We start from the raw sequence: 55,588 nt of genomic DNA on the forward strand, positions 1-55,588 counted from the left end.
CACTGTCTCCAGCACCGCAAGCTGTTCGGCGAACAAACCGCCTTCCCCATCGAACTCCCTGCCGCCGCTTGACGAGTTAGAACCCTGAGGTGTCTCACAGCCTCTTTGACGTCACCAGTGAAGCCCATCCACTCCTCGGGCGCCACAAGCACGGCAGCAGCGCCGCAACGGGCCACCTGCTGGGCATCAAGGGTTCCTGCCTATGTGATCAGCCTTCGATGGCACGAGCCGGCAGCAGTCAGAGTTCACCGGCATTCGGTGAAGCCCCAAGGTCACGCGACACCGGCCTCGACCCCGCTGCGTCCTCCGTCGGCGGGGCCGCTTTGCTTGCTTGAGAGCAACGTCACTCGGGGCACGGCGTCCCCCGCAGTGCGGCGTTCAACTGCTTGCCTTGTGCGTCCGTGAGCGGCCGGGCGTCGTTCCCGAATCGCTGTGCCGCAAGCCGATCCACCTTGTCGCCTCCGCCCGCGAGTGAGGAGCACTGGTTGCGGCCGGCGTCGATGGCCTTCTCTTCGTCCTCGACGATCCGTGGGTCCACGGCCCGAATCGCGCGAAGATTTACCTCTCGGTCGACACCGATCGGCGCGTCCGGGATGCCTGCGGCCTTCTCCGCAGTGCTGCCTCTGCCGGTGTCGGCCGAGGCGCTGCTGCTCGGTTCTGCCTTGTTTACATACCTCTGCTCAGTCGAGCAGGCGGCAAGGGACAGCAGCGCGGCGGTGGCGAGCAGGACAGCGGCGGGTCTCACGGTGGCACTCCGAATGTGGACGTGCGGGGTCTGACACGTGGGGCACGCGAATGGTTGCGCAGGTGCCGCACGGTGCCCGGGGCCGGTTGTCATAGCGGCCCAGTACCGTGGACTCATCCCATTCGCGCCTATGGCTGGGCGCAGCCACGAGACCGCCTCTCACCCGGAACGGTGCCCGGGGGAGGGGCGGACGCGTGTCAGTTGTCGCCTTCCGGCTCCGGGTGCAGCACGGCCTTCTTCACGGCCATCTCCAGCTCGAACCGGGACACCCCGGTCGCCTCGGCGTGCGCGGTCACCGCGGCCTGGAACTTCGCCGCCGCCTCACGCCACGGCTCCCACGCCTCCTTCGTGTAGGGCTCGGCGAGGGCCTTGCGCTGCTCTTCGGCGGAGGAGCCTTCCAGCGTGATCAGTTCTTCAGGCACATCGATTGCCACGGCCGGATCGTAAACGGCAGCACTGCCAATCGAGCGGAGCCGCGCAGGTCAGGCGGCTGTGACGACATCCGACCGGACTGCGGCTTCCCACTCCACCAGCAGCCGCTGATACTCCGCCTCGCCCTCCGGTGACAGCGGGCCGGCAGCCCACAGTGCGCGGATGTCCGAGTTCACCGCGGCGGGCGAGCGCACAGGCGTGGCAGGCGAAGGCGTGATCGGCATGGGAAGAGGCTACGGGGAGGCACTGACAATGGCCCCGACCGCCGCGTCCAGGGCCAGGTGCCATGGGAGGCCCTCGGGGCGCCGCTCGCCCGGCTGGTTCGGTACGAAGCCGCCTGGCCCGCACAGCACCGTCACCCCGGCGCCGTGGAGCGTCTCCATCGATCGGTCGAATCCGGATGGTGGACGTAGGTGGCGTTCACACAGTGCATCGTCACAGTCGGGCTCCGCTTCCCGATCCCCTCGGCAACCACGCCGACGACGAATGACGATGTCAGACCAAGGGCCCAGGCGTTGACCGTGTTGAACGTGGCCGGCGCGAACTGAATCACATCAGCCGGCGGCCACACGTCCGGTTCCCCAGGCAGCTTGTACTCGGAGCGCACCGGATGCCCGGTCAGCCGCTCCAGCTCCGGCGTCTGCTCGCCCAGCCACCAGGCCGCCGTCGGCGTCAGCCCGAGACACACATCCCACCCGCGGGCCTGAGCGTCCTCGATGCCCCGGGCCACCTCGAAGACGGGCGGGGCAGCGGATCCGAACGTCATGTTCTGGTGCATGCGCCGGTCGCGGATGCACTCGCCGAGGGTGTGCTGAGATCGCCCTGCGACCTTCTGGCATATGCCGTAGGAGTGGCGGCACACCGCAGATTCGAACGGTTGTTCACTCAGGTGGGCGGCCGATGCGGGATGATCTCCATCGTCGGTCACATTGCCGGTCTCGGGTCGCAGTCCACACCCCCCAAGGTGCGGCGACCCGGGGCCGGTTTTGTGTCATGGTGGGCTGATGTTCGCACTTCGCCAAGTTGACGCGATGGGAGTCCGGTGGGAGTCGAGTGGGAGATGATCATGGTGAACGTGAGCGAACTGACGCTGACCGGGGCCAACTGCTCGATGTCGCCTGTGCGTGATGCCGCCCAGGCCGGGCCCGTATTCAGCGGCGACGCACCAGGGGGGAATCGATCATGAACATCCCTTTCTTGGACAATTGGCGTAAGCGTCACGACGGTACGCGAGGGGCGGGGCTCGCCGCAGCCGTCGCGGCCGATCCGGAGGGCGTGGCCGAGCTTCTCGCCGAGTGCGAGCTGCTGCGTGTCCGGGCGGGGCAGCGGGGGCTCGAACTCGACGACACTCCGGCCTCGTTGGCGGCACTCGACCAGTTGCCGCCGCGCTGGCGCGACGATCCCGAGGAGCTGCCCTGGCTGGGCAACGATGCGGGGCTCTACCTCGGAACCGTCCTGGTGCGCAACGTCCCCGGTGCGGTCTGGAGTATCTGGCCGAGCGGGCAGCCCGTCGTGCGGCTCGCCTCGGGGCGGGAGATCGACGTGGTCGAGGCCGGGCTGGACTGGGCGATGGCGGGCAGCCCCGAGCTCTCGCAGGTCTATTCGGAGTCGGCCGAGGGGTAGCACTTCCATCAAAACCGGATAAGAAGCCTTATGCCCCATTTGTGCGTGTCGGAAGTGAAGTCCCTTTTCCCGCTGGATAGTTTGCGCTGACCTCGACATAGCGACAAGTGGGTGGGGCAGCGTATGGCCGTCGATCCTTTGATCGAGCTGCGGGACGTCAACAAGTTCTATGGACAGTTGCACGTACTGCGCGACATCAATCTCACCGTCGGCCGCGGGGAGGTGGTGGTGGTCATCGGCCCCTCCGGCTCCGGTAAATCGACGCTGTGCCGGACCATCAACCGGCTGGAGTCCATCGAGTCGGGCCGGATCGCGATCGACGGCAGACCGCTTCCGGAGGAAGGGAAGGGACTGGCCCAGCTCCGTGCCGAAGTCGGCATGGTCTTCCAGTCGTTCAACCTGTTCGCGCACAAGACCGTGCTGGCCAATGTCTCGCTCGCCCAGCTCAAGGTCCGCAAGCGGAAGAAGGACGAGGCCGATCGGCGCTCCCGGGAGCTGTTGGAACGGGTCGGACTCGCCGCGCACGCCGACAAGTTCCCCGCCCAGCTCTCCGGCGGCCAGCAGCAGCGCGTGGCCATCGCCCGCGCCCTCGCCATGGACCCCAAGGCACTGCTCTTCGACGAGCCCACCTCCGCCCTCGACCCGGAGATGATCAACGAGGTGCTGGAGGTCATGCAGCAGCTCGCGCGGGACGGCATGACCATGGTCGTCGTCACCCACGAGATGGGCTTCGCCCGCTCCGCCGCCAACCGTGTGGTCTTCATGGCCGACGGCCGGATCGTCGAGGACCGCACTCCCGAGGCGTTCTTCACCGCCCCGGAGAGTGACCGCGCCAAGGACTTCCTGTCCAAGATCCTCAAGCACTGACGGGGGCTCCGTGTTGCGTACGAGAAAGGTCCTGGCCGCCTGCGCCGGTCTCCTGCTGGCCGTGCTCGCCGCCGCCTGCGGCAAGGAGGGCAGCCCGCCGGTGAAGGGCCCGAAAGCCGATCAGTTGCCGGTGTACCAGGTCGACACGAGCTTCCGGCTGCCCGCATCACCGACCTGGACGAAGGCGAAGAAGCGGGGATACCTCCGGGTCGGGGCCAAGGAGGACCAGCCCTACCTCGGCGAGAAGGATCCGGCCACCGGCGTCTACTCAGGCTTCGACATCGAGATCGCCAAGATGATGGCGGCCTCGCTCGGCTTCGAGCCCAGGACGATCCGCTTCAGGACCATCGCCTCCGCCAACCGCGAGACGGCGCTGCAGAACGGTCAGATCGACTACTACGTCGGCACCTACACCATCAACGACATGCGCAAGAAACTCGTCGGCTTCGCGGGCCCCTACTTCATGGCCGGACAGTCGCTGCTCGTACGCACCGACGAGCACGACATCCACGGCCCGCAGGACCTGGCCGGCAGGACCGTCTGCTCGGCAGCCGGATCGACCCCGTACCAGCGCATCGCCGCCGACTACCCGAGGGCGATCCTGGTCGCCTACGACACGTACTCGATCTGCGTCGACAACCTGCTGACCTACCAGGTCGACGCCGTCACCACCGATGACGCGATCCTGCTGGGCTTCGCCGCCAAGGCGCCCAAGGAACTGAAGGTGGTGGGCAGGCCCTTCTCCCAGGAGCCGTACGGCATCGGCGTCCCGCGCAGCGACAACGCCTTGCGGTTCGCCCTGGACGACGCCCTGGAGGCGAACCAGAAGAACGGCAACTGGAAGAAGGCGTTCGAGGCCACACTCGGTCTGTCCGGAGTGCCCGCGCCGACCCCGCCGCCCATCGACCGCTACCCGGCGACCTGAGAGGGCGGGGACCGACATGGACGTACTCACGCAGAATTTCTCGCTCTACGGCAAGGGCTTCCTCGGCACGGTCGAGCTGACCGTCTACTCCTCGATCCTGGCCCTGCTCCTCGGCTTTCTCATGGCCTCCTGCCGGGTGGCTCCCGTGGGCTCGCTCCGGGTGCTCGGCACGGTCTGGGTGACGGTGCTGCGCAACACCCCGCTGACGCTGCTCTTCTTCGCCGTCCTGCTCGGACTGCCGCGCTTCGGACTGGTGCTTCCCTTCAAGGCCTTCGCCGTCCTGGCCCTCGGCTGCTACACCTCCGCGTTCATCTGCGAGGTGCTGCGCTCCGGCATCAACACCGTGCCGACGGGGCAGGGCGAGGCGGCCCGCAGCCTCGGCATGACGTTCGGCCAGACGCTGAACCACATCGTGCTGCCGCAGGCGTTCCGCTCGGTGATCCCGCCGATCGGCTCGACGCTGATCGCCCTCGCCAAGAACTCGGCGATCGCCGGGGCGTTCAGCGTCACCGAACTGCTCGGCACCTACAAGACCCTCAACGAGCTGGGGTACAGCATCATCTGGACCTTCGTGTGGATCGCCGTCGGCTACCTGATCATCACCCTGTCCATCAGTGCGCTCTTCCACATGATGGAGAAGCGCTGGGGAGTCGCCCGATGACCACCCGCACCCCGCCGACCGCCACCGCGCTCTACGACATCCCGGGACCGGTCACGCGCAGACGCCACCGTGTCTACGGGATCGTCTCGACGGCACTGATCCTGGCGTTGGTGGGCTGGATCGTCCATCTGCTCCTCGACACCGAGCAGTTCACCGCCGCCAAGTGGACCCCCTTCGAGTACAAGGGCATTCAGGAGCTGCTGCTGCGCGGACTGGGCAACACCCTCAAGGCGTTCGCGTACGCCGCAGTGCTCTCCCTCGTGCTCGGGGCGGTGCTCGCCGTCGGACGCCTCTCCGTCCACCGGGCCGTGCGCTGGGTCTCGACGCTCCTGGTCGAGTTCTTCCGGGCGATGCCCGTACTGGTGATGATCTTCTTCATCTTCGTGGCGCTGAAGGTGCAGCCGCTGCCCGCGCTGGTCACCGGTCTGACGCTGTACAACGGCTCTGTGCTGGCCGAGGTGTTCCGTACCGGAATCAACTCGGTGGATCGGGGCCAGCGCGAGGCCGCGTACGCGCTGGGGCTCCGCAAGACGCAGGTCACCACATACGTACTGGCCCCGCAGGCGGTGCGCGCCATGCTGCCCACGATCATCAGCCAGCTGGTGGTGGCGCTCAAGGACACCTCGCTCGGCTATCTGATCACCTACGAGGAATTCCTCCACGCGGGCAAGCTCATCGCCTCCAATCTCGACTACGATCTTCCCTTCATCCCCGTGGTGATGGTGATCTCGCCGATCTACATCGGGATGTGCATGCTGCTCTCCTGGTTCGCGACCTGGGTGGCGAAGCAGGAGCGGCGCAATCCCAAGACGAAGGCCGTGGAGGTCGCACCGGCCGAACCAGGAACGCTGCTGCCGGGAGTGCAGTAGCCGGGGTCCGCCGCGAAGCGGTCCCGAGGAGTGGTGCCCGCCCGGCAGCAGCCGGTGATCACTTCTCGCGCAGGACAACGGATCCGTGCGACGGGTCGTCCATGCGCGAGAAGAAGGTCAGCTGCGTGCCGGCCGGGCCGTGCTCGATGTACGGCGGCCGACGGCGTCGATCGACGCGGCGAACCGTTGACCGTCCGGGACGTCCTCGGTGCCGTTGCCTTCCCGCCCCTGCCCGAAGTGCGCAGGGGAAGGCGACGGCTCGGACGGTTCCCGCGGGGAAGAAGGATCCGGCAGACGTCCGCAGCGGTCCCCGGTTGCGGGGTCTGCGGCGCGACGCGGCCGTGCGGCTCACTTCAGCGCGCTCTTCGCCTGCCAGTCGGTCCAGCTCACATTCCACGCCCCGTATCCGTTGCCCTCAGCGACCGTGCCCTTGGCATCGGCGCCGGTGATCTCGAACGGGTCGCCGACCCGCACCTGCTGGTACAGCGAAGCGGCGTTGGCGTCACTCATGCCGACACAGCCCGAACTGTGGTTGGCCACACCGAAGTAGGCGGCGTTCCACGGTGCCGCGTGGGCATACATCCCCGACCAGGTCAGCCGCATCGACGAGTCGACCATCTTGTCGTAGGCATCGCCCAGGCCGACCGTCTCGGAGCGCATGTTGATCGTGCCCTCCTTGGCCATCAGTACAGCCGTGCCGCGCCAGGACGCCTTCTCGCCGCCCGGGGTGCCGGCCGACATGGGCACGTCCATGACGGTCTTTCCGTCCCTCTTCAGCGCCAGCCGGTGACGGTCGAGGTCGACCTTGACCACCTGGTCGGCGCCGATCGCGAAGGTGGTCCGGTAGTCGCGGACGAACCAGCCGCCGGACGGGCCCGAGTCGATGCCGTTGAGGTCGGCGTCGAGCGTCACCTTCGTGCCGGGCTTCCAGTACTCCTTCGGCCGCCAGTCGACGCGGTCCTTGCCGGAGTAGTCCTGCAGCCAGCCCCAGGAGCCCTCGGTGTTGTTCGAGGTGGTGACCTTCAGGGCCTTCTCCACCGCGGCCCTGTCCTTCACCGGGTTGTCGAAGACGATCGACAGCGGCTGGGCGATGCCGACCGTGGTGTTCTTGCCGGGGGCCAGCGTCAGCTTGTTGACCTTCTCGGCCGCCGAGGTGGTGAAGCCGGCCTTGTCGCTGCCGCCCTCGGTGTCCTTCGCCTCGACACTGTACGTGGTGCCGGGCGCGGCCGGCCGGTCCGATGTCCAGGTCCTGCCGTCGGCGGATATCCGGCCGGTGAGCGCGTCGCCCCCGGTCGCGTTCACCGTGACCGTCTTCAGCTTTCCGGCGCCCAGGGTCACCTTCACCGGCTCGCCGGGGGCGGCCTCGGCGCCCTTCAGGTTCACCGAGATCCTGGTGTCGTGCGCCGGTGCGACCCCGGTCGCCCCCTTGCCCGAGTCCGACGCGGAGGCGCCGGAACAGGCGGTGAGCGTGGCGCCGAGCACGGTGGTGCCGGCGATCAGGGTGAGCCGGACCGGGTGGACGAGCGGGGCGGTACGGCGTATGCGCCGACGTGCGGAGAACAACGGAAACCTCCAAGGCATTGCTTCTCATTGGTGAAGAGGCGTTACCACCGACGATAGGTTCCACAAATCGGCCGAAAACCAGGAAATCCTCTGTGTGACATGGACCGCAGCACAACGGTCATCGTCCGGTCACATACGCCGCGCGGCTCCGTCACGGACCGCTGTGAGCATCCTGTGCAGCCCTGCGGAGCCGACAGCGGGGCGGACCAGGGAGGGCCACGAACATGTCAGCACTGCTCGCGACCGGGAACCGCAGCCGCGACCAGGAGCTACGGATACGCGGCCTGACCGCCGCCGAGCACCGGGCTTTCGTCGCCACCCGCACGGAGGCGAGCTTTCTGCAGTATCCGTCCTGGGCCGGGGTGAAGGACCAGTGGACCTCGGAAATGGTCGGCTGGCACAGCGATCTCGGCGAACTGGCCGGGGCCGCTCTGGTGCTTTACCGGCAATTCCCTGGAACCCGCAAGTACTTCGCCTATCTGCCCGAGGGCCCGGTGGCCGACTGGGCCGATCCCGACACGGACCGCTGGCTGCGACCGCTCGTGGCCCATCTGCGGAAGGCGGGTGCCTTCGCCGTTCGGATCGGCCCCTCACCCGCGTACCGCCGTTGGGACACCGCCCGCCTCAAGGCGGCCACCGGCCCCGGCCGGAGGATCGGCGACGTGCTCGCCACCGAGGTGGACCCGCTCGGCACGGCCGTCGCCGAACGGCTCCGGGCCCGGGGCTGGCGCCGCTGCGGCGGCGACGGGGGAGAGGACGCCGACGCGCAGCCGCGCTACGTCTTCCGGGTCCCGCTCGCCGGGCGGACCCCAGACGAACTGTGGTCGGGACTCAACCAGGAATGGCGCCGCAACGTTCGCAAGGCCCGGAAGGACGGGGTGCGGATCGTCATCGGCAGCGAGGCCGAACTCCCCGAATTCCACCGGCTGCTGCGGATCACCGAGGAGCGCGACGGCTTCCGGCTCGGCCGCTCCCTCGCGTACTACCAGCGGCAGTACGCCGTACTCAACGCCGAGCGGCCCGGCCGGATGAGGCTCTACCTCGCCGTCCACCAGGGCGAGATCCTGGCCGCCCACACCATGATCAGCACCGGTCGGCGGGTCTGGTACCAGACCGGCGCTTCCGCCGACCACCGCCGCGAGGTGCGTCCCAGCAACGCGTTGCAGTGGAAGATGATGCTCGACGCCCATGAGCTCGGTGCTGATGTGCATGACATGCGCGGGGTACCCTCCACCCTTGACCCCGACGACCGCCCCTTCGGGCTGCTCCGTTGGAAACTCGGCACCGGAGGCCAGGTCGTCGAGACCCTCGGAGAGTGGGAGACATCGGTGGGCGGAGCCGCCAACAACACCTTGTACCGTGCGTTCCAGGCATACCTGGCCCGCCGATGACGGCCACCGAGGCGGCCTCGAAGGCCCCGGAACGCACGTCCGGCTCGGTGCTGCGCAGCGGCGCCGTCATGGCGTCCGGCTCCGTCGTCTCCCGGGCGACCGGCTTCGTACGCTCGGCGGTCGTCGTCGCCGCGCTCGGCACCGGACTCCAGGCCGACGGCTACACCGTCGCCAACACCGTGCCCAACATCCTCTACACGCTGCTCATCGGCGGCGCGCTCAACGCCGTCTTCGTCCCGGAGCTGGTCCGGGCCGCCAGGAACCACGCCGACGGCGGAGCCGCGTACACCGACCGGCTGCTCACCCTCTGTACCATCGGGCTCCTCGCCCTCACCGCGCTGACGGTCGTCGGCGCACCGTGGATCGTCTCGGTCTACGCCCCCGACTACCACGGCGAACAGGCCGATCTGACCATCGCCCTGGCCCGCTACTGCCTGCCGCAGATCCTCTTCTACGGACTGTTCACCCTGCTCGGCCAAGTGCTGGGCGCCCGTGACCGGTTCGGCGCGATGATGTGGACCCCGGTCCTCAACAACGTCGTGATCATCGCCGTGTTCGGGATCTATCTCGGCGTGGCGACCGGCTCCGACGGTACGTTGACCTCGGCGCAGGCCGAGTGGCTCGGCTGGGGAACCACCGCCGGGATCGCGGTGCAGACGCTCGCCCTGGTGCCCGCGCTGCGGGCCGCGAAGTTCCGCTGGCGACCGCGGTTCGACTGGCGCGGCAGCGGTCTCACCCGACCGCTGCGTGCGGCCGGCTGGCTCGTCATGCTCGTGCTGACCAACCAGATCGCCTACTGGGTGGTCACCCGGCTCTCCACCGCCACCGGCCAGCATGCCGTCGAACAGCACGTGTCGGGCGGCGTCGGCTACACCGCGTACAGCTACGCCTATCAGCTGTGGGTGGTGCCGCACGGCATCGTGACCGTCTCCCTCGTCACGGCGCTGATGCCCCGGATGAGCCGGTCGGCGGCCGACGACGACCTGACGGGTGTGCGGCGCGACGTCTCGTACGCGTTGCGCACCTCGGCCGCGGTCGTGGTGCCCGCCGTGGCCGTGCTGTGCGCGCTGGCGCCGTGGGTGATGGGGGCCGTGTACGGATACGGGCGCACCGGCGCCGCGGACATCACGGCCATGGCGGGGATGATGATGGCGTTCGCACCGGGGCTGATCGCCTACTCCGGGCAGTACGTGCTCTCCCGCGCGTTCTACGCGATGAGCGACACCCGCACGCCGTTCCTCCTCAATCTGGTCATCGCGGCACTCAACGCCGGACTCTGCGTCGTCGCGTATCTGCTGCTGCCGGTCCGTTGGGCCGTGACCGGAATGGCCGGGGCGTACTCGGTGGCACTGTTCGCCGGCTTCGGCGTCACCGCGTACGTGCTGCACCGCAGGGTCTGCGCCGGCGCAGCCGCCCGGCCCTCGCTGCTGCGCTCGGCCGGCCTGTGGGCGCAGCTGCGGCTGGTGGTGGCGAGTGTGCCCGCCGGGCTGCTGGGATACCTGGCCGCTCGCGCCTGCGAGGGATTCGGTGACTTCGCGGCGGTGGGGGCAGGGACCGTCGTGCTGCTGCTCACGGTCGCGCTGCTGGCCCGGCCGCTCCGGCTGCGGGAGATCAGCGCCCTGATCGCGGCGGGCCGCGGGCGGCTGCGGCGGGCCTGATCCGTCGGGCGCACGGCCCGCTCGCCGGTTCGAATTCACTCCTTGATCGCTGGGATACTGCTGCCATGCCTCGCGTGTTGCTGATCGAAGACGACCCCTCCGTACGGGAAGGGGTCGAGCTGGGGCTGCGGCGGCGCGGCCATGAACTGCGGGCCGTCGAGACCGGTGAGGCGGGGCTGGCCGCGCTGGGGGAGTTCCGGCCCGATCTGGTGCTCCTCGACCTGATGCTCCCCGGGATGAACGGGGTCCAGGTCTGCCGACGGGTCCGGGAGACCAGCCAGCTCCCGATCATCATGCTCACGGCGCGCGGCGACGACTTCGACGTGGTCGTCGGTCTGGAGGCCGGGGCCGACGACTACATCGTCAAACCCGCCCGCACCGAGGTGATCGAGGCCAGGATCCGTGCCGTACTGCGCAGGCTCGCCGAGCCCGCGGGACGCAGCGGCCTCGAACACCACGGCGAACTCGTCGTCGACCGCACCGGGCTCTCGGTCGCCAAGGCGGGGGAGCGGCTCCTCCTGGCGCCCTCCGAGCTGAAGCTGCTGTTCCACCTCTCGGCCTCCCCCGAGCAGGTGTTCAGCAGGCAGCAGCTCCTCGAATGCGTCTGGGAGCACAGCTACCATGGGGACGCCCGACTGGTCGACGCCTGCGTGCGGCGGCTGAGACAGAAGATCGAGGACGTGGCGGGCAGCCCGCGCTACATCCAGACCGTCCGCGGTTTCGGCTACCGCTTCGGGCCGCTCGCATGAAGCTCTTCGCCGCCCGGTTCGGACTGCGGACCCGTCTCATAGCCGCCTTCCTGCTGGTCGCGGCGATCAGTGCCGTCACCACCGCGACCCTGACCTACCGCGAGGCCCGCTCCGCCATCCTCCAACAGGCCCAGGACACGGCCGTCGACCAGTTCCGCGACCGGATCGGTGCGCTGTCCGTGACCCTGCCCGTGGACGAGGAGCAACTGCGGCGGAACTGTCAGCACCTCGCCAGGGAGGGCAAGCCGCAGACCCGCGTCTTCGCCGAGTACGGGAACATCCGGGTCTCCTCGTCGGACCGGCCCACCTCCAACGTGATCACCTCCGCACTGCGCGACGCCGTCCGCGGCAACGCGAGCGGCTCCTTCCAACGGGTCGTCAAGGACGGCAGGCCCTGGCTGACCGTCGGGATGCCCGCTCTGTTCGACCGGGGCGACGGACGCCAGCCCACCGGGCTCTTCCTCTACGCCGTGATACCGCTGACCACCGAGGAGGCCAATGTCAAGGCCATGGTCACCGCGGCCCGCGACGGTGCCTTGCCCGCACTTCTGATCGCGCTGGTGCCCGCCCTGCTCGCCGCCCGCAGCGTGCTGCGTCCGGTACGCGATCTGCGGCGGGCGGCGGCGGGCATCGGCCGGGGCGAGCTCGACACCCGTATCGAGGTCCGGGGCTCCGACGAACTGGCCGAACTCGCCTGGACGTTCAACGAGTCCTCGACAAAACTCCAGGAATCGGTGGAGGAGCTCCGGCGGGCGGAGGCGCGGGCCAGACGCTTCGCCTCCGACGTCTCGCACGAACTGCGCACCCCGCTCGCCGGTATGCTCGCCGTCACCGAGGTGCTCGACGAGGACGCCGCCCAGCTGAACTCCGACACCGCGGCGGCCGTCCGGCTGATCAGTGCCGAGACGGGGAAGCTCGCCACCCTGGTCGAGGATCTGATGGAGATCTCCCGCTTCGACGCGAAGGCGGCGGATCTCCATCTCGACGAGGTCGATGTCGCCGAGACGATCCGCAAGACCCTGCAGAGCAGGCGCTGGGAGGACAGGGTGGACACCGAACTTCCCGACGGAGTGAGGGCGCTGCTCGACCCGCGTCGATTCGATGTCGTCGTCGCGAACCTCGTGGGCAATGCCCTCCGGCACGGTGCGCGGCCCGTCACCGTGCGGCTGCGGACCCAATCGCGGGGCGCAACCTCCTGGCTGGTGACCGAAGTCGCGGACAACGGACCGGGTATCGACCCGGCAGTGCTTCCGCACATCTTCGACCGGTTCTACAAGGCCGACGCGGCCCGCACCCGTTCGGCGGGCAGCGGGCTCGGTCTGGCGATCACTCAGGAGAACGTGCGGCTGCACGGCGGTACCGTGCACGCGGCCAACGAGCCCGGAGGCGGCGCGGTCCTCACCGTGGAACTGCCGCTGGAGGGGCAGTGAGAGGCGTACGAGCCCTCCGCATCCTGCTGCCCCTCGTGCTGACGGTGGCCGGATGCGGGATACAGGCGACGGATGTCGTCGAGGTCGGCGACCCGGCGACGGTGGACGTGGCGCCGGGCGGCCCGGAGGGCACGCTGCTCTACTTCGTTTCCTCGTCCTCCGCCAGCCGGCTGATGCCGGTGGTGCGGCAGGTCGACCTGACGACGGAAGGCGATGCCGGCACCGGGGGCGCGGTGCGCGTGTGGCGCGGATCCGACAAGGCCATGATCATGCTCTTCGACGGCCCCACCAAGGCCGAGGCCGACGCGGGGCTGCGCACCGAACTGCCGTACATCCGGACACTGGGTCTGACTCTGGGGCCGGACGGGGTGACGGTCCGGGTGAACACAGCCGTCACGGAACTCTCCGAGGTCGCCCGGCAGCAGCTGATCTGCACGGCCGCCCAGGCCCGTACCGCGGACCGGGGTGCGGAGGTGAAGGTGATCGGTACCGACGGTGTCATCGGGCCGGCCCACTGCTCCGTCTGACGCCCGCCCGGTCCGTGGGGCCGGGATCGGACCGTCGCCCGGTGCGAGCTGCGCGGCGCCGGGACGGGAGCCTGCGCGGCCCGCGTCGCATCGGCGACGATCTCCACCACATCGGGCCCGCACGCCCGGGAGTCGACCACCTTCAGCAGCAGTCAGGACGTGTTGTTGTCGCGCTTGCGGGCCGGCTTCGCGTGGTTGCGTTCCGCCACGTCGATCCGCGGCGGCTTGCCACCCGGCACACCGACCGTCGACCCGGTCCGGCAGTCCGCGCGAGGCGCGGCGGCCCGTCAGCCGCAGCAAGTCACCGATGGTTGCCACGACCGGGCGCGTGGTGAATGATCTCGGAGGCGGCGGCCGCGTCCCTCCAGGGGCATCGGGGCAAGGGGGCAGCAATCCTTTCGGTAATCGTCAATGTGCTGATCGGCCTGGCGACCAGTCTCATCGGTGGTGCGTGCGTATGGCTCTGGGAACGCGGCAAGCGGTCCCGCGTGGTACGGCGCAAGGCGGACTTCTTCGGTGTGGTGCCGGGAGAGACCTGTGTGATCGTCATCGGCAACAAGTACAACCTGCCGGACGCGACGAACCGCAAGGACGTCCGCGCCATCATCGAGGTGGCGACACTGGCCAGCCAGCTCGGCAGCGATGTAGTCACCGAATCCAGCAACGACTTCCGCGGCAGCAACGACGTCCGGACGGAGTTCTGCATCGGTGGCCCGCTCGGTGACGCCAACATCCGTACGGGTGGCCACCTGGCCGCGCATCTGCCGGGCATCACCATCCTTCCGTACAGCGAGGAGCCCGAGTCGGGGGCCTTCGTCGTCGGCGGTCAACGGTATTTGTTCGAGAAGGACAGCCTGGAATTCACGCTGGTGGCCAAATTCACGCCACCGGAGGCCACCCGCCCGGTCTTCCTCATCTGCGGACATAGTTCCTTGGCGAACCAGGCCGCCATCCACTACCTCAAGCGGCACCACCGTGACGTGGCTCGCTCCCTCGAATCGTTGGACCGTTTCTGCATCCTGATCAAAGTGCCGGCCATCAGAACGTACGGTTTCCAGGCCGCCGCCCTGGAGCGTGACATCACTAGGGAGGCATTCACCCGGGTCTGACGTCATGGGTGACGCCCGTCCGTCGCCGGATCACGACGGGGAGGCGTTTCTCCCCGTACCCGGTCGGCCACCGCGGCCCAGGCGACACGGGCCGCGAGAGAGCTGCGTACGTCGGCCGCCCTGGCGAAGGCAGCACCGTCCGACCGTCCGAAAGCCGACCGACGACGTCGGCACCGTTGTCGTCCGCACCGCCCACTCGCCGGACCTCAGTGCGGCCGTCCCGCCGACACAGGCTTGCCACAAGCTCCTCGAACTCGGTGCCAGTCATCGCATCCACCTCGGCCGGTGCCTCATCAGCCGAAGTTCGCCGCAGTGTTCCCCGCCGCTCGCGCCGTTCTGTGAGCCGGTGGCCTCGTGGCCGTTTCCGGGGGCTGGAGGAGAGCTCGGACAGCTTTGGTCAAGAGCTCGACCGCTAATGTATCCCGCTCAGGAAAGATGCTGGATTGTCGGGCCCATCCCGCCTTACGGTGGCGCCATGAGTGATCACCCCGAAGCGCCTGTCGCGCCCGTCGCGGCCTATGAACCCCCCTACTACGTGGCTGTCTTCACCACGGTGCGAACCCAGGACCAGAGCGGCTACGGCGAGACCAACGCACGTATGGAAGACCTGGTGAAGGACGTCCCTGGGTTCCTGGGGATGGACCACGCGCAGACTCCTGACGGGCTGGGCATCACCGTCGGGTACTTCCGCGACGCCGACGCCCTCACGGAGTGGCGGAGCAACGCCGAGCACCGCGCAGCCCAACAGCGCGGGCGAGTCGAGTGGTACCAGAGCTACACGCTGCATGTGGCGAAAGTGGAGCGGAGCCACGGGTTCACGCGACCGTAGGTCCCGCAGAGCCCGACAGCAGTCTGACCAACCGAAGCCACCTCAGCGACCGTGCCGGTACGAGCTCGTATCGAACGGGTCGGCGCAGCACCGTCTGGGCCCGCCGCCGACCGCAGCCCACGGATCGTGACGAACCCTCAGTGAACTGATCCGACTTCGGCGGCGTGACAGCACCTGATCACTCGCGTGACAGGATCACGGCCTCCCCGCCGAAGCCCACTGCCAACTTGCCGGCCCATGCCGAGGTCGTCCGGACCGGACCCGGGAACGCAAGATCCGGACCGATCTTCCGCCTGTCGGCCGAGTCCCACGCCCACGCCACATGGGCCTTGACGCTGTTCAACCCGCAAGCAACGACGGCGGGGCGCCCGTCCATCAGCGTCGTGTCCACCGATCGTTCCCCGACAATGATGTCTTGGGCGAGGGGCTCACCGACCGGTCGTGCGGTCATCGGGTCCCACAGGCGCAGGGTTCTGTCCTCACCGCCTGCGACCACGACAAGGTCGCCGGCGACCTCGATGACGTCGGCCGCAGTTGCACCATGGGGGATTGGTTCACCGATCTGCTGGCGCGTGCTCAGGTCCCCAAGGCGCACTGTGCCGTAATCATTGCCGAACTCCGCGGTGATGGTCGTGGCGACGGGGCGGCCGTGAACCACCGCGGTGGCGAGGGCGAGCGTGAAGCCGTCCTCGATGAGCGTCACGCCGTGATCGGGCTGTCCGCTCGTCCGGTCCCGCATCCACGTCGTCAGGTCCCACATCCGCGTGGTGCCGTCCGCCCCGCCGGACAGCACGCAAGGACGCCCGTTCAGCTCAGCGACGCCCAGCGCCGCAGCGCAGCCCGCCACGACCAGCATCCCGGTCGCAATCGCAGACACGTCACCGGCATCGTCGGCGAACGCCTCGAGGACCGCGATCTGCGACCAGTCCTCCTGAGCCCCTGTGCTTCCCACCCGATTCCCCTCACTGATTTACGTGATCACGGCCAGCGACACTGAACGGGTGTCGCGCGGACAGTGCGGCTCCAAGTGGGGGGATGCGTGCCGGTGTTGTCGCGGATCACGCGGGCGAAGGCATGGGCATGGTTTCAGAGCGTGTCAGCTTCAAGCAATGCCCCACACAGCCGACGTGGACAGCCGAGCGGCGGGGAGAGGTACGCCAACGACCTCGGCCGCCCCGCCCGGCTCCTGGACCTGGAGGGCGCCGTCGCTGCCTACAGGAATTCTCAAGTGCCGTGACGGAGTGTCATGGCAAGGTCATGCCCAAAAGCCACAGCGAGGCGCCGACATGCGTCACCGCACACCAATACCTTGGTCCGCCGCTAACGGGGTGTGGTCGTTTTGAGCCAGTCGTCGACGGTGACGACGTCAGCCCACTGCGGGAACAGCTTCTCGGTGAGGAACCGGTGAACCTCGGCGTCCGTGTCAAGGCAGGCGTCGGCGAGGACGGTGAGGTCGAAGTCCAGGTCGTTGGCCTGGCACAGGGTGTGCAGCACCACGGCGCTGGTGGCGATGCCGGTGAGGACGAGGCTGTCGATGCCGTGCGCTCTGAGCACCACGTCGAGGTCACTGCCCGAGAACGCGCTCGCCCGTCTCTTGGTGACCACTACCTCGCCCGGCCGGGGCGCGACATCGGGGTGGATTTCGGTGCCGGGGTCGCCCTCGACATGGAGTCCGGCTCGCGCGACGGCGGTGAGTGCCCTGTTGTGCGGGCCGACTTCCGGAAAGCCCGGGCGCAATGCGATGACCACGTAGATGACAGGGATGTCTGCCGCCCGGGCACCATCGATCGCCCTGCGCAGGCGCGGCAGGTATCCGGAGCCGTCGTCGGCAATGTCCACGATGGCTCGCTGGACGTCCATCACGAGAAGGGCGCTGCTCATACGGTCTCCAGGAACGACGTCGGTTCGGCGCTGAAGCGGGCCGGGTCTCCATGTTCGGCGAGTGTGCGGCCGCCGGCACTGTGGCAGTGTGCCTGCCGGGGACGAGTTTCGCCAGGCGGCCTGCCATGGCGAGGTGGTCCGGTGTGTCCGGGGCACCGTTGATCGCGCGGCGATCCCGGGTGGCCGTGACCGGTATCCGATGGTCCGCTTCACTGGGTGTGTGCTTGCCGAGCGCGGATCTGTTCGTGGGTGGACGGGACGTGGGCGTCCTGCGGTGTGTCGAGGGTCGGAGCGGTGGCGAGTGCGCGGATGGCGGGATGGCGAGCAGCAGGACGGCGAGCGCGCGGTTCGGGGCGTCGGGCGGGCCGGCCGAACTGCCGGTCTCGTCTCGTCCTCGACGGCGTCGACGAGTTGGGGCGGCACCACGGTGTCGAGGCGGTGCACGTCGTGAAGCCACGGCGGAATACCGGGCAGCACACAGCCTCATCATCCCGGCTCAGCAGGCGCTTTCGCGTTTCCGCTCAGGATCCGGACGCCGCCGCAAGTGAAAGGCGAGGGCCAAGGCCTGTCCGGCGGATCGGATGTTGCCGGACAGGCCCCGGGCCGGAAGGGCTCAGCGCTTGAGCATGAAGGGGAAGTCGCCGGAGAGCCTGTGGCTCAGGCGCTCGGTGGATACGAGGTTCCCCTCGGCGAGTGGTCTTTGGACCTCGGCTCGCGAAAAGCCGAAGCCTTCGGCGATCATTCGCACCGGCCGCACAGGTATCCGCGCCGCACAGCCCGAGGCCTGGCCACGATCGGCACGGGCTCCCACCGGCCGCGGTGCGCCCGGTGCGGAGGTGGACCGTACGGCGACTGCCAGGCAGGCCGCTCGGTTCGACCCGAGCCGCCCACGTCGCGGCGCCGTGCGACCGGGTCCTGGAACAGTTCGGCCGCCAAGCCGGGGTCGTTGTCGTGCAGCAGGTCCGGGAGCTCGGGTCGTACGGAACGGACGTTCATCCGTTGCAGGACAGTGGGCTCGGTGGTGTCCCCGCACTCGCTGCACAGCGCGAGGAGCCAGGCGTCGAGGAGCCTGTGGTTCGCGTCGACGCGGAATTTGCCGTTCGTCCGGAAGCGCTCGGAGGCGCACCTGTGGCAATGGCGGAGAACGATGGGCAGGCAGGTGGGTACGACCACCCAGGTTTTGGACACAGAATTACACCGGTTCCAGTGAGAAGACCGCAGCGAAATGGAGCGCGGCGCACATGTGCGCCGCGCGACGGATCAGCGCTCAAGGGGTCTCACTTGGTGTACAACGGCATGTCCTTGACCGGATGGCTATGGGCGGGAGCACGCTAACGGCACGCGGGAGTGCGGTTCCACTGATCTTCCGGGCGCGTGGCGATGCCTCGTGGTCGGCGTCCGTGCCGCCCTCGGCCCGTCGGACATGTCCTTGCAGTCCGGTGGGCGTCGGCCTGTTCGCTGTGCGAAGACCTCTCCTGACTCATGGGCAGGCATGTCGGCGGGCATGTGATTCGGGATTCACGGTGGTCCTGACGAGGCGGGCGGAGCGGCGCTACTCTGCGGCGAACAATCCTTCACTGGAGGTGTGCATGCGACGTTCCGTCGCGCGGAGTGTGTCGTTGTCGGCTGTTCTCGCCGCTGTCGTCACGGTCGGGGCAGCGGCCCCTTCCTCATCCGCACCACCGACCGCGCCACCCCCCAAGTCGCCTGTCGCGGTGGGGTACGGAGGCGCGGTCGCCAGCGTCGACGCGGACGCGTCGGCCGCGGGCATCGAGGTGCTGCGCAAGGGCGGCAACGCGGTGGACGCCGCGGTGGCGACCGCGGCCGCGCTCGGTGTGACCGAGCCCTACTCGGCGGGTCTCGGCGGTGGCGGCTACTTCGTCTACTACGACGCCAGGAAGCACACCGTGGAGACGATCGACGGCCGGGAGACCGCACCGCGCAGCGCGGACTCCTCGCTCTTCCTGGAGAACGGCAAGCCGATCGCCTTCGACGCCGCCGTCACCAGCGGACTGGGCGTGGGCACCCCCGGCACCCCGGCCACCTGGGACACCGCGCTCGACACCTGGGGCAGCAAATCGCTGCGACAGGTACTGAAACCGGCCGAGCGGCTCGCCAGGGACGGCTTCGTCGTCGACAGCACGTTCCGCTCGCAGACCGAGGGGAACCAGGCGAGGTTCGCCGACTTCCCGGCGTCCAGGAAGCTCTTCCTGCCGGGCGGACAACTGCCGGTGGTCGGCTCCGTCTTCAAGAATCCCGATCTGGCGCGTACGTACGAGCAGGTGGGCCGTAAGGGCGTCGACGAGCTGTACCGGGGCGAGCTGGCCGAGGACGTCATACGGACCGTGCGCAACCCGCCGGTGGACCCGCAGTCCACCCGGGTCGTACGTCCCGGCGACCTCACGGCCAAGGACCTGCGGTCCTACCGGGCGCTGCGGCAGGCTCCGACGAAGGTCGGCTACCGGGGCCTGGACGTGTACGGCATGGCGCCCTCCTCGTCCGGCGGCACGAGCGTCGGCGAGGCACTCAACATCCTTGAGTCCACGGACCTTTCGAAGGCGAGCGAGGCGCGGTATCTGCACCGCTACATCGAGGCGAGCCGGATCGCGTTCGCCGACCGGGGGCGGTGGGTCGGCGACCCGGCGTTCGAGGACGTACCGACGCAGGGGCTCCTCAGCCAGCGGTTCGCCGACTCGCGGGAGTGCCTGATCAAGGACGACGCGGTGCTGACCAGCCCGCTGGCGCCGGGAGACCCCCGCCACCCGGCCGACTGCCGGGCCGGTGGCAAGGCCGCCCCGACGACGTACGAGGGCGAGAACACCACTCATCTGACGACGGCCGACAAGTGGGGCAACGTCGTCGCGTACACCTTGACGATCGAGCAGACCGGCGGCAGCGGCATCACCGTGCCGGGACGTGGCTTTCTGCTCAACAACGAGCTGACGGACTTCTCGTTCGCGCCCGCCGACCCGGCGGTCCACGACCCGAATCTGCCCGGTCCGGGCAAGCGTCCGCGTTCGTCGATCTCGCCGACGATCGTGCTGAAGCACGGAGAGCCGGTGCTGGCCCTGGGGTCGCCGGGTGGCGCCACCATCATCACGACCGTGCTGCAGTCGCTCATCGGCAAGGTCGACCGAGGGCTGCCGCTGGCCGACGCCATCGCGGCGCCGCGCGCCAGTCAGCGCAACTCGGCGACGACGGAGCTCGAACCGGGACTGTGGAACAGCCCGGTACGGGGACAACTGGAGGCGCTGGGGCATGTCTTCAAGCTGAACCCGGAGATCGGGGCGGCGACGGGAGTGCAGCGGTTGCCGGACGGACGGTGGCTGGCGGCTGCGGAGAAGGTGCGCCGCGGTGGGGGTTCGGCCATGGTCGTGAATCCGAGCGGACGCCCCTGACGATAAGTCAATAACCCTCCTTGCGGGGCCGGTTCCACGTGTGCGCAACACGTGAGCCGGCCCCACGGTCTTGACGGGGACATGACTCAGGGGGCACCTTGGCCGCGTCGGTAAGGAAAGTTTCCTAATGGAAGGGCACCCCCACTGTGCGTACTCGAACGCTCGCCCTCGCCGCTGCTTCCGGCGCGGCCCTGCTCGCGGCCGCCACGGTGACCCCCGCCGAGGCCAGTCCGGCCCCGGGCGCCGTATCCGCCGTCGCGCCCCGGGCGGATTCCGGCGCCGCCGACCGGGACGGGGTCGGAATCAAGGAGGGTTCCGTCAGCGCGGCCGATCTGCTGGCCAAGGTCACCTCGTGTTCGCAGATCTCCAACGGCAAGTACCGTACGGACGAGGAGGCGTCGGCGACCATACCCGTCTGCGGCAAGAACGGTGCCGTGTTCTGGAAGGCCGACATGGACATCGACTGCGACGGTGAGATCACCACCGCCTGCAACGCGAACACCGACCCGTGGTTCCAGGACGACACGGCGTTCCACACCTCCGGCGACAAGCCGCTGAGCGCCGAGAAGCTGCCGTACGTCGTCGTGCCGAGCAGCAGCAGCATCTGGAACTACAGCAGCGCGGGGATCAAGGGCGGTGGAGTCGTCGCCGTCATCTACAACAACAAGGTCGAGTACGCCGTCGTCGGCGACACCGGTCCCAGCAAGATCATCGGTGAAGCGTCGTACGCCACCGCCAAGGCGCTCGGCATCGACCCCGACCCGGAGACCGGTGGCGCCGATTCCGGCGTCACCTACATCCTCTTCAAGAACTCCCAGGCGTCACCGATCGAGAGCCACAGTGCCGCCGTCACCGCTGGTGAGGCCTTGGCCAAGCAGTTCATCCAGAACAATTAGGGTCTTTTGTTCGAATCGGGTCGGGTCGGGTCGGGTCGGCGAGGCGCGGCCCGGGGCACGGGGGCCCGGTGTGATCCGGACGAGAGGTCCTGGCAGTACGCGGAAGGAACGCGGTCACCAGGTGTTCACAACGCGGTCAGGATGCGCGGGCCGTCGTCGGTGATAGCCACCGTGTGCTCGACGTGCGCCGCGCGGCTGCCGTCGGACGTACGCAAGGTCCAGCCGTCCCGGTCCGGGTGGAAGCCGTCGCTGCCGCCGGCGATCAGCATCGGCTCGATCGCCAGCACCATCCCGTGCCGCAACCGCATGCCACGACCCGGTCGTCCCTCGTTGGGGACGGCCGGGTCCTCGTGCATCGAACGGCCCACGCCATGGCCGCCGAATCCCTCCGGAATGCCGTAACCGGCCGCACGGCAGACCGTGCCGATGGCGTGGGCGATGTCGCCGATGCGATTGCCGACCACCGCCGCCGCGATGCCCGCCTCCAGCGCCGCGAACGCCGTGTCGATCAGCCGGGTGTCCGCCGGCCGGGCGCGGCCGACGGTGAAGCTGATCGCCGAATCGCCTGCCCAGCCGCCGAGCGTCGCGCCCGCGTCGATGCTCACCAGATCGCCGTCGCACAGCCGTTGATCGGTCGGGATGCCGTGCACGATCGCGTCGTTGACCGACGCGCAGATGACCGCGGGGAACGGGGTCGGGGCGAAATGGGGCCGGTAGTTCAGGAACGGCGAGCCGGCGCCCGCCTCGCGAAGAACCTTTCGGGCCACCTCGTCGAGTTCGCGCAAGGAGACGCCGACCGCCGCCGCTTCCCGCGCGGCTGTCAGCACTTGCGCCACGACTCGGCCCGTCTCGCGCATCGCTTCGATGGATGTGTCTGTCTTGAGCTGCACCATTCCAATTACTATACCGGTCGTGGCGGTATTAGAATGACGGCATGGTACGGACGCCCCTGACCCCGGAAGAGCGCCTTCGCGGCGAACGCCTCGGAGCGCTGCTCCGTGAGGCGCGCGGTCGGCGCAGCATGGTCGAGATCGCGGCGAGCGCCGGAATCTCCGCCGAGACACTGCGCAAGATCGAGACGGGTCGCGCGCCGACCCCCGCCTTCTTCACCGTCGCGGCGCTGGCCGGGGCGCTCGGATTGTCGATGGACGAACTGCTCGGACGCTGTGCGCCGGTGCCGGACGAGGTGCCGCTGGCGGGATAGGCGTGATCGGGCCGTCCGCCGGACGGTCGGATCGCCCGCGCCGTCCATCCCGAGCGGCCACCATGGGCGGGGTGCGGACGGCTGATGGCGCTCGCTGCTTCTCGGTCCGTTCGAAGCGGCCTGCGACGGGTCGCGGCGGCACGTACCGGAACCCGTTCCGGCACGCGAGGAGTGCGGGCTCGGCGGAGGTGTGCCGCCCTGTCGGGTGCGCGGGGCCGGTGCGGGCCGCGGTGTGTGCCCGTCGCCGTGGGACGACCGCACCGCAGTCGAAAAGCGGGTGTAGCCGTGCCGTAACACGGCTGGGGTCGAATGCCTGCGGACTGGAAGGCTCCGGCCGACGTTGGCGAGGGCGACGATGACAGATCATCAAAGTGCTTGGGAAGCGAGGGAGTTCAGCCAGTACCTACACGAAGTGGTGGCACTGCTGGACCCCGGGAGCGGCTGGTACGGCGTCTTCTGCCGAAGCGACCCCGCAGGGATGCGGGCCTGTCTCGACGGTGCCGAGATTCCGCCCTGGGATGTGATGGAGTCGCTGTTCGAGGACTTGGTGGCGGTGCGCGGCGCGGCGTTCGCGCAACACGAGTCGGTACGGGCCGCCGAGTTGTACTCCGTCTCGGTGGCCGCACATGACCGACGGCCGGGCGGAGGGCAGATGCTCGTCGAACGGCTGGAGCTGATGCTGCGGGAGCGGACGCACGCGGCCCGGCGTCTCCGGGCGGCCGGGGCGGGCGGGGCGGGCGGCACGGGGGCCCCGGACGCGGAGGCGGTGGCCTGGGCCCGTGACGACTACGAACGCGCCACCGCGCGCTGCGCGGAGCTGCGTGGGCGACTGGCCGCGGTGACGGTGCCGAGGGGCTGGTTCCGCGCGGAGGATCCGGTCCCGGACCGGGGGCCTGAGCCCGAGTCGGGGGGTGGACCGTGGTCCCGAGTGGGGGAGTTGGTCCCGGACCGGGGTCCTGGGCCCGAGGCCGAGCGTGGTTCCACACCCGAGCCCGAGGTCGAGCATGGTTCCACACCCGAGGTCGAGGTCGAGGTCGAGCGTGGTTCCGCGTCCGGGTGCGCCGCCGAGCGAGGCCCCGACGTGTCACCGCCGGATCGTCGGCCCCCTGCCCCCAGGCGCGAGCAGCCACGGGGTGCCCGGTTCGCCGGGCTGGACGTCGACGGAGCCGTGGCCGCACCCGTTCCGCCCGTTGTGCCGACGACGGCCGCCGTGCCGCGCGGAGCCCGCTTCGGCACCGCCGCGATCAGGGACGACGCGCCCTCGGACCGGACGGCCGCGGCCCCGGACCCCGAGGTGCACCGGGCCGCCGTCGGCGCCGTCGAGCGGCTGGTACGGCTCAGGGCCGGGGACCGCGGCGGCGAGGCCCATGTCGTGCTCTGCGAGGCGGCCGCCTGGCCGGCGGACCGGCTTCCGGTGCTCGCCGTCGAGTTGCACCGGGCGGGCCTCGACGCGGACTGGGCGACCCTGTTGTGGGAGGTCTCCTCGCTCCCGCCCGCCGAACTCGCCGCGGCGGCGGACGCGCTCGCCGCCGCGGGGCGGCCGGACGACTGCGAGCAGTTGCTGCGCCAGGGCGTGGCGCGGCCGACCGTGGAGATCACCGACGCGGTGGTGGCGCTGGACCGGGCGGGACGGAGGCGGCAGGCGCAGGCGTTGCTGGGGGCCTTCATCCGCGTACGGACTCCGCAGGACGCGGCCCGGGTGGCGGCCGGCGACCCCCATCGGCTCGTACCGCAACTGCTGGCCGCGGCCCGCGCGGTGTCCCCGGCGAAGGAGCGGGATGTCGTCCATGCGCTACGGGTGGCCGGCATCGCGGGTGCGCCCCGGGGCGGCGGATCCACGGGAGGCCGGTGAGGACCCGCACGGTGCGGTGCTCTCGAACAGGAAGGGCAAGCCGGAGTTCGGGGTACCCGGGCGACGATGCCGGACACCGTGCGGGGCTCAGCCGTGCTCGGGTCCCGACGCGGCGGCTCCGGAGGATTCACGCCGCGTCGGCTCCGTCGCGGCGCCGGGCCGGCCGACCTCGCCCGCAGCGGTCGAGCCGTGTCCCCCGTTCTCTCCCGGCGGCGGGTAGAACCGCCGGGCCCAGCGCCGGAACGGACCGATCGGGCCGTCGCCCGGAGCCAGCCGGGGCGGCTGCTGGTACTGCTTGTGGTTCCAGATCGGGAAGTCGGCGGCGGTGAACTCGCAACTGGACCGGAAGACCGCGCGGTCCAGCAGTCGCGCCGCGGTCCGGCTCACCGCCCGCGCGAGCGGGGCCGGCAACCGGGCCGGCTCCGTGAACGCGATGCGGTTCCTCTGCCGGAACTGCATCCGGTTGGGCGCGATCGCCGTCGGCAGCACCATCGTGCACATCCGCAGCCCGATCCGAGGCGTGTGCACATCGGCGTGCAGGCAACCGAGTCCGTATCCGTCCACCTCCACCTCGACGACGAAATCGCCCAGCAGCGGCGCCGACTCGTGGGCCCGCATGGACACATGGAACGCGGCATCGTCGTAGACGACCGGCCCGCCGATCTCGGCCTTCGCCCAGCCGTGCAGGGTGGCGAAGTGCCCGAGGTCCACCGAGTTCTCGATGACTTCCTGGACATTGCCGGCCAGCTCCCAGGCGGCACTGCGGGCCGGGCGGTGACCCACCTCGTGCCAGTCGGGGATGAACCAGTCCGGTGCCCGGCCGTCGTGGTGCCGCCAGACGAAGACGGCACCGTTGACCTCGTGGACCGGCAGTCGGGTCAGAGGCGACTTCGGCGGCTTCGTGTCGTATCCCGTCCGCACGCACGCGCCGTCGGGGCCGAACGCGAAGAAGTGGAACGGACAGACCAGATCGTCGCCGTCGACCTTCGCCAGACCGAGGTGGGCGCCGAGGTGCGGACAGTACGGGCGGATGGCGCGGACCGCCCCCGTACCGAGCCGGTAGAGCACCACGTCCTGCCCCGCCAACGGCCGGGTGAGCACCGTGCCCGGCCGTAACTCGTCGGAGAAGGCCAGTGCGGCCCAGCCGCTCGGATACGGCAGGGCGGGTGCCCCCGCCGCATCGGCCGGCGTCGGCCCCTCGCTGATGGCGTGCCCGTACGCGCGTGACAGCCCCACTGCTTCCCCTCTCAGGATCGGTCGCCGGGAGGCTGCCCAGAGCGCTCCGAGATCCTCCCGGCACGCCGCACATCACCCGAACGGGAAAGAACGCGGAACGCCTTGACGTCGTCCGCGGTCGCGCCGTCCGGGACGTCCGCCCGCCGGTGCGCAGCGGCCGGCCGGCTGTCCCGTGGAGAACCCGGGCGGCGGACTCGGCGGGGCCGGACCCACCGCCCCCGCGGGGTCAGCCCGGTGCCATGCGGCTGAGGGATTCCCAGTCCCGGTACTGCTCCGCACGCGCCCGGCTCATCTCCTGGACGAGGTCGAACGACCGGCCGCCGAGAATCAGGCGCCGGGGCGGGTCCGGCAGCGCGGTCAGCTCCATGAGCGCGGGTGCTGCCGTGCTCGGATCCGGACCGGCGTCCTCGCCCCACATCTCGGCCAGCCGGGCGCGCAGCGTGTCGTAGGCCGGGTCGAGTGCCGTCGTCGTCGTGCCCGCCGTGAACAGCCCCGTGGCGTAGCCGCCCATCTGGACGACCGTGACCTTGATCCCGAACTGCTCGACCTCCATCGCCAGCGCCTCGCTGACCGAGTCGAGCGCCGCCTTGCCCGCCCCGTAGAACCCGACGGAGGCCATGCCGCCGCCGGTGCCCATCGACGTGATCTGCAGGACGCGCCCGGAACCCTGCGCTCGCAGGTGGGGGATCACGGCCTGCGCCACCCACACCGCCCCGAAGAAGTTGACGTCGAGGTGATCCCGGATCTGTTCCTCCGTGGCCTCCTCCACCATGCCGTACAGCAGACCGCCCGCGTTGTTGACGACGACATCGAGCCGGCCGAACGCCGCCACCGCCTGTTCCACCGCCTCGAACACGGCCCGGCGGTCGGAGACGTCCAGAGGGAGCCGTACGAGGTCGTCCGGGTACTTCTCGGCCGACCCGGCGAGCGGCTCGACGTCGCGGGCGGCTGCCACGACCCGCTCCCCGGCGGACAGAGCCGCCTCGGTGAACGCGCGGCCCAGACCACGGGAAGCACCGGTGATGAACCAAACCCTGGCGCCAGGCACGGAAACCCACTCCTTCGTCCGCGAAGAACGTCGCGCTCCACGACGGTGTCCCCGCAGGGGCATGTCGTCGATTCGACGAGACGGACCGTTCCGTCTCGTTGGAGCTTAACGGACCCGCCCGTCCGAATCCACAGACATTCCCGATCGCCGGCCCGGACGGCGCTCCTGAACGCTTCTTGGGCGGACCCTGCGGCGATGCGACAGAGAGACGCACGTCACATCTGCGGCCGTCACATCGTGCGGTGCCGTTTCCGTCAGAGAGGTGTAACCGCCAACAACGGCAAGGAGTGCACCATGAACGCTCGCTTGAACCTCTTCGGCAACCCGGTCATCGGCAAGGCCCTGAAGCACGTCGTCGCGGCGGGCAAAGTGATCGCGGACTCGACGCTGCCGGACTCGACGCGGGAACTCGTACTGCTCCGCGCCAGCCAGATCAATGGCTGTGCCTACTGCGTCGACATGCACACCAAGGACGCCGCGCACGCCGGGGAGACCTCGGTGCGTCTCAACCTGGTCGCCGCCTGGCGGGAGGCCACGGTGTTCACCGAAGCCGAGCGCGCCGCCCTGGAGCTCGCGGAGCAGGGCACCCGCATCGCCGACGCCGCCGGTGGTGTCGGCGACGAGGTCTGGGCGAACGCCGCGAAGCACTACGACGAGGAGCAGCTCGGCGCCCTTGTGTCGCTCATCGCCCTCATCAACGCCTTCAACCGCGTGAACGTCGTCACCCAGCAGCCGGCCGGTGACTACCGGCCCGGCCAGTACGCCTAGGAGCTCTCGTTCGGATCACGCCGGGCGCGCGCGGTCCGGCCCGATCCGAACGAAAATCCGCACCGGGAAGCGCCCGGCCCGGACCCCCTCCTCACGGGTCCCGGCCGGGCGCCGGTGGGCGCGCACGCGGGTGGAATCCGTCGCGTCGGCCCGGTTCGGATCCTCATCGGCGTCGTGACCCGACCGTCCGGACGGAACGGCTCAGCGCGCCCGCTGCTCGTACCCCACCAGGCGGACGCAGACGGCGAGTCCCTCGATCGCCTGCTCCAGCTCCGCGAGGCCCGGGTAGCTGGGGGCGATCCGGATGACCGCGTCGCGCGGGTCGTCGCCGTAAGGATGTGTGGCGCCGGCCGGGGTCAGTACGATGCCCGCCTCGGCGGCGCGGCGTACGACCTCCTCGGCGCAGCCGTCCGGCACCTCCAGGGTCACGAAGTACCCGCCCTTGGGCGAGGTCCAGGTCGCGAGCCCTGTCCCGCCGAGCTCGGCCTCCAGGATCCGCGCCACCGCCTCGAACTTGGGCTGCAGCAGGGCCCGCTGGCGCTCCATGTGGGCCCGCATGCCGTCGGCGTCCCGCAGGAACAGGACGTGCCGCAGCTGGTTGATCTTGTCGGGGCCGATCGACCGCTTGGCGTTGTTGCCGAGCAACCACTGCACATTCGCGGGCGAGGAACCGAAGAAGGCGACGCCCGAGCCCGCCGTCGTGATCTTCGAGGTGGAGCCGAACACGAAGGCCCGGTCCGGGTTCCCGGCCCCGGCGCAGGCGGCGAGCAGATCGGCGATCTCGACGGGCTCGTCGGTGAGGTGGTGAGCGGCGTAGGCGTTGTCCCAGAATATTCGGAAGTCGGGAGCCGCGGTGTTCATCGAGGCGAGCCGTGCCACGGTCTCGTCGCTGTAGCAGACGCCGTCCGGGTTGCTGTACTTGGGCACGCACCAGATGCCCTTGATCGCGGGGTTCTCGGCGACGAGCCGTTCCACGGCATCCATGTCCGGGCCCTCGGCGGTCATCGGCACCGGGATCATGTCGATCCCGAACCGCTCGCACAGCGCGAAGTGCCGGTCGTAGCCGGGCACCGGGCACAGGAACGCGATCCGCTCCTGCTCCACCCATCGCGACCGGGCGCCCGGCAGCACGCTCAGCAGGGCGTGCACCAGGCAGTCATGCATCAGTTCGAGGCTGGAGTTCCCGGCCGCGAGCAGTTGCCCGGCCGGTACCTGGAGCACACCGGCGAAGATCTCCCGGAGTTCGGGCAATCCCTGCAGTCCGCCGTAGTTGCGTATGTCCGTGCCGTCGGCGGAGGTGTGCCGCCCGCCGGGCAGGCTCAGCAGGTCGTCGGAGAGATCGAGCTGTTCCGGCGCGGGCTTGCCCCGGGTGAGGTCGAGCGAGAGTCCGAGTCCCGCGAGGTCCCGGTAGTCCTGGCGGGCCCGCTCCAGGGGCTCCGTCGGGGCGGCGGGGCTCAGCTCGGTGGTCATGGTGTTTCCTCTCGCAGGTGCCGCGCTGATGGGTGATGCCTGCCGAGAATACAAACCGGCGCGCGGGACCGGGCCGGGAGCCGGGTGCCGTACGGGCCACGGGCCGGTGCGGACGTGTGGCCCGCACGGGTGTGAAACATGATCGACTCCGCCGGTTCACGGCGATGGTCTTGCCCCGCTGTGTGACGGGGCCTACGTTCTCCTCTACGCACGTGTCTACGGGCGTAGAAACGCGTAGAGGCTCTCTGACGCCGCGTCGAAGGAGCAGCTCATGTCCCAAGTCGTACGCGCCGCACTCGTCCAGGCGACCTGGACCGGCGACACCGAATCCATGATCGCCAAGCATGAGGAGCATGCGCGCGAGGCCGCCCGCCGGGGCGCGAAGATCATCGGCTTCCAGGAGGTGTTCAACGCCCCCTACTTCTGTCAGGTGCAGGAACCCGAGCACTACCGCTGGGCGGAAGCCGTTCCGGACGGGCCGACCGTCCTGCGGATGCGGGAACTCGCCCGCGAGACCGGCATGGTGATCGTCGTGCCGGTCTTCGAGATCGAGCAGTCCGGCTTCTACTACAACACCGCCGCCGTCATCGACGCCGACGGCTCCTACCTCGGCAAGTACCGCAAGCACCACATCCCACAGGTCAAGGGGTTCTGGGAGAAGTACTACTTCAAGCCCGGGAACGTCGGCTGGCCGGTCTTCGACACCGCCGTGGGCAAGGTCGGCGTCTACATCTGCTACGACCGTCACTTCCCGGAGGGGTGGCGTCAACTCGGCCTGAACGGGGCTCAGTTGGTGTACAACCCGTCCGCCACCTCGCGCGGCCTGTCCAGCTACCTCTGGCAGCTGGAACAGCCCGCCTCCGCCGTCGCCAACGAGTACTTCGTCGCCGCGATCAACCGCGTCGGCCAGGAGGAGTACGGCGACAACGACTTCTACGGAACCAGCTACTTCGTCGACCCGCGCGGCCAGTTCGTCGGCGAGGTCGCCAGTGACAAGGAGGAGGAACTCGTCGTCCGCGACCTCGACTTCGGCCTCATCGAAGAGGTCCGGCAGCAGTGGGCGTTCTACCGGGACCGCCGACCCGACGCGTACGAAGGACTGGTGGAGCCGTGAGCAGCCTGCACCGACGCCATCTCGCCGTCAGCCCCGACTGGCTTGCGCTCTACTACAAGGACCCGCTGGAGATCACCCACGGCGAGGGCCGCCATGTCTGGGACGCCGACGGCAGGCGCTACCTCGACTTCTTCGGCGGCATCCTCACCACCATGACCGCCCATGCCCTGCCCGAGGTGACCAAAGCGGTCAGCGAGCAGGCCGGACGGATCATCCACTCCTCCACGCTCTACCTCAACCGGCCGATGGTCGAGCTGGCCGAACGCGTCGCCACGCTCTCCGGCATCCCGGACGCCCGGGTCTTCTTCACCACCTCCGGCACCGAGGCCAACGACACGGCCCTGCTGCTCGCCACCGCGTACCGCAGGTCGAACCAGATCCTCGCGATGCGCAACAGCTACCACGGCAGATCCTTCTCCGCGGTCTCCATCACCGGCAACAGCGCCTGGTCGCCCACGAATCTGTCGCCGCTGCAGACGCTGTACGTGCACGGTGGTGTCCGCACCAGAGGGCCCTACGCGCACCTCGGCGACGCCGAGTTCGTCGCGGCCTGCGTCGCCGATCTGGAGGACCTGCTCGGCCACACCCGCGAGCCCGCCGCCCTGATCGCCGAACCCATCCAGGGTGTCGGTGGGTTCACCTCACCGCCCGACGGTCTGTACGCGGCCTTCCGCCGGGTCCTCGACCGCCACGGCATCCTGTGGATCTCCGACGAGGTGCAGACCGGCTGGGGCCGCACCGGCGAACACTTCTGGGGCTGGCAGGCGCACGGCGAGAGCGGCCCGCCGGACATCCTCACGTTCGCCAAGGGCATCGGCAACGGCATGTCGATCGGCGGCGTCGTGGCCCGCGCCGACGTCATGAACTGCCTCGACGCCAACTCCATCTCGACGTTCGGCGGCTCCCCGGTCACCATGGCGGCCGGCCTCGCCAACCTCTCGTACCTCCTCGAACACGATCTGCAGGGCAACGCCCGCCGCGTCGGCGGGCTGCTGATCGAGCGGCTGCGTGCGATCGGCGCGGCCTCGGAGTGCGTACGGGAGGTGCGCGGCCGGGGCCTGATGATCGGGATCGAGCTGGTCGAGCCCGGCACCGACGAGGCGAATCCGCGGGCGGCGACCGCCGTACTCGAAGCGGCCCGTGAGGGCGGTCTGCTCATCGGCAAGGGTGGCGGTCACAACACCAGCGTGCTGCGGATCGCACCGCCGCTCACGCTGACCGTCGCGGAGGCGGAGGAGGGCGCCAAGATCCTGGCCGAGGCCCTTCGATCGGTGGCATGAGCGACGGGGGTGCGGCCGGGCCCCGGGGTGACTCCGGGGCCCGGCCGAACGGTCAGCCCCGGTGGCCGGTGGGGCGGGTGAGGTCCAGGGTGCGGACCGGGTCGAGCTCGCCGCAGTACGCGAGGTTCTCGTGGCGCACCTCTGTGACGGTGAGCGTGGCCTCGGCGACGCCTTGGTCCACGGTGGTCTTGAAGCGCACCGAGCCGTCCTTCTCGGTGGTACCCGTCAGCCGGTGCACCTTGCCCCCGGCCGTCAGCTCGGCCGTGACCTTCGCACCCTTCACCGGCTTGCCCTGTGCCGTCCTCACCACACCGTTCGCGGTGACCTTCCAGGCGGCGTCGGAGCCGGGCCGGCCCAGCAGTCGGGTGTCGGCCTCCAGCGAGGCGACGGCGAGCTGCGACGGCGGGTTGGGCCGGCCGAGGGCGACCTGGTCGACGGTCCAGAAGGCGCTGTTCGTGCCGCTGTAGCGGAAGCTCAGCCGGGCCGACTTCGCGCCCGCCGGAACGTCGAGCTCAAGGCGCTCGACGGTGTTGACATCGCTCCGGTACGACTTGACGAGCTGTGGGACACCACCGTCGTAGGCGACGTACACATCGCCGGTCTGCGGACCGTCGACACGGTAGTTCGTGGCGTACGAAAGGGTTGCCTTCGCCGCCCCGTTCAGCTTGTAGGAGGGGCTGACCAGGGTGGAATCGAACTGTCCGGCGCCGTGCGCCTTGTCGTCCCACTCGTCGGAGTCGGCGACCGCGAACACGTCGCGGGCGCGGACGTTGGTCTCGCGGCCCTGGCCGCGCTCGGCGTTGGTCCAGAACTCGTCGGTGGCGAAGGCCCAGCCGCGCCACTCGGTGACGCCACCGGCCGGCATCTTCGAGTTGTCGATGGACCAGCCCTCGGGCGCGGTGTGCGTCCATCCCTTGGTGCCGGCCGGGAGCCCGGTCTCGTCGACGGGCGTGCGCAGGGAGCCGCGCAGCGCGTCGAAGGCATCCGGCTGCAGCTCGGCGAGCCCGGTGCCGTCGAGGTTCCAGGCGGGATCGGTGGCGACTCCCTCGTGGCGCAGGACGGTGGGTGCGATATCGGTGATCTCGACGTCGTCGCGCACCGAACCGGGCACGATGCCCTTGCCCCGGGCGATCACGAACGTGCCGCGCTCCAGCGGGGTGTTGCCGCCGTGGCCGCCGGTGGGGGTGTGGCCGTGGTCGGCGGTGACGACGACGAGCCAGTCCTCGTCGGCGTACGTCGGCCGCGAGGTCACGGCGTCGAGCAGCCGGCCGACCTGGGCGTCGGCGGTGTGCAGGGCCTTGAGGTAGGCGTCGCCGGCCGAGCCGGAGCTGTGGCCGGCGCCGTCGACCTCGTCGAGGTGGACGAAGGTGGAGTCGGGGTTGCCGTGCGCGAGATGGTCGGCCGCCTTGGCGGTGGTGCCCTCGTCGTCGCCGCCCGCGATCCGCAGATCGGTCTTCGCGCCGAAGACGATCTGCGGGATCGGGCTCCACGTGCCGACGACCAGGGTGGACGTGGCCGGGTCGGCGGTCTCCAGCCGGGTCGCGTAGTCCGGGTACCGGGCGTGGTTCGGGGCCGTGAAGTTGTTGTCCTTCACGTTGTGCTTGTCGGGCCAGACGCCCGTGGCGACGGACGACCAGCCGGCGCCGGAGACGGTCGGGGCCATCGGGCTGGCGTACAGGTTGCTTCGTGCGGTCAGGCCCTTGGCCATCAGCTGCTTCAGGTGCGGCACGTCGGCGCGCGAGAAGGTGTCGAAGGTGGCGCCGTCGATGCCGATGACCAGGGTCTTCGCCTGCTTGGTGCCGGACGGCAGACCGGCGTACGGGGCAGCGGCCGCGGCCCCGGACTCCTGGGCACGGGCGGCCGTGGTGGCGAGCGGCAGGGCGACGGCTGCGACGGTGGCGGCCGCCAGCACCGTACGCGCGGAGCGCGACAGGGACACGTGATCCTCCGGGATCGGTCGATGGGCACCGGGCTTCGGGATCGTCCGGTGATGTGTCCGAGGTTCGCCGTCGGTGGTGAGCGGACCACGCCGCGTACGGGACGAGCGCATGAACCGTACTCAACATGTGGACCAGACCCGTCATCGGTTCGTTATCTACGAGCGTCGTTATCATCGGCCGATGAACTACCGGCGCCTCCTGTACTTCCTCGCCGTCGTCGAGGCCGGGACCATCACCTCCGCCGCCGCCGGCCTGCATGTCGCCCAGCCGGGTCTGAGCCGTCAGCTCAAGACGCTGGAGCGCGAGATGCGGATGACCCTCTTCGAGCCGCGCGGCAACCGGCTGGCGCTGACACCGGCCGGCCGTGCCTTCGTGCCGCTGGCCCGACGGCTGATGGCCGAGACCCGGACGATGGAGGAAGCGGTCGAGGCGCTGCGCTCGGGACGGGTCTCCCGGTTGGTCGTCGCGGCTACGCCGGCGTCGATCCGCAGCTTCCTGGCCGGGTTCATCGCCACCACCGGACCGGAGGACCCGCCGCTGCTCACCCGGCAGGCGAGCCACTTCCGTCTCGACGAGGAGCTGCTGGACGAGGCGGACCTGATCGTCTCCCCGGCGGCGAAGGCGGCGGGATGCGAGACGGTCGACCTGGGCGGCACGCCGCTGAAGGCCTTTGTCGCACCCGGACACGCCTGGGCCCGCGCGGGGCGTACGGAGGTGGACCTGGCCGAACTCTGTGACAGCCGGATCTTCGCCCACTCCCGGTCCAGCGTCAGCCGGGCCGTACTGGAGAACGCGCTGGGGCAGCGGCGGCTGGTGCCCGCCCGGCTGACCGAATGCGACGACGGCCCGACCGTCGAGGCCCTCGCGGTCGCCGGGCACGGGATCGGCGTGAGTACGGATCTGCCGAGGCTCGGCGGCTACGGGCTGCGGATCAAGGGCGGTGGTCCGTCCGCATCGGGCGCGTGCGGTACGGACGTGCTGCAGGTGCCGCTCCATGTGGCCTGGTTGCCGGGGCACTTCGCCACGGATCTGATCAGGTCGATGGCGCTGCGGCTGCGGGACTACCTCGCGGGACAACCGGACTCACTTGCTCCGCCGGAACGGCCGACGGGCTGAAGCAATCCGGGGACTCCCGCCTTCATGCCTGAACCGCATGGTCACCTTGCCATCTATGTATTGGACGGCATGAAGGCACCCTCCTGATACTGAGCGGACAGTGCGAGGGCGGCCGGGCGACCGACCGGGGAAGCGAGGTCTCCGTGCGGTTCGGCGCGGTTCGACGCGGTGTTCACGGGCGGGACGATCCGTACCCGGTCCCCGGCGTGTCCGGTCCGCGCGCACCGACGACCACGAACACAGAGCACTGATCACGACGGCGCGCACCGTTCACCACGCGGGCCGCCGTTCTCCATGACGTGCGCCGATCGCCAGCGCGCCGCCGCTCGTGGCGACGGCCACCGTTCTCGGCGATGCGCACCGTTCACCACGCGGGCCGTCGTGCACGTGCGGGTCACCCTCCACGGCGACGACCACCACGACACCCGTTTCGAACCATCCGTACCACCCGGAGGACATCCCTGTGACCGTCACGTCACCCGCCCCCGCGTCCGCCCCCGTCCACACCCCCGCGAGCGGGCAGAGCGGATCGGACCCGGCATCCGCCAGGTCGGCCGGTCACGCCATCGTCGAAGCCCTCGCCCTGCACGGTGTGGAGCGGGTGTTCGCCGTGCCCGGCGAGAGCTATCTCGACCTTCTCGACGGGCTGCACGACTCCGACATCACCACCGTCGTCTGCCGGCACGAGGGCGGAGCCGCCTACATGGCGGAGGCCCACGGCAAGCTCACCGGCGAGCCCGGCGTCGCCATGGTCACCCGCGGCCCCGGTGCCGCCAACGCGTACGTGGCCATCCACGCCGCCTGGCAGGACGCGACCCCCATGGTGCTGTTCGTCGGCCTCGTCCCCAGCGATCACCGCGACCGGGAGGCGTTCCAGGACTTCGACCCGCGCGCCTGGTTCGGTACCCAGGCCAAGCGCGTCCTCCTCCTCGACCAGCCGGAACGTGCGTCCGAGCTGGTTGCCGAGGCGTTCTTCGCGGCCCGCTCCGGCCGTCCCGGCCCCGTGGTCGTCGGCCTGCCCGAGGACGTCATCACGCGCCCCGCGCCGCCGGAGATCCATCCTGTCCTCCCAGTGACGGACGGAGGCGTCGCCCCCGCCGAACTCGACGCGCTGCGCGAACTGTTGATCCGTGCCGAACGTCCGCTCATCCTCACCGGCGGAGCCCGCTGGACCCCCCGCGCCGCGGCGCGGCTCACCGCCTTCGCCGAGCGGCACCGCATTCCGGTGGCCCAGGACTGGCGCGCCTCGGACCGGGTCCCCTTCGACTCGCCGGTCAACATCGGCCAGTTGGGATACGGGCGACGCGACTCGCTGGCCCGTCGCGTCGAGGAGGCCGACCTGCTGCTCTGCGTCGGCGGCGTGCTGAGCGACGTACCCAGCGACGGCTACACACTGCGCCAGTCCCCGACGGCCGTCACCGTGGTCGCCAACATCGACGCGACGCTGCGCGGTCGCAGCGGCGGTCTCACCCGGCAGATACTCGCGGCCCCCGACACCTTCACCGAAGCCCTGACCGGCCTCGACCTGACGGGCCACCCCGACTGGACGCGGTGGACCGCCGAGGCCCGCGACGAGGAGGCCCGGCACTCCGCACTGCCCGCCGAGGTCCGTACCGGCGCCGGACTCCCCGCGACCGCGCCCGGCACCGCCCACATGACGACCGTCGTCGCCGAACTCGTCGAACGGCTCCCCGACGACGCCGTGTACACCTTCGGTGCCGGCAACCACTGCGTGTGGGCCCAGCGCTACCTGCCGACCCGGGTCTTCCCCAGTCAGCTCAGCATGCGCAACGGCTCGATGGGGTACAGCGTCCCGGCCGCCCTCGCCACCTCGCTGGAGAGCCCGGACCGCCTGACCGTCGCCGTCGCGGGCGACGGCGAGTTCCTGATGAACGGTCAGGAGATCGCCACGGCGGTCCAGCACGGAGCGGCCTTCCTGGTGATCCTGATGGACAACCAGCAGTACGGAACGATCCGAGAGCACCAGGAACACCACTACCCCGGCCGGATCAGCGGCACCCAGCTCACCAACCCCGACTTCGCCGCCTATGCGCGTGCCTTCGGGGCCCACGGTGAGACCGTCACCTCCGACGACCAGGCGGCCGGAGCCGTCGAGCGGGCCCTCAAGGCCGTGACCGACGAGCACAGGCCCGCCGTCATCCACGTCGTCGTGGACCAGAACATTCCCCTGCCGTAAGGGAGCACGCACCATGACCACCACTGAGTACGCCGTCGTCGACCCGGCCACCGGGGCGAGGGTCCGCGAGTACCCGCAGGCCACCGACGCACAGATCGCAAAAGCCCTGGCCGCGTCCGCCGCCGCGCAGGCCGCCTGGCGCGGCCGTGCCCTCGACGACCGGGCGGCACTGCTGCACCGGGTCGCCGATCTGCACGCCGAACGGAAGGACCGGCTGGCCGCCCTGATCACCCAGGAGATGGGCAAGCCCGTTGCCCAGGCCGGTACGGAGATCGACATCGTCGTGTCGATCTACCGCTACTACGCCGACAACGGCGCCGCGTTCCTCGCCGACGAGGAACTGGCCGTCGCGTCGGGCGGCACCGCCGTCGTCAGGAAGGAAGCGGTCGGGCCGCTCCTGGGGATCATGCCGTGGAACTTCCCCTGCTACCAGGTTGCCCGGTTCGCCGCGCCCAATTTGATGCTGGGCAACACGATCCTGCTCAAGCACGCCCCGCAGTGCCCCGCGTCAGCCCTCGCCATGGAGCAGATCTTCCGTGACGCGGGTCTGCCCGAGGGCGCGTACGTCAACCTCTTCGCCTCCAACGAGCAGGTGGCCGACGTCATAGCGGACCCACGGGTGCAGGGCGTCTCGCTGACCGGCTCCGAACGGGCGGGCGCGGCGGTCGCCGAGATCGCCGGACGGCACCTGAAGAAGGTCGTCCTGGAACTCGGCGGCTCCGATCCCTTCCTCGTGCTCGACGGAGCCGATCTCGCACGAGCCGTCCAGCAGGCGTTCACCGGCCGGTTCGGCAACGCGGGCCAGGCCTGCAACGCCGCCAAGCGGATCATCGTCCTCGACGAGCACCACGACGCCTTCGTCGAGCAGTTCACCGCCGCGGTGCGGGCGGTGGAGCCCGGCGACCCCACCGATCCGGCCACCTTCCTGGGCCCGCTCTCCTCCGTCGCCGCTGCGGACGCGCTCGCCGCACAGGTCGACGACGCGGTGGCGCTCGGCGCCACGGTCCTCACCGGGGGCCACCGCGTCGACCGGCCCGGTGCCTGGTTCGAGCCGACGGTCCTCACCGGGGTGACCGACCGGATGCGTGCCTTCCACGAAGAGTTGTTCGGCCCGGTCGCCCTCATCCACCGGGTGGCGGACGAGGAAGCGGCCATCGCACTCGCCAACAACAGCCCCTACGGCCTCGGAGCGGTCGTCCAGTGCGCGGACGAGGAACACGCGCTGCGCGTGGCCGACCGTCTCGAAGCCGGCATGGTGTACGTCAACGACGCCCCCGGCACCGCCGCCGAACTTCCCTTCGGCGGGATCAAGCGGTCCGGCATCGGCCGTGAGCTAGGCAGGTACGGCATGGACGAGTTCGCCAACAAGAAGCTGATCCGCGTCAGCCGCTGAACGTACCCCCCCGCAGCCCGTTCCGACGGGCCGTACCCGCGGGAAGGCGCGTGCGAAGCGGCGCGGCGCCGTTCCCCGTCCGGGAGCGGCGCCGCGCCGCGTCCCGCTGTGGGCCGGTGGAGTGCCGGGCGGGGGAAACAGAAACGTCTTCAGCGGTTAGCCGCAGCGGTATTGCCACAGTGGGTAACCCACTTCTACGTTCTTCACCACGCACCTCATCTACGTGTGTAGACCCGTTCCGCCACTGTGAGGAGGGGTACATGAGCCGCACCGTCATCCACGGCGGTCTCGTCATCGCCGCGTCCGGCGAGATCCATGCCGACGTACTCATCGAGGGCGGCCGCATCGCCGCTCTCGCGGCGCACGACACCGACGCGGCCGAGAGTTGGAGCGCCGACCGGAGGATCGACGCCACCGGCAAAAGCGTCATCCCGGGCGGTGTCGATGCGCATACGCACATGGAGATGCCGTTCGGCGGCACCTACGCCGCCGAGACCTTCGAGACCGGCACCCGGGCCGCGGCCTGGGGCGGTACCACCACGATCGTCGACTTCGCCATCCAGTCCGTGGGCCGTGCGGTCCGCGAAGGGCCCGACGCCTGGAACGCGAAGGCCGACGGCAACTGCGCCATCGACTACGCCTTCCACATGATCCTCCCCGATGTGAACGAGTCCTCGCTGAAGGAGATGGACCTCCTGGTGTCGGAGGGCGTCACCTCGTTCAAGAGCTTCATTGGCTCGCGTGACCAGGGGTGTTCAGCCCGAGTAGGGCTCTGACCTGGAGGAATGTCGCCCCGGCCTTTCCCGTGAACCTCACGGAGCAGATCGGGCAGGCGCGGCGGCCCACAAGTAAGTACCCCGTATTCGGCGCGAATGGAGCAGAAGCTGTGGCACGCACTCTGATCACTGGCGGTCTGGTCATCACGGCCTCCGACGAACTCCACGCGGACGTACTCATCGACGGTGGCCGCGTCGTGGCCTTGGCCACCCACGGCAGTCATGAGTGGACCGCCGATCACGTCATCGACGCTGCGCAGAAGTACGTGATCCCGGGCGGGGTCGACGCCCATACGCATATGGAGATGCCGTTCGGCGGCACGTTCGCTTCCGACACCTTCGAGACCGGCACCCGGGCCGCGGCCTGGGGCGGCACAACGACCATCATTGATTTCGCTATTCAGCCCAAGGGCGGTTCGCTCGGTGAAGGGCTCGATGCATGGCATGAGAAAGCGGATGGCAAGTGCGCGATCGACTACGCCTTCCACATGATCATGTCCGACGTGAACGAGTCCTCGCTCAAGGAAATGGACGGGCTCGTCTCGGCCGGCGTTACTTCGTTCAAGCTCTTCACCGCGTACCCGGGGGTCTTTCTTTCCGACGACGGTCAGATTCTCCGGGCTATGCAGCGCGCTGGCTCGAACGGCGGTCTGGTGATGACGCACGCGGAAAATGGTCTCGCCATCGATGTGCTGGTGGAGCAGGCTCTGGCACGTGGGGAGAGGGATCCGCGCTATCACGGTGAGGTCCGGAAGGCCCTCCTTGAGGCGGAGGCGACGCATCGGGTGATCAAACTGAGCCAGGTGGCGGGTGCTCCTCTCTACGTGGTGCACGTGTCGGCGCAAGAGGCCGTCGCTGAATTGGCGCGGGCTCGGGACGAGGGCCTTCCGGTATTTGGCGAGACCTGCCCGCAGTACCTCTTCTTGTCGACCGACAACCTGGCCGAGCCTGAATTCGAAGGCGCGAAGTATGTCTGTTCTGCTCCGCTGCGTCCGAAGGAGCATCAGGCGGCGCTGTGGCGTGGGCTGCGGACGAATGATCTGCAGGTGGTTTCCACGGACCATTGCCCGTTCTGCTTCAAGGGGCAGAAGGAGATGGGTCGTGGGGATTTCTCGAAGATTCCGAATGGCATGCCGGGTGTCGAGAATCGCATGGACCTGCTGCACCAGGCCGTGGTGGACGGGCATATCAGCCGGCGTCGTTGGATCGAGATCGCCTGCGCGGCGCCGGCCCGGATGTTCGGCGTTTATCCGAAGAAAGGCACGATCGCTCCGGGGGCCGACGCCGATATCGTCGTCTACGATCCGCATGCCGAACAGATCATGTCCGCCGAGACGCATCACATGAACGTCGACTACTCGGCCTACGAGGGCAAGCACGTGACGGGACGGGTAGAGACGGTGCTGTCACGTGGTGTTCCGGTGATCGACAAATGCACCTATGTGGGCCACGCGGGGCACGGGGGGTATCTGCCGCGAGGAACCTGTCAGTTTGCGAACTGAGCTGTCTCGCGGCGAAATTCCACGTTCTCCCGTCCTGGTGGCATCTCGGCAGAGAGTCCTTCAGGGCTGATAGGCGTCATCAGCCCTAAAGGACTCGCAATCAGCGCTACCAGCGCCGCATACCCTGCCTGGCCTCCCGGACCGGCGCGGGGGTACGGGAGCTAAGGGCTGTCCCGCAATCCCTGGCGGGCGCGCGACGACAGCTACGGCACCTCGCCGCGTTGTCGGGACGTCCGCATACATCCAGTATGCGGATGTCCCTCCGCCTTGCGATGTACCGCATCCGACGCCGCGCACTGATCCACCACGGATTACGGGACAACCCTTAGGGGCGTGAGACCACGGAACGCATTCGCGCCTCCGAGGCATTCGCACCTCCGAGGGCATCGCCCGTCGCGGCCTGGTTCCATAGCTTTCCCAAGACTCAGGTCACTGGATGACGCCACCCCAGTAGTACCGCACGAGCCCCCTCGCCTGTGCCAAAGCTCATGCCTCCCACGCTCCCACTCCAGGTCGTCACAGCCCAGGGCCTGTCGAAGCACGTCACGCGGTCCCTCTTGCAGCAGGTGCCGCGCGGCAACCAGGTCCAGCGCGGGGTCGGCCGGGCCGAAGCTGCCGCCGTCCAGTACGCCACTGAGCCGGGCAGACCCCGCACCCGGCCCTACCGCGTGCGCGCCGACAAGGCGTACGCCTCTCGCAGGAACCACGCCTACCTGTGCAAACGCGGCATACGCCGCACCATCCCGGACAAGGCCGACCAGGCCCGCAACCGAAAGGAACTCGGCTCCCGCGGCGGCCGTCCGCCGAGGCTCGACCCGGAGGATTACAAGGCGCGACCTGCGGTCGAGTGCGGCATCAATCGCCTCAAGAGGAGCCGCGCCGTGGCCACGAGGTACGACAAACTCGCGGACGTCCCAGGGCGTCGCAGGCCAGGTGGATCCTGCTGGTCAGGCCGCCCCGGGAGCGTCCGAGCGCAGGGCTGCGGAGCCCCCTTTCAGCCGTACGGCGCGCCCTGCACCAGGCGCTGCCGCGACTGCGGGAGGAGGCGGCCGGGGCGACGGCGCAGGCCCGGTCACTGATGCCCGCCCCCTGGCAGCCACGTCCGGTGGTGCACCTCGCCGGGCCAGCCTGGCTGCCGCTGCTGGCGGAAGGCCAGCTCACTTCTCTTGCAGTTCCTTGAGCCGGGCAGCGTAGGCGAGGGCGATCTGCACGGTCTCGTCCTCGTCGGCGGTCTTCAGCTGGTCCAGGTCGTCCACGGCCTGGTTCCGGGCCGTACGCCACCCGGCCACCTGGCCGGGGGCGTGCCCTGGCGGGGTGACGCCGACGCTGCCGGACGGGCGGACGGACGAACGCCGGGTGGCGGCGGAGAGGGACCTTCATAGGCTTGATGGCACCGGCCCACGGGCCTCCGGTTCCGGGGGCCCGCTCTCTTGTGCTCTCAAAGGAGAAGACACCATGACCGCTTCCTCTACCCCTGGGGGCTCCCGGCGTTCGGAAGATGCCGCCGGGTTCAAGGCCTCGCCGCAGCTTGCCCGGGCCTTGCAGCAGATCGTGGTGGACCTCGTCGAACTACACCTCCAGGGGAAACAGGCCCACTGGAACGTGGTCGGTCACAACTTCCGGGACCTGCACCTGCAACTGGATCAGGTCGTCGACGAGGCCAGGGAGGCGTCCGACACCATCGCCGAACGCATGCGCGCTCTCGCGGCCTGCCCGGACGGCCGTTCCGACACCGTGGCAGCGACCACCACCCTCCCCAGGTTCCCGGAGGGCGAGCAGAGTGTGAGCGCCGTTGTCGACCTCGTCACCGCACGCCTGCGAGCCACCGCCGATACGCTGCGCACCCACCATGAGCAGGTCGACAGCGAGGACCCCTCCACGGCCGACCTGCTGCACGCGATCATCGACGCGCTGGAGAAGTACGCCTGGATGGTCAGCGCGGAAAACCGATCCGTCTGAGACGGCTCCCCTCGTGTCGTCGACCAACGCTCCCTCGGCGCGCGACCCGTCGACCGGATCGGCCCGGGCGCCGTTTCGCCACCCGGCCTTCCGGTCGCTGTGGCTGGCGCAGTTCGTGTCCAATACCGGCGGCTGGATGCGGACGGTCGGCGCGCAGTGGCTGGTCACGCAGACGTCGCAACCGGCCGCGCTCGTCGCTCTGGTGCAGACCGCTGCCAGCCTGCCGGTGCTGCTGCTGGGCATCCTGGCCGGGGCTCTGGCCGACATCCTCGACCGCAGGCGGCTGCTCCTAGTCGCGCAGGGCCCGCTGTTCGCGGCGGCGGGACTACCGGCTGTGCTCACCGCGGCGGGGCGGATCAATGCCTACGGGGTGCTGGCGCCGACCTTCCTGCTCGGCTGCGGGACGGCTCTGATGACCCCCGCCCGGCAGGCGATCCAGCCGGAACTGGTGCCCAGGGACCAGATCCCGGCCGCGGCCGGGATCAGCGGTGTGAACATGAATCCCGCCCGGGCGGTCGGCCCTGCTCTCGGCGGCCTGGTGGTCGCCCTGGTGGGCACCGCCGCGGTGTTCGCACTCAACGCGGTGTCCTTCCTCGTCACCGCGGCGGCGCTGGTCACCTCGCGGCGCAGCGCCGAGCCGGACGCGCTGGGAGCCGAGCGGATGCTCCCCGCCCTGCGCGCCGGCAACCGTTACGTCCGCAACGCGCCCCGTGTCCGCCGGGTACTGGCACGTACCTTGCTGTTCGTGCCCGCAGGCACGGCGCTGTGGGCCTTGCTCCCCGTTATCGCCGAGAGGCGGTTCGGGCTGGGCGCCGGCGGCTACGGGCTGCTGCTCGGCGCGGTTGGGGTGGGGGCGGTCCTGGGGGCCTTCCTGCTGCCCCGGGGCACGCAGCCGCTGTTCAAGTAACACGGTTCTGACGGGCGCCGGCGTCTGGTTCGCGGTCGCCCTCGCGCTGCTCGCCTTGGTGCGCGTCCCCTGGATCGCCGGAGTGCTTCTGGTGGCCACGGGCATCGGCTGGGTCGTGGTGCTGTCCGTCCTGAACGCCCAGGTGCAGGTGAACATCCCCGCATGGGTCCGGGCCCGGGCGACGGCCGTGTACCTGACGGTCTTTCAGGGTGGCAAGGCGGTCGGCGCGGCCCTGTGGGGCGCGGTCGCTGAGTGGACCACTGTGGCCGGAGCCTCACTCGCGGCCGCCGTGGTGCTGGCCGCCGGCTCGGCGGTCGGGTGGCGCCTGGCCGTGCCCGACGTCCCGCTGGACCGCTCGACGTTGGCCCGGGAGGCTCCGGGTATCGACGCGTCGGCCAGCACCTCGTCGTAGCTGCTGACGGCGTCGAGGCCGTAGAACTCCCACACCGCCGACCAGAAGGCCGGCACCTCGGTGGTGCTCCACCGCCACAGCTCCGCGCAGTCGGAGAAGGACTGGCGTGGCATCCGCGAGCTCAGCCCCGTGGCGACAGCCTGGCGGCGATGCGCGCAAGGTGATCGATGTGCTCGCTGCCGTGGCACCCGGCGTGCATGGGATCGACGACCAGATGTGTGGCGCTTGCTTCCGCCCACCTCTGGGCCCTGTTCTCGATCCCGTCCAGGCCGTACCGAAGCTCGACTGCACCCTCCAGGCCGATGTCGGAGGCCAGGCGGCCGGCTCGCTCGGCGGCGTTGGCGATCGCCTCGAACTTCCTGGGGACGTCCGGTTCCCATTCGCGGCCGTGGTACCAACCGTCGGCCATCCGTCCGATGCGGTCCAACACGATGTCGCTCCACCCGCCCATCCGCACAGGGATCGGCTGCTGCGGCGGCCGTGGTTCGAGGCCTACGCCGACCACACGGTTGAACTCGCCGTCGACATCGATGATCCGGCGTGTCCACAATGCGCGGAGGATCGACACCTGTTCCTCGATCCGCCGTCCGCGCGTCCGGAAGTCGGCCCCCATCGCTTCGTACTCGACCGGGTTCCGGCCCACGCCGATCCCGAGTCGCAAACGTCCACCGGTGAGGATGTCGACCTGTGCGGCCTGCTTCGCGACGAGCGCCGTCTGCCGCTGCGGACAGACCAGTACACCGGTCGAAAAGCCGAGGTCCGGACGGAGGGCCGAGAGTTGGGCGATGGTCGTCGGCGGCTCATGGAACTCAGTGCTCACCGAGTAGGCCGACGCCGTCCGTTGTGCGCCGTCCGGGAATCCGGCACCGTAGTCGGGCCGCGAATCCGGGTCCACACCCACTACGTGGTCGTTCACCACGATGTAGGAGAAGCCGGCATCGGTCGCCTGCAGGGCCCCATCGCGCATTACTGCGCGACCGAACCAATCTCCTGTGAGGGGAACCTGACGCCTGTCAACATGGGCCCTCCTGAATACTTCGTCGTGGAGACGTGCACGCCGCCGCGGAAACGCAATCGGCGATGTGAGACGGTCGACCTGACAGAGCCCTCGCAGACCGCGGTCGACTGAGGCCGTGACCGTTCGGGGGAAGCCGCCGGCGCCCGTGGTGGGGCGCGGGTGTGGCTGGGAAGGCCGTCCACGACGCTCGTTCGACGACGAAGCGGCGCAGCGTGCGTAGCTGGCGGGGGGTGTTCCAGCCGAGTACGCCAACTACCCTCCCGCGGCGGCCGTAGGCGGCAGCGAAGTAACCGTCGGCCGGGTCGCCGTGGACGATCCGCACGTCTGCGGCGGGTGGGAAAATGCCGTACGCCTGGATCCTGGTGTCGTACTGGTCGGTCCAGAAGTAGGGCACGGGAGCGAACGGTTTGGCATCGCCGAGCAGGTTGCTGGCCGCGGCCATGGCCTGTTCGGTGGCGTTCATCCGGTGTTCCAGTCGCATGCGGGTGCCGAAGTGCGGGTTGTGCCAGGAGGCGACGTCGCCGGCGGCGTAGATGCCGGGTGCGGCCTGGCACAGCGCGTCGCACAGCACCCCGTCCCCCAGGCGCAGGCCCGAGCCGGTCAGCCAGCGGGTCGCGGGCGTGGAGCCGAGGGCCAGGACGACGACGTCGGCCGGCAGCGTGGTGCCGTCGCCGAGTTCCACCCCGGTCACCCGGCCGCCTGCGCTGCGCAGCCGGGTGACCGGCACGCCGCAGCGCAGGTTCGTTCCGTGATCGCGGTGCAGTTCGGCGACGAGCGTGCCGATGCGGTCCCCGAACGGGCGCTGTACCGGGGCGGGTTCCGGTTCGACCAGGGTCACCTTCAGGTTCATGGTCCGGGCTGCCGCGGCGACTTCGGTGCCGAGGAATCCGGCACCGACCACGACCACGTCGGGTCCGGTGAGCAGCCTGGCGCGCAGGGCGAGGGCGTCGTCGAGTGTGCGCAGGACGTGGACCCCGGCCAGGTCGCTGTCGGGCAGGCGCCGTGGGGCCACACCGGTGGCGATGATCAAACCGTCGTAGCCGATGTTCTCACCGCCTCCCAGGCGCACCCGGCGTCCCTCCACGTCGAGGGCGGCGGCGCACTGTCCGAGCCGCAGGTCGGCCTCCAGTCGCGCAAGATCCTGCAGGGAGCGCAGGGTGGCGCGTTCGGGCTCCCAGGTGCCGGTGAGGATTTGCTTGGACAGTGGTGGTCGGTCGTACGGCGGATGGGGCTCCTCGCCGATCAGGGTGAGGTGACCGTTCCAGCCTCGGCGGCGGAGGGTCTCGGCCGCGGTCAGGCCTGCGGCCGAGGCTCCGACGATGACGATCCGCTTCATTCCTTCTTCTCCTGTTCTTCCAGCCAGATCGCCTGTGCCGGGCAGAGGGCGGCTGCCTGCCGGACGTCGTCAGCCAGGTGCTCGGGCGGGGTCTCGGTGAGCAGGACGACGATGCCGTCCTCCTCGCGCTGGTCGAACACCTCCGGTGTGGTCAGAACGCACTGGCCGGCGGCGACACACTTGTTCTGGTCGACGATCACCTTCATCGGATCCTCCTTTCCTGCGCGGCACTTGGCCGCGGTCACCAGGTGACGGGCAGTTCGTAGACGCCGTAGACGAGCCCGTCGTGCTTGAACGGGATCTGGTCGAGGTCCGCCGCCGGTCGCAGGGTCGGGATGCGGCGGTACAGGGTGCCGTAGACGACCTGGAGTTCGACCCGGGCCAGTGGCTGGCCCAGGCACTGGTGGACGCCGAAGCCGAAGGCCACGTGGTGGCGGGCGCCGCGTCCGATGTCCAGCCGGTCGGGGTCGGGGAAGGCGGCGGGATCGCGGTTGCCGATGTCGTTGGCGAGGATGACGCCTTCGCCGGCGCGGATGGTCTGGCCGCCGATCTCGATGTCCTCCAGGGCCACGCGGCGCCGTCCGCTGTGCACGATGTTCAGGTAGCGCAGGAGTTCCTCGACCGCCGAGGCGATCACCTTCGGATCGTCGCTCTCGCGTACCTGGGCCAATTGGTCCGGGTGCTGCAACAGGGTCAGCGTGCCCAGCGCGATCATGTTCGCCGTCGTCTCGTGCCCGGCGATCAGGAGGAGTATCCCCATGTTGGCCGCTTCACGCTGGGAGAGTTCGTCGGCCCCGACCCGCGCGGCGAGCGTGGAGAGCAGGTCGTCGGCCGGGTGGGCGATCTTGCCGCTGATCATCCGGTCCAGGTAGCCGACCAGCCGCTGGGTGGCCGCCCGCGCTTGCTCCGGCATGGTGGTTCGCTTGATCAGCGTCTTGCTGTTGGACTGGAAGAAGTCGTGGTCGGCGTACGGAACGCCGAGCAGCCGGCACATCACCAATGACGGCACCGGCAACGCGAACGCCTGGACCAGGTCCACCGGCTTCGGTCCGGCGAGCATGGCGTCGATCAGGCCGTCGACGATCTTCTGGATCGCCGGCCGCAGCGCCTCCACGTGCTTGATGGAAAAGGCCGCGGTGACCATCCGGCGCAGCCGAGCGTGCTCCGGATCGTCCATCACGATGAAGCTCCTCGACTGCCTCCGGCGCTCCAATGAGGCCGGGGATTGCTGAGGGTAGTGCGGGTGGGTGCTGTCCGAGCTGATCCGCGGATCGGCCAGCAGCGCCCGCATGTCGTCATAGCGAGTGACCAGCCACGGGGTACTGCCGTCCCACAGCCGCACCCGGCTGATCGGAGCCCGGGCCTGCAGGGCGTGCAGGGCCGGCGGCGGGTCGAACGGGCAGTCGGCCGCCCGGTTCATGGGGTAGTCCGGTACCTCCGCCGACAGCGCGTCGGTGCCGGGTGCCGAGTTGGTACTCATGGTTCTCCGCCCTCTCCGGAAATCCGATATTTGAGCAGGCGTCAGGACCGGGCCCGGCTCACGCGTGGGCGCGACGGAGCAGGTCCCGCCTGCAGGAGGGAGGCGCCGAAGAGCGCGGCCCGGAAGGTCAGGAAGCCGATCCGCCGCCCTTGGCCCGGAGCTGCGGAGCTGTCCCGAGCATGCGCCGGACGATGGGCATGACCGTCTGCATGGCCTCCGCCAGCGCCCGCACGTCCCGCTCAGGCAACGCGGCCAGCAGGTCGGCTACTCGGGCATCCCCCGCCCGGCGGCGCTGGGCCAGCCGCTCGCGACCAGCCTCCGTGACAGTGACGAGGCGGACCCGCCCGTCTTCCGGATCGGCCACTCGCGATGCCAGATCCTGGGCTTCCAGCCGCTGCACCAGCGCGGTCATCGACGGCTGGGTCACACCCTCCGCCGCAGCCAGCCCGGTCAATCGGATCGGACCCTCCCGCTCCAGCCTGTCCAGCACGGCGGTGGTGGTCAGACTCATGCCCTGCCGGTCCAGCACGAGGAGCCTGACCATCCCGGTGACCAGCTCGTGCAGCGCCGCCGCCACCTCCTTGGGGCCCTCTTCGGACATCTCATCCATACCTCCATCTATAGCATGTTCTATATATATAAGCTATATAGAACATGCTATAGATGGATATAGGACCGTTTGGGGTACTGGTCGGAGTCAAAGTGCCACCGCGGTGCCGGAAGAAGGTGATCACTGTGACCTACGCCTCCACCTCGGCCGACTCCCCGTCGCAGGCTGCCACGCGGCCGCTGCGGGCATCAGGCAGCGCCTGGCCCCTGGCGCACCGCCCGGAAGCCGCCGGAGAGGCTCGCGAGATCACCAAAGAGGTCCTCGCCTGGTGGAAGGTCGCCGAGGAAGCGGCCGACTCGGTGCTGCTGACCGTCTCCGAACTCGTCACCAACGCGGTGGAGCACGCTCGGCCCCCACTGAACCTCGAACTGAGCCGCGACCAGGGCACCCGGCGGGTGCACATCGAAGTCGCCGACGGAGGCCCTGCCGCCACGGACGGCGACTGGGCAGGCAACGGCAGTCCCGACGAGCACGGCCGCGGGCTGGAGATCATCGATCAGCTCACCGCCGCGCACGGCGATCGCCAGGAGCTCGGACACGCCATCCACTGGGCCGACGTGAATACAGCACGTCTCCGACCGCACGGCAGCGCCCCCTCCCGGACGACGCCTTCCGGCCGCCCTGCAGCAGCGGAGCATGGCAGTCACACCTCCAAAACCGCCTGTTCCAACCCGGCCGGTCCCAACAGAAGAACCTCACTCGCCGGGGAACACGTCCGACCGTCGGCCCAGTTGATCGAAGGCGGAGAGCTGTCGGATTGAAATAGGGATGTGGCGGACCTGCGGTGCTGCGCGTCCTGGACCTCCCGGAGCCCGAGGCCGGGCCGGGCAAGCTACGCGTGGTCCATGCGGCTGCGAGTGGGACGACCTGGGTGGGCCGAGTGGATCAGCGCCGCTTTGCGGCGGGCACGGGCGTGCTCCATATTCGGAGCAGCATTTCCGTGCTCACGGCCGTGTCGCTGAGTCCCGTGCCGTGAACGAGCGGCGGCGGACCTCGTGCTCATGCTGCACCGGACGGGCACCCCAACAGCCCGGCCGGTGACTGTCGGGAGACTTGCGGATGACCGCGCAGTTCGGTGACTACCAGGGCCGGCTGCGGGGCGTCGTACCGTCGTTTCCGATGTCGTTCGAAGAGCTGGGGACCAGGGCTCGGGCCGCCCTGCCGCGCGACGGCCAGGTCCCCCAGTTCGGCGGGGTCCCCGGCTTCTTCAAGCTCTACCCACCGGACGACCAGGAGCTGGCCGCGAGCCTGGTGCACCGCGCGGAGACGGCCGGCTTCAAGGGCATCGTGGTCACGCTGGACACCTGGCTCACCGGCTGGCGGCCGCGCCATCTGTCCACCAGCAACTTCCCGCAGCCGCGCGGCAACTGCCTGGCGCCCTTGCCCCGCTCGGCGACGCCGGGACTCCCCGGCGCGCCCGCGACCTGTGCCGGGCCCGGGATCTCGGCATCGAGCCCGAGCACATCGAAGGCATGCGCTCCAAGCTCAAGCGCCTGGTCGGCGACGGACTAGCCACCGACCGGGCGGGCCTGTTCGCTCTGCACCACGAGTGACCTCACTCCGCGCCGCTGATCAGCAAGCCTGACCCCGACGCAGAGACGAATCGGATAGAGACTCACATCCCGCCCTCTCAGGAAGGGTTGCCCTGCATCAGGCCCCCTCTCGTGAGCAACTCCGCCCCAAACGCGCCTGCTCGGCAGAGCGGCATTCGTTTTCACACAGCTACCCAAGCTCCCGCACCGCTCCAGGGGATGAGCTGTTGCTCGTGACCGCCCGGTCGGCACGACCGCCACCAGCGTATGCCGCATCGCGGCCGTGACGGAGCAGTCCGTCGAGCAGGTCGTGGCCGACCGGGTCCGCGACGAAGTCGAACGGGACCGGTGAGACGCGCATCCCCTGTGGTGCGGGAGGTGCGGCTCCGGCTTGGGCAGGGACCGCTCGGTGGCATAAGGAGACACCTCCACAGCAACGTCGTACGCTTGAAGGGGGCTCCTGCAGACCGAACGGGCGAGCTCCTGCGTCGGGTCTCCACCCATCGCGGCGACATCGACGAGCGGTCGACCGACACCTCTGACGAGCGATGCCGATATCCGCAGCCTGGGGCTGCGGGTTGAAGAACGGGGGGCGACACGCTGTCAGGGCACCTTTCTTCGGTGCGACGGACATTCCTTCAGGGCTCGGCACCAGCCGTGCGTTTCAGCTAAGGAAGTGAAACATGCCTGTGCAGGTCGAAGAGCGTATCCGAGTTCCCATCAGACGATTCGGGGCGCCACACTCCGACGGCGTGGCCGGCGCCTATCTCGCCGAGTTGATCGGGACCTTCATCCTGGTCTTCGCGATAACGGCCACCGCCACCTCCGCCAGTCTGGCGCACACCATTGCCGGACCGCCCTACGGCTCGCTGGCGATCGTCCTGGTCAACGGGTTGGCGTTGGCCGCGCTGGTCGGCGGTCTCGGCCACGTCTCCAGCGCGCACTTCAACCCGGCCGTCACCGTCGCCATGGCTGTCATCCGCAGGTTCTCGTGGCGGCATGTCCCCGGCTACGTTGCCGTCCAGATGATCGGCGGGATCCTCGGTGCTCTCGCCACCTGGGCCATCCACGGCAGCGCCGCGCGGACCGCCACGCACCTCGGTGCCACCAACCCGGCGCCTGGGGTGGGCGATGGCCGTGCTCTGGTCGTCGAGATCCTGATCACCTTCGTGCTGGTCCTCGTGGTGACGGCCGCGGTCACCGACAAGCGGTTCCCGGGCCCCGTTGCTCCGGTCGTGGTCGGCTTCGCCCTCGCCGCGGCGGTCTTCATCGGCGGCCCCAGTGACGGCGCCGCGGTCAACCCGGCCCGCGGCCTTGGCCCGATGATCGCCGCCGGCTCGTTCAGCGGCTGGTGGGTGAGCCTGGTAGGCCCTGTGGTCGGTGGTGTCCTCGCCGCGGTGCTCTACGACCGATTCATCCGCAGGGGCCGGCCCTCAGCAGTTGAGCAGGTGTCCAAGGCCCGTGTCGCCGGCAGCGGACAAGCACGCAGCCGACGCGTGTTGTAGGCCCGGGCCGGCCAAGGTACTCCTGATACATCGCGGGTGCTCAGGCGGACGCCCCAAAGGGGACGGTGTGTGGCCATGCTCTCCGTACACGGCCCGTCGGCGAAGACCCGCAATGCCTGGAGTTCCGTCTCGTCGGCGGCCAACTGCCGCGTGACGCTGGTGAGCCATGCTCCGTAACCTTGCTCAGCAATGGTCGCCCGCTCGGGTTGCGCGCACACTGACCGCCGTCCGATACACGGTCTGAAGAAGCGCGGTCACGCTGGTTCCGACCGTTCCTCCCCGTCTCGTGGTCGTTGGTCACTTGCTGCGTGACTCCTGGCCCCGGCTGCTTCATGCGTGTGCCGCCGGTGAGGGCGGTCGCATGTTCAGCGACGGCAGACTGCTACACCCATCCCTCGTGACGCGCCACGCCCGCGCACGCCCCCATACGCTCGCCCCGTGAGGAGAACGCCACCATGGACATCGGTATCGGGCTACCAGCCGTGCATCCCGACCCGGACATGTCGATCGTGGACTGGGCCAGACGTGCCGAGGAGCGCGGCTTCGCCGCGCTTGGCACTACCGACCGCCTTGTCTACGACACCTACGAGCCGCTGACCGCCCTGGCCGTCGCGGCCGGAGCGACTTCCCGCATCCGGCTGACCACCACCATCCTGCTGGCCCCGCTGCGTGCCAACCACGCGCTGTTCGCCAAGTCCACCGCCACATTCGATCGCCTGTCCGGTGGCCGACTCGTGCTGGGCCTGGCACCCGGTACCCGGGAGGACGACTACAGCGCGAGCGGGGTTGACTTCCGGCGCCGTGGCAAGCTGTTCGACGCACTGCTCGAACGGGTCGCCCAGCAGTGGCAAGGCCAAGGCGGTATCGGACCGCACCCGGCCACGGCCGGCGGCCCCCCGCTGCTGTTCGGTGGGTTCACCGAGCCCGCGCTGCGGCGGATGACCACCTATGGTCGCGGCTGGATCAGTGGCGCCCAGGGCGTGGACAACTTCCGGGCCTTCCTCCCGCGGGTCCAACAGGCGTGGCAGGACGCGGGCAGGGCAGGGGCGCCCCGCCTGGTGGCGATCGCGCACTTCTCGCTGGGCCCGGACGCGGAGCAACGCCTGCACAGCCGCCTTGCGAACTACTACACCTCTGGCACCTACACCCGCGAAAGCATCGAAGCCGGTCTGTCCACGCCCGAAGAAGCGGCCCGCGAGGTCGCTGCCTACGCCGAGGCGGGCTGCGACGAACTCATCTTCTTCCCTCACGGTGGCGGCCTGGAACAGGTGGATCTGCTCGCCGACGCGGTCGGGTTGTGACCTACCGGAAGGCCAGGCGAAGAGAGACCGCCACCTTCGCTGCCAGCAGTCTTTCAGCAGGACTGATCGCAAGGAGAATGAGGTGGCCGCTGTGCTGGGCCACCGCACAGCGGTGCGCGGCCGCGCGCTTCAGCCGGGCGACCGGCCCCCTGCCCGCCCTCACCGCCGATCCTGGGATGCCTGGGGTGGAGGCGGGCTCCTCGGGTCGTCGCCGGGCGCCCGGCATTCCTCTGCACGGTCCCGCCCGTGACCGGAACAGTGAGAGCAGCGCAGCGGCCCTCTGGGCGGTTTGCCACCAGGCGAGCATTGCGGTAATTGACGAGGCACCGGTACCGGAATAGTCCTGGCACCGCTTCGAGTTGTGCATCGGCGCCCCGCCGGCCCACCGGAGGTCGCGTGCAGCGCGAGCGTCACGACCTGCTCGCGCAGGAGCTGACCGAACGGGCCGACGGCAGTGGCGACACAGCCGAGCTGACGTTGTTCGCCGCACTCGCCGCCGCTGTGGCGGGCACCGTCTTCACCACCACGCACGAGCACTTGGCGGCCGGCACCCCTGCCGAGCAGGTCACGGCTGCGGTCGACGCGGTCCTGGACCAGAGTCTCGCCCTGTTCGCCCGCGCTTACAAGAACAACAACGTCCTTGACAGAGCCCAGCGCTCATCGGACAAGTCACTCTTGTATGACTGACGGTCGCTCACGGCAGACACTCCAGCACGGCCGGTCGCTCCGGTCGGCCCAGATGCCGCGATCCCACACCTTTCAGCGACAACAAACACGGCATCACGTCACATATCGCTCTCTGGCAGCAACCGCGCACCGCCGAGGCGCACGCCGCGTGGCGAACATGCCCTGACCGAGCGCGTCCAGCGCCGGGGGCTGTGGAAACAGGAGCACGCGCGGTGGACTCTGCCACCCAGCTCGGTCAGGCGGCGATTGAGATGTTCCTCAGTCGTCTGCTGGGAGACCAGCAGCAGCATCGGGAACGGAGTGTCCAGGTTGTCGTAGGACGCGCGGAGCAGAGCGCGCGGGCCGTCGTGCACGCCGAAGTGGCGGCCTCGAATTCCTGCGGCGACCAGGCGATCGGCAACCCCCAGTACGGGCGAGGTACTCGAGAGCGCGGGGCTGTACGAAGGCGGCCTTGGCGCCGGGCTGGACCGAATCGGCACGTTCGACGAGTACGTGGTCCACGCCGAGCCGGGTAAGGCTGGCGGCGAGTGTGAGCCCGGCGGGCCCGGCACCAACGATCAGGACATCGGTCTGCGTGGCCAGTGAGACCGTGGGAGAAGAGGCCATGATGTCGGCGTCCTTCGTTGATCCGGCAGTTCGCCGAGCCACTCGTCAGGCGCCCGGTCCCCTTCTCTGACAGTCTTGGGTGAGAGCCCCGGGCTGATCGGTCGCCCTGGCCGGGTATGACAGGAGAACCACCCGTATGGCCAGCGGCGATGTAGCCCGCCGTGCACCCAGTCATGTCTCCACCGCGCGCTCTCGGCGTCGCTCGAATCCTGACCCTCTGAGTTGAGAGGGCGGTATGCGAGACAGGTGATGTGCCGTCACCTGAATGTGTGGGACTGCGGTATCCCAGCCGGTCGGTGAACTCGGGCATATCGGCACTTTCTGTGCCAACTGCTCACGCTCGGACACGCACGAGCCCGCCACCACAGTGGCGGGCTCGTGCGTGTCCGACGTCCTATAGGCCGTTCGACCAACTGAGGGAACGGCGGGAATCGACCCGGGACGCCCTCCGGTCGGCAGCGGTTGGAGACGTGATGATCACGGCACAGCCCACCACCCGGAGGGAATACCCGATGAGCGACACCGCAGTCCCCCTGAAGCAGCGAGTCGGCCGGTACGGCGCCTGGAGCGTCGAACTGCGCTCGGAGGACCCGGCCCGGCGCGGCGAACTGGACGAGGCCGCGGCCGAGCTGGAGGAACTCGGGTACGGCGCCATCTGGCTGGGCAACAACAGCACCGCCGACCATGCCGCCCCGCTGATCGGGGCGACGCGCCGCATCCTCGTCGGCACCAGCGTCCTGAACATCTGGCAGCAGGAGGCCGCCACGACCGCGGCCGGCTTCGCCGAGGTGGCAACGGCGCACCCCGGCCGCTACCTGGTGGGTCTCGGTGTGAGCCACGGCCCGCTGGTGAAGGACTACAGCCGCCCGTACGCGGCTATGACCGGCTACCTCGACGAGCTGGACGAGGCCGGCGTCGCCGCCGACAGCAGGGTGCTGGCCGCGCTGGGCCCTAAGATGCTGAAGCTGTCCGGCGAGCGGGCGGCCGGCGCCATCCCCTACCTGGTCACGCCCGAACACACCGCCCAGGCCCGCGAGATCCTCGGCGAGGGCCCGCTGCTCGCCCCGGAGCTGAAGGTGGTTCTGGAGACCGACCCGGCCCGGGCCCGCGCGCTGGCCCGCGGCGCCCTCGCCATGTACCTCACCCTGCCGAACTACACCAACAACTTCCTGCGGCACGGCTTCACCGAGGCCGACCTGGCCGAGGGCGGCAGCGACCGCCTGATCGACGCGGTCTTCGCCTGGGGCGACGAGGACCGCATCCGCGACCGCATCGACACCTTCCATCAGGCAGGCGGGGACCACGTGGCCCTCCAGGTGCTCACCGGCACCCACAGGCACAAGCTCCCGAGGGAGGAATGGCGCAGGCTCGCTTCCCTATTGGGATGACGGTATCGGGGAACACCGGAGCCGTGGTCGGCGGTAGCGCCATTTCCGGTTCGGGTCTCTCACAATCGGCCAACAGCCCACGGCGGAGCCGGTGCAGCGCTCCGCCGTGGAGTTGGGGCCCGCACGGGTCTCGGAGAATGGCCTATATCTCATGACCGTCACTCCTGGGGCGGACACCACCGATATCTGAGTCGCGGAGGACGCCCCAGCGCCCCGGTACTGCACGCCGACCGGGCAGAGCGGGGACATCGGGGGCGCACGTACGAGTCGGCCCGGGAACGTCAGGGAGTGTCGCCGGTCCAGTCGAAGCGGGCCGGGTCGCCGGGGCGCGGGTCCTGCATCGCCTGGCCGCCGGCGCCGAACTGCCCCAGGGCGAAGGCATGCTCGGTGGGCAGTGC

Annotated in this window: 51 protein-coding genes and 6 pseudogenes (1 of these 57 cut by a window edge); 34 read left to right on the forward strand and 23 right to left on the reverse strand. The window is 69.6% G+C overall.

Going from position 1 to position 55,588, the window contains the following annotated elements; genetic code table 11:
• Positions 1-343 precede the first annotated feature (343 nt).
• The 4 genes and pseudogenes from ACIOHC_RS39700 to ACIOHC_RS39715 all read right to left on the reverse strand — a co-directional run bounded on the left by ACIOHC_RS39700 (position 344) and on the right by ACIOHC_RS39715 (position 1,955).
• Positions 344-745 (reverse strand): hypothetical protein, encoded by a 402-nt coding sequence (locus tag ACIOHC_RS39700; protein WP_351077362.1) that lies wholly within the window; start codon positions 743-745, stop codon positions 344-346.
• Positions 746-942: 197 nt separating this feature from the next.
• Entirely contained in the window at positions 943-1,179 is a 237-nt protein-coding gene (locus tag ACIOHC_RS39705) for a hypothetical protein (RefSeq protein WP_351077359.1), read from the reverse strand.
• A 48-nt stretch (positions 1,180-1,227) separates the two neighbouring features.
• Positions 1,228-1,401, reverse strand: coding sequence for a hypothetical protein (locus ACIOHC_RS39710; RefSeq protein WP_351077356.1), 174 nt, complete (start codon positions 1,399-1,401; stop codon positions 1,228-1,230).
• A gap of 9 nt (positions 1,402-1,410) precedes the next feature.
• Positions 1,411-1,955, reverse strand: a pseudogene (locus tag ACIOHC_RS39715) (flavoprotein).
• 404 nt (positions 1,956-2,359) lie between these two features.
• On the opposite strand from ACIOHC_RS39715, the gene ACIOHC_RS39720 reads away from it, so the two are divergent.
• The 5 genes from ACIOHC_RS39720 to ACIOHC_RS39740 all read left to right on the forward strand — a co-directional run bounded on the left by ACIOHC_RS39720 (position 2,360) and on the right by ACIOHC_RS39740 (position 6,122).
• A complete protein-coding gene (locus ACIOHC_RS39720) occupies positions 2,360-2,800 on the forward strand; it encodes a DUF6278 family protein (RefSeq protein ID WP_351077353.1) in 441 nt (146 codons plus the stop codon).
• A 123-nt stretch (positions 2,801-2,923) separates the two neighbouring features.
• Complete coding sequence (locus ACIOHC_RS39725; protein WP_351077371.1) at positions 2,924-3,667, forward strand: amino acid ABC transporter ATP-binding protein; 744 nt, start codon at positions 2,924-2,926, stop codon at positions 3,665-3,667.
• Positions 3,668-3,680: 13 nt separating this feature from the next.
• Positions 3,681-4,592 carry a glutamate ABC transporter substrate-binding protein gene (locus ACIOHC_RS39730; RefSeq protein WP_351077368.1) on the forward strand — a complete coding sequence of 304 codons (912 nt, stop codon included), beginning with the start codon at positions 3,681-3,683 and terminating at the stop codon, positions 4,590-4,592.
• A gap of 16 nt (positions 4,593-4,608) precedes the next feature.
• Complete coding sequence (locus ACIOHC_RS39735; RefSeq protein WP_351077350.1) at positions 4,609-5,253, forward strand: amino acid ABC transporter permease; 645 nt, start codon at positions 4,609-4,611, stop codon at positions 5,251-5,253.
• Positions 5,250-6,122 carry an amino acid ABC transporter permease gene (locus tag ACIOHC_RS39740; RefSeq protein ID WP_351077347.1) on the forward strand — a complete coding sequence of 291 codons (873 nt, stop codon included), beginning with the start codon at positions 5,250-5,252 and terminating at the stop codon, positions 6,120-6,122. Before ACIOHC_RS39735 ends, ACIOHC_RS39740 begins: the two co-directional genes overlap by 4 nt.
• Positions 6,123-6,470: 348 nt before the next feature.
• Here ACIOHC_RS39740 and ACIOHC_RS39745 read toward each other — a convergent pair whose 3' ends face one another.
• A complete protein-coding gene (locus tag ACIOHC_RS39745) occupies positions 6,471-7,685 on the reverse strand; it encodes an Ig-like domain-containing protein (protein ID WP_351077344.1) in 1,215 nt (404 codons plus the stop codon).
• Between the two features lie 224 nt (positions 7,686-7,909).
• On the opposite strand from ACIOHC_RS39745, the gene ACIOHC_RS39750 reads away from it, so the two are divergent.
• From ACIOHC_RS39750 to ACIOHC_RS39775, 6 genes are all read left to right on the forward strand, one after another.
• Positions 7,910-9,076: a peptidoglycan bridge formation glycyltransferase FemA/FemB family protein gene (locus tag ACIOHC_RS39750; protein ID WP_351077342.1), complete on the forward strand. Its 1,167-nt coding sequence runs from the start codon at positions 7,910-7,912 to the stop codon at positions 9,074-9,076.
• Positions 9,073-10,734, forward strand: a complete 1,662-nt coding sequence (gene murJ, locus ACIOHC_RS39755) for a murein biosynthesis integral membrane protein MurJ (RefSeq protein ID WP_351077339.1) — start codon at positions 9,073-9,075, stop codon at positions 10,732-10,734. The genes ACIOHC_RS39750 and murJ overlap by 4 nt, the downstream gene beginning before the upstream one ends.
• A 65-nt stretch (positions 10,735-10,799) precedes the next feature.
• Complete coding sequence (locus tag ACIOHC_RS39760) at positions 10,800-11,483, forward strand: response regulator transcription factor (protein WP_351077337.1); 684 nt, start codon at positions 10,800-10,802, stop codon at positions 11,481-11,483.
• On the forward strand, positions 11,480-12,913 hold the full coding sequence (locus ACIOHC_RS39765; protein WP_351077334.1) for a HAMP domain-containing sensor histidine kinase: 1,434 nt from the start codon (positions 11,480-11,482) through the stop codon (positions 12,911-12,913). Before ACIOHC_RS39760 ends, ACIOHC_RS39765 begins: the two co-directional genes overlap by 4 nt.
• Entirely contained in the window at positions 12,910-13,440 is a 531-nt protein-coding gene (locus ACIOHC_RS39770) for a hypothetical protein (RefSeq protein ID WP_351077331.1), read from the forward strand. The genes ACIOHC_RS39765 and ACIOHC_RS39770 overlap by 4 nt, the downstream gene beginning before the upstream one ends.
• Before the next feature lie 335 nt (positions 13,441-13,775).
• Positions 13,776-14,549, forward strand: a complete 774-nt coding sequence (locus ACIOHC_RS39775) for a hypothetical protein (protein WP_351077329.1) — start codon at positions 13,776-13,778, stop codon at positions 14,547-14,549.
• Here the strand turns inward: ACIOHC_RS39775 and ACIOHC_RS39780 are convergent.
• The gene (locus ACIOHC_RS39780; RefSeq protein ID WP_401846404.1) at positions 14,536-14,817 is read right to left on the reverse strand and encodes a restriction endonuclease; all 282 of its coding nucleotides are present in this window, start codon (positions 14,815-14,817) and stop codon (positions 14,536-14,538) included. The two genes, ACIOHC_RS39775 and ACIOHC_RS39780, sit on opposite strands and share 14 nt — an antisense overlap.
• Positions 14,818-15,024: 207 nt before the next feature.
• Between ACIOHC_RS39780 and ACIOHC_RS39785 the strand changes: the two genes are divergently transcribed.
• Entirely contained in the window at positions 15,025-15,378 is a 354-nt protein-coding gene (locus ACIOHC_RS39785; protein WP_351077327.1) for an antibiotic biosynthesis monooxygenase, read from the forward strand.
• 178 nt (positions 15,379-15,556) lie between these two features.
• Here ACIOHC_RS39785 and ACIOHC_RS39790 read toward each other — a convergent pair whose 3' ends face one another.
• From ACIOHC_RS39790 to ACIOHC_RS39800, 3 genes are all read right to left on the reverse strand, one after another.
• Positions 15,557-16,081 carry a hypothetical protein gene (locus tag ACIOHC_RS39790; protein ID WP_351077324.1) on the reverse strand — a complete coding sequence of 175 codons (525 nt, stop codon included), beginning with the start codon at positions 16,079-16,081 and terminating at the stop codon, positions 15,557-15,559.
• A 617-nt stretch (positions 16,082-16,698) separates the two neighbouring features.
• Positions 16,699-17,259 carry an isochorismatase family cysteine hydrolase gene (locus ACIOHC_RS39795; RefSeq protein ID WP_351077322.1) on the reverse strand — a complete coding sequence of 187 codons (561 nt, stop codon included), beginning with the start codon at positions 17,257-17,259 and terminating at the stop codon, positions 16,699-16,701.
• 738 nt (positions 17,260-17,997) lie between these two features.
• The gene (locus ACIOHC_RS39800; RefSeq protein WP_351077321.1) at positions 17,998-18,447 is read right to left on the reverse strand and encodes a DUF1062 domain-containing protein; all 450 of its coding nucleotides are present in this window, start codon (positions 18,445-18,447) and stop codon (positions 17,998-18,000) included.
• 401 nt (positions 18,448-18,848) lie between these two features.
• Here ACIOHC_RS39800 and ggt point away from each other — a divergent pair, with 401 nt between their 5' ends.
• Both ggt and ACIOHC_RS39810 read left to right on the forward strand, forming a co-directional pair.
• The gene (ggt, locus tag ACIOHC_RS39805; RefSeq protein ID WP_351077319.1) at positions 18,849-20,657 is read left to right on the forward strand and encodes a gamma-glutamyltransferase; all 1,809 of its coding nucleotides are present in this window, start codon (positions 18,849-18,851) and stop codon (positions 20,655-20,657) included.
• A 146-nt stretch (positions 20,658-20,803) separates the two neighbouring features.
• Positions 20,804-21,553 carry a glycoside hydrolase family 75 protein gene (locus tag ACIOHC_RS39810; RefSeq protein ID WP_351077317.1) on the forward strand — a complete coding sequence of 250 codons (750 nt, stop codon included), beginning with the start codon at positions 20,804-20,806 and terminating at the stop codon, positions 21,551-21,553.
• 125 nt (positions 21,554-21,678) lie between these two features.
• On the opposite strand, the gene map is transcribed toward ACIOHC_RS39810, so the two are convergent.
• Complete coding sequence (gene map, locus ACIOHC_RS39815) at positions 21,679-22,446, reverse strand: type I methionyl aminopeptidase (RefSeq protein WP_351077314.1); 768 nt, start codon at positions 22,444-22,446, stop codon at positions 21,679-21,681.
• A 41-nt stretch (positions 22,447-22,487) separates the two neighbouring features.
• Here map and ACIOHC_RS39820 point away from each other — a divergent pair, with 41 nt between their 5' ends.
• Together ACIOHC_RS39820 and ACIOHC_RS39825 are read left to right on the forward strand one after the other, a co-directional pair.
• A complete protein-coding gene (locus tag ACIOHC_RS39820) occupies positions 22,488-22,757 on the forward strand; it encodes a helix-turn-helix transcriptional regulator (protein WP_351077312.1) in 270 nt (89 codons plus the stop codon).
• A 355-nt stretch (positions 22,758-23,112) separates the two neighbouring features.
• A complete protein-coding gene (locus ACIOHC_RS39825) occupies positions 23,113-24,609 on the forward strand; it encodes a hypothetical protein (protein ID WP_351077311.1) in 1,497 nt (498 codons plus the stop codon).
• A gap of 87 nt (positions 24,610-24,696) precedes the next feature.
• Here ACIOHC_RS39825 and ACIOHC_RS39830 read toward each other — a convergent pair whose 3' ends face one another.
• Both ACIOHC_RS39830 and ACIOHC_RS39835 read right to left on the reverse strand, forming a co-directional pair.
• Positions 24,697-25,845 carry a Rieske 2Fe-2S domain-containing protein gene (locus tag ACIOHC_RS39830; RefSeq protein WP_351077309.1) on the reverse strand — a complete coding sequence of 383 codons (1,149 nt, stop codon included), beginning with the start codon at positions 25,843-25,845 and terminating at the stop codon, positions 24,697-24,699.
• Between the two features lie 226 nt (positions 25,846-26,071).
• Positions 26,072-26,893: an SDR family NAD(P)-dependent oxidoreductase gene (locus ACIOHC_RS39835; RefSeq protein ID WP_351077308.1), complete on the reverse strand. Its 822-nt coding sequence runs from the start codon at positions 26,891-26,893 to the stop codon at positions 26,072-26,074.
• A gap of 294 nt (positions 26,894-27,187) precedes the next feature.
• On the opposite strand from ACIOHC_RS39835, the gene ACIOHC_RS39840 reads away from it, so the two are divergent.
• Entirely contained in the window at positions 27,188-27,661 is a 474-nt protein-coding gene (locus tag ACIOHC_RS39840; protein WP_351077306.1) for a carboxymuconolactone decarboxylase family protein, read from the forward strand.
• Positions 27,662-27,862: 201 nt separating this feature from the next.
• Here ACIOHC_RS39840 and ACIOHC_RS39845 read toward each other — a convergent pair whose 3' ends face one another.
• On the reverse strand, positions 27,863-29,131 hold the full coding sequence (locus ACIOHC_RS39845; protein ID WP_351077305.1) for an aminotransferase class I/II-fold pyridoxal phosphate-dependent enzyme: 1,269 nt from the start codon (positions 29,129-29,131) through the stop codon (positions 27,863-27,865).
• Between the two features lie 271 nt (positions 29,132-29,402).
• On the opposite strand from ACIOHC_RS39845, the gene ACIOHC_RS39850 reads away from it, so the two are divergent.
• Together ACIOHC_RS39850 and ACIOHC_RS39855 are read left to right on the forward strand one after the other, a co-directional pair.
• On the forward strand, positions 29,403-30,245 hold the full coding sequence (locus tag ACIOHC_RS39850) for a nitrilase-related carbon-nitrogen hydrolase (protein WP_351077303.1): 843 nt from the start codon (positions 29,403-29,405) through the stop codon (positions 30,243-30,245).
• Positions 30,242-31,525, forward strand: a complete 1,284-nt coding sequence (locus ACIOHC_RS39855) for an aspartate aminotransferase family protein (protein WP_365691716.1) — start codon at positions 30,242-30,244, stop codon at positions 31,523-31,525. Before ACIOHC_RS39850 ends, ACIOHC_RS39855 begins: the two co-directional genes overlap by 4 nt.
• A 52-nt stretch (positions 31,526-31,577) precedes the next feature.
• Here ACIOHC_RS39855 and ACIOHC_RS39860 read toward each other — a convergent pair whose 3' ends face one another.
• Positions 31,578-33,464: an alkaline phosphatase family protein gene (locus ACIOHC_RS39860; RefSeq protein ID WP_351077299.1), complete on the reverse strand. Its 1,887-nt coding sequence runs from the start codon at positions 33,462-33,464 to the stop codon at positions 31,578-31,580.
• A gap of 181 nt (positions 33,465-33,645) precedes the next feature.
• Here ACIOHC_RS39860 and ACIOHC_RS39865 point away from each other — a divergent pair, with 181 nt between their 5' ends.
• The 5 genes and pseudogenes from ACIOHC_RS39865 to hydA all read left to right on the forward strand — a co-directional run bounded on the left by ACIOHC_RS39865 (position 33,646) and on the right by hydA (position 40,449).
• Positions 33,646-34,581: a LysR family transcriptional regulator gene (locus ACIOHC_RS39865; RefSeq protein WP_351077298.1), complete on the forward strand. Its 936-nt coding sequence runs from the start codon at positions 33,646-33,648 to the stop codon at positions 34,579-34,581.
• 463 nt (positions 34,582-35,044) lie between these two features.
• On the forward strand, positions 35,045-36,778 hold the full coding sequence (locus tag ACIOHC_RS39870; RefSeq protein WP_389637665.1) for a thiamine pyrophosphate-dependent enzyme: 1,734 nt from the start codon (positions 35,045-35,047) through the stop codon (positions 36,776-36,778).
• A 13-nt stretch (positions 36,779-36,791) separates the two neighbouring features.
• The gene (locus ACIOHC_RS39875; RefSeq protein WP_401846415.1) at positions 36,792-38,171 is read left to right on the forward strand and encodes an NAD-dependent succinate-semialdehyde dehydrogenase; all 1,380 of its coding nucleotides are present in this window, start codon (positions 36,792-36,794) and stop codon (positions 38,169-38,171) included.
• A 260-nt stretch (positions 38,172-38,431) separates the two neighbouring features.
• Positions 38,432-38,905 (forward strand): annotated as a pseudogene (locus ACIOHC_RS39880) (amidohydrolase family protein); the annotation flags it as partial.
• Positions 38,906-39,057: 152 nt separating this feature from the next.
• Positions 39,058-40,449, forward strand: coding sequence for a dihydropyrimidinase (hydA, locus tag ACIOHC_RS39885; RefSeq protein ID WP_401846416.1), 1,392 nt, complete (start codon positions 39,058-39,060; stop codon positions 40,447-40,449).
• A 429-nt stretch (positions 40,450-40,878) separates the two neighbouring features.
• On the opposite strand, the pseudogene ACIOHC_RS39890 reads toward hydA, so the two are convergent.
• Positions 40,879-41,090: pseudogene (locus ACIOHC_RS39890) on the reverse strand (aminoglycoside phosphotransferase); the annotation flags it as partial.
• Here ACIOHC_RS39890 and ACIOHC_RS39895 point away from each other — a divergent pair.
• A pseudogene (locus tag ACIOHC_RS39895) lies at positions 41,016-41,297 on the forward strand (hypothetical protein); the annotation flags it as partial. The pseudogenes ACIOHC_RS39890 and ACIOHC_RS39895 sit on opposite strands and share 75 nt — an antisense overlap.
• Positions 41,298-41,355: 58 nt before the next feature.
• On the opposite strand, the pseudogene ACIOHC_RS39900 reads toward ACIOHC_RS39895, so the two are convergent.
• Positions 41,356-41,499, reverse strand: a pseudogene (locus ACIOHC_RS39900) (IS5/IS1182 family transposase); the annotation flags it as partial.
• A 405-nt stretch (positions 41,500-41,904) separates the two neighbouring features.
• Here ACIOHC_RS39900 and ACIOHC_RS39905 point away from each other — a divergent pair.
• The 3 genes from ACIOHC_RS39905 to ACIOHC_RS39915 are packed head-to-tail and all read left to right on the forward strand — an operon-like array spanning position 41,905 to position 43,727.
• Positions 41,905-42,408, forward strand: a complete 504-nt coding sequence (locus ACIOHC_RS39905; RefSeq protein ID WP_351077291.1) for a DNA starvation/stationary phase protection protein — start codon at positions 41,905-41,907, stop codon at positions 42,406-42,408.
• A gap of 13 nt (positions 42,409-42,421) precedes the next feature.
• A complete protein-coding gene (locus ACIOHC_RS39910; protein WP_401846419.1) occupies positions 42,422-43,315 on the forward strand; it encodes an MFS transporter in 894 nt (297 codons plus the stop codon).
• A complete protein-coding gene (locus ACIOHC_RS39915) occupies positions 43,251-43,727 on the forward strand; it encodes an MFS transporter (protein WP_401846420.1) in 477 nt (158 codons plus the stop codon). Before ACIOHC_RS39910 ends, ACIOHC_RS39915 begins: the two co-directional genes overlap by 65 nt.
• A 121-nt stretch (positions 43,728-43,848) precedes the next feature.
• Here the strand turns inward: ACIOHC_RS39915 and ACIOHC_RS39920 are convergent, their stop codons facing one another.
• The 5 genes from ACIOHC_RS39920 to ACIOHC_RS39940 all read right to left on the reverse strand — a co-directional run bounded on the left by ACIOHC_RS39920 (position 43,849) and on the right by ACIOHC_RS39940 (position 48,171).
• Positions 43,849-44,694 carry a TIGR03619 family F420-dependent LLM class oxidoreductase gene (locus tag ACIOHC_RS39920; RefSeq protein ID WP_401846423.1) on the reverse strand — a complete coding sequence of 282 codons (846 nt, stop codon included), beginning with the start codon at positions 44,692-44,694 and terminating at the stop codon, positions 43,849-43,851.
• Positions 44,695-44,740: 46 nt separating this feature from the next.
• The gene (locus ACIOHC_RS39925; protein ID WP_351077285.1) at positions 44,741-46,081 is read right to left on the reverse strand and encodes an FAD/NAD(P)-binding oxidoreductase; all 1,341 of its coding nucleotides are present in this window, start codon (positions 46,079-46,081) and stop codon (positions 44,741-44,743) included.
• Positions 46,078-46,287 carry a ferredoxin gene (locus ACIOHC_RS39930; protein ID WP_351077282.1) on the reverse strand — a complete coding sequence of 70 codons (210 nt, stop codon included), beginning with the start codon at positions 46,285-46,287 and terminating at the stop codon, positions 46,078-46,080. The genes ACIOHC_RS39925 and ACIOHC_RS39930 overlap by 4 nt, the downstream gene beginning before the upstream one ends.
• A gap of 35 nt (positions 46,288-46,322) precedes the next feature.
• Positions 46,323-47,561: a cytochrome P450 gene (locus tag ACIOHC_RS39935; protein ID WP_351077279.1), complete on the reverse strand. Its 1,239-nt coding sequence runs from the start codon at positions 47,559-47,561 to the stop codon at positions 46,323-46,325.
• Positions 47,562-47,688: 127 nt separating this feature from the next.
• Positions 47,689-48,171, reverse strand: coding sequence for a MarR family transcriptional regulator (locus ACIOHC_RS39940; RefSeq protein ID WP_351077276.1), 483 nt, complete (start codon positions 48,169-48,171; stop codon positions 47,689-47,691).
• Positions 48,172-48,296: 125 nt separating this feature from the next.
• On the opposite strand from ACIOHC_RS39940, the gene ACIOHC_RS39945 reads away from it, so the two are divergent.
• From ACIOHC_RS39945 to ACIOHC_RS39965, 5 genes and pseudogenes are all read left to right on the forward strand, one after another.
• A complete protein-coding gene (locus ACIOHC_RS39945) occupies positions 48,297-48,932 on the forward strand; it encodes an ATP-binding protein (protein WP_401846427.1) in 636 nt (211 codons plus the stop codon).
• A 424-nt stretch (positions 48,933-49,356) separates the two neighbouring features.
• Positions 49,357-49,548: pseudogene (locus ACIOHC_RS39950) on the forward strand (alpha-hydroxy-acid oxidizing protein); the annotation flags it as partial.
• 907 nt (positions 49,549-50,455) lie between these two features.
• On the forward strand, positions 50,456-51,208 hold the full coding sequence (locus tag ACIOHC_RS39955) for an aquaporin (RefSeq protein WP_351077271.1): 753 nt from the start codon (positions 50,456-50,458) through the stop codon (positions 51,206-51,208).
• Positions 51,209-51,663: 455 nt separating this feature from the next.
• Positions 51,664-52,509: an LLM class flavin-dependent oxidoreductase gene (locus ACIOHC_RS39960; protein ID WP_351077268.1), complete on the forward strand. Its 846-nt coding sequence runs from the start codon at positions 51,664-51,666 to the stop codon at positions 52,507-52,509.
• A gap of 396 nt (positions 52,510-52,905) precedes the next feature.
• Positions 52,906-53,196: a hypothetical protein gene (locus ACIOHC_RS39965; RefSeq protein WP_351077265.1), complete on the forward strand. Its 291-nt coding sequence runs from the start codon at positions 52,906-52,908 to the stop codon at positions 53,194-53,196.
• A gap of 258 nt (positions 53,197-53,454) precedes the next feature.
• Here the strand turns inward: ACIOHC_RS39965 and ACIOHC_RS39970 are convergent, their stop codons facing one another.
• Positions 53,455-53,802 (reverse strand): FAD-dependent monooxygenase, encoded by a 348-nt coding sequence (locus tag ACIOHC_RS39970; RefSeq protein ID WP_351077262.1) that lies wholly within the window; start codon positions 53,800-53,802, stop codon positions 53,455-53,457.
• Positions 53,803-54,314: 512 nt separating this feature from the next.
• Between ACIOHC_RS39970 and ACIOHC_RS39975 the strand changes: the two genes are divergently transcribed.
• Positions 54,315-55,190 (forward strand): LLM class F420-dependent oxidoreductase, encoded by an 876-nt coding sequence (locus ACIOHC_RS39975; protein WP_365691694.1) that lies wholly within the window; start codon positions 54,315-54,317, stop codon positions 55,188-55,190.
• A gap of 281 nt (positions 55,191-55,471) precedes the next feature.
• Here the strand turns inward: ACIOHC_RS39975 and ACIOHC_RS39980 are convergent, their stop codons facing one another.
• Positions 55,472-55,588, reverse strand: the 3' portion of a protein-coding gene (locus ACIOHC_RS39980; protein WP_351077373.1) for a hypothetical protein. Its footprint extends 6 nt past the window's final position; only the last 117 of its 123 coding nucleotides appear in the window; its start codon lies off the right edge, out of view; it ends in the stop codon at positions 55,472-55,474.

Source organism: Streptomyces sp. NPDC088252, from assembly GCF_044740965.1.
Lineage (GTDB): Bacteria > Actinomycetota > Actinomycetes > Streptomycetales > Streptomycetaceae > Streptomyces.

Excerpts from the sequence above, each read along its gene's own strand:
- ACIOHC_RS39710 (WP_351077356.1), bottom strand. The coding sequence starts at position 1,401 with ATGCCGATCACGCCTTCGCCTGCCACGCCTGTGCGCTCGCCCGCCGCG.
- ACIOHC_RS39720 (WP_351077353.1), top strand. The coding sequence starts at position 2,360 with ATGAACATCCCTTTCTTGGACAATTGGCGTAAGCGTCACGACGGTACG.
- ACIOHC_RS39725 (WP_351077371.1), top strand. The coding sequence starts at position 2,924 with ATGGCCGTCGATCCTTTGATCGAGCTGCGGGACGTCAACAAGTTCTAT.
- ACIOHC_RS39735 (WP_351077350.1), top strand. The coding sequence starts at position 4,609 with ATGGACGTACTCACGCAGAATTTCTCGCTCTACGGCAAGGGCTTCCTC.
- ACIOHC_RS39740 (WP_351077347.1), top strand. The coding sequence starts at position 5,250 with ATGACCACCCGCACCCCGCCGACCGCCACCGCGCTCTACGACATCCCG.
- ACIOHC_RS39750 (WP_351077342.1), top strand. The coding sequence starts at position 7,910 with ATGTCAGCACTGCTCGCGACCGGGAACCGCAGCCGCGACCAGGAGCTA.
- murJ (WP_351077339.1), top strand. The coding sequence starts at position 9,073 with ATGACGGCCACCGAGGCGGCCTCGAAGGCCCCGGAACGCACGTCCGGC.
- ACIOHC_RS39760 (WP_351077337.1), top strand. The coding sequence starts at position 10,800 with ATGCCTCGCGTGTTGCTGATCGAAGACGACCCCTCCGTACGGGAAGGG.
- ACIOHC_RS39765 (WP_351077334.1), top strand. The coding sequence starts at position 11,480 with ATGAAGCTCTTCGCCGCCCGGTTCGGACTGCGGACCCGTCTCATAGCC.
- ACIOHC_RS39775 (WP_351077329.1), top strand. The coding sequence starts at position 13,776 with ATGATCTCGGAGGCGGCGGCCGCGTCCCTCCAGGGGCATCGGGGCAAG.
- ACIOHC_RS39780 (WP_401846404.1), bottom strand. The coding sequence starts at position 14,817 with ATGACTGGCACCGAGTTCGAGGAGCTTGTGGCAAGCCTGTGTCGGCGG.
- ACIOHC_RS39785 (WP_351077327.1), top strand. The coding sequence starts at position 15,025 with ATGAGTGATCACCCCGAAGCGCCTGTCGCGCCCGTCGCGGCCTATGAA.
- ACIOHC_RS39795 (WP_351077322.1), bottom strand. The coding sequence starts at position 17,259 with ATGAGCAGCGCCCTTCTCGTGATGGACGTCCAGCGAGCCATCGTGGAC.
- ggt (WP_351077319.1), top strand. The coding sequence starts at position 18,849 with ATGCGACGTTCCGTCGCGCGGAGTGTGTCGTTGTCGGCTGTTCTCGCC.
- map (WP_351077314.1), bottom strand. The coding sequence starts at position 22,446 with ATGGTGCAGCTCAAGACAGACACATCCATCGAAGCGATGCGCGAGACG.
- ACIOHC_RS39820 (WP_351077312.1), top strand. The coding sequence starts at position 22,488 with ATGGTACGGACGCCCCTGACCCCGGAAGAGCGCCTTCGCGGCGAACGC.
- ACIOHC_RS39825 (WP_351077311.1), top strand. The coding sequence starts at position 23,113 with ATGACAGATCATCAAAGTGCTTGGGAAGCGAGGGAGTTCAGCCAGTAC.
- ACIOHC_RS39840 (WP_351077306.1), top strand. The coding sequence starts at position 27,188 with ATGAACGCTCGCTTGAACCTCTTCGGCAACCCGGTCATCGGCAAGGCC.
- ACIOHC_RS39845 (WP_351077305.1), bottom strand. The coding sequence starts at position 29,131 with ATGACCACCGAGCTGAGCCCCGCCGCCCCGACGGAGCCCCTGGAGCGG.
- ACIOHC_RS39850 (WP_351077303.1), top strand. The coding sequence starts at position 29,403 with ATGTCCCAAGTCGTACGCGCCGCACTCGTCCAGGCGACCTGGACCGGC.
- ACIOHC_RS39865 (WP_351077298.1), top strand. The coding sequence starts at position 33,646 with ATGAACTACCGGCGCCTCCTGTACTTCCTCGCCGTCGTCGAGGCCGGG.
- ACIOHC_RS39875 (WP_401846415.1), top strand. The coding sequence starts at position 36,792 with ATGACCACCACTGAGTACGCCGTCGTCGACCCGGCCACCGGGGCGAGG.
- ACIOHC_RS39905 (WP_351077291.1), top strand. The coding sequence starts at position 41,905 with ATGACCGCTTCCTCTACCCCTGGGGGCTCCCGGCGTTCGGAAGATGCC.
- ACIOHC_RS39920 (WP_401846423.1), bottom strand. The coding sequence starts at position 44,694 with ATGCGCGATGGGGCCCTGCAGGCGACCGATGCCGGCTTCTCCTACATC.
- ACIOHC_RS39925 (WP_351077285.1), bottom strand. The coding sequence starts at position 46,081 with ATGAAGCGGATCGTCATCGTCGGAGCCTCGGCCGCAGGCCTGACCGCG.
- ACIOHC_RS39930 (WP_351077282.1), bottom strand. The coding sequence starts at position 46,287 with ATGAAGGTGATCGTCGACCAGAACAAGTGTGTCGCCGCCGGCCAGTGC.
- ACIOHC_RS39935 (WP_351077279.1), bottom strand. The coding sequence starts at position 47,561 with ATGAGTACCAACTCGGCACCCGGCACCGACGCGCTGTCGGCGGAGGTA.
- ACIOHC_RS39940 (WP_351077276.1), bottom strand. The coding sequence starts at position 48,171 with ATGGATGAGATGTCCGAAGAGGGCCCCAAGGAGGTGGCGGCGGCGCTG.
- ACIOHC_RS39960 (WP_351077268.1), top strand. The coding sequence starts at position 51,664 with ATGGACATCGGTATCGGGCTACCAGCCGTGCATCCCGACCCGGACATG.
- ACIOHC_RS39970 (WP_351077262.1), bottom strand. The coding sequence starts at position 53,802 with ATGGCCTCTTCTCCCACGGTCTCACTGGCCACGCAGACCGATGTCCTG.
- ACIOHC_RS39975 (WP_365691694.1), top strand. The coding sequence starts at position 54,315 with ATGAGCGACACCGCAGTCCCCCTGAAGCAGCGAGTCGGCCGGTACGGC.